Here is a 57,671-nt window from a genome sequence, read left to right as displayed (position 1 = left end):
ACAAAAAGTAAGTTGGATCCACGAAGCGGATTTTATAAGAACTGTTGAGTTTTTAATCGACCATCCTCAACTTTCAGGTAGTTTCAACCTATGTGTACCAAAACCAACGGACAATAAAACCCTGATGCAGACCTTAAGAAAAACAATGGGGATTCCTATTGGCGTTTCTCATCCGGAATGGCTGTTAACTTTCGGCGCAAAACTGATAGGGACTGAAACCGAACTTATTCTCAAAAGCAGAAACGTGATTCCCAAACGCCTATTGGAAAATGGCTTCAACTTCAAATATGGGAACATCCAAGACGCTTTAGTTAATTTGATCAAATATTAAATTTTATTTACTTAATTTTGAAACACATTGCTATAAAACAGATGCCAAACCATCAAATCAACCCTAATAGGTGGATTGAACTTTATTCGGATTATCTCTTTAATTACACAATCAGCAGGGTCAATGACCGCGAAATTGCTAAAGACATCATCCAAGACACCTTTTTTGCCGGTTTAAAGTCGATGAAGAATTTCAAAGGCGAAGCCAGTGAACGCACTTGGCTTATTTCTATCTTAAAGAGAAAAATCATCGATTATTATAGAAAAATAAACTCCAAGAAAGGTCAAGCTGAAGTCAGAATGACTTACAGTACAGATGAAAACGAAGGGGATTGGCTTGAAGAGCGCGTAGAAGATGATGCCTATTTAAATGCTCAGGACACGCTAGAAAACATTGAACTTGGCAATGCCATTTACGATTGTATGAGTAAACTGCCCGAAAGACAGGCCACCGTGTTCAAAATGAAAACCATTTTAAACTATGAAACAGAAACAATTTGTAATGAACTCAACATCACTGCGTCTAATTTATGGGTCATAATTCATCGTGCACGGTTAACATTGGCAGAATGCATGGAAAAACACTGGTTTAAATCATAACAATGTTTAGATTATTTATCATTTCAAAAGAAGAAGCATTTCATATTTGTGACAAATCACAATATCGTGAATCTACCTTGTGGGAAAAGGTAAAGCTGAGTTTCAGATATCTTTGGTGCCGTACCACAAGATTATATGTCAACCGGAACACCAAGTTGACCAAGGCTCTAAAATCTTCCAACTTGGAATGTTTGGAGTACAGCGAACGTAAACTTATGGAAGACCGTTTAAACCAACAGTTAAAAAATCAGATGTAATACCAGCCAGAATATTGGCACGCTTTCAACCCAAAAAGAACTGTAATAGTTACTTCTTTTCTTATTGGCAAATACTATAAAGAGCAAGGTTATCAATGTGACTGCTAAAGTTAGTAAAATCAATTTTAGGCTCAATTGGTCCTTGAAAAACTCCAACATTAGAAAAACCATACTCACCAAAACCCCCATTATCTTTGTGTTCTTGATTCCAATTTTCTGGGGAATCGTAGCCAGCTTCAAACTGTCGTATTGCAAATCTCTAATTTCAAACGGCAACATCAAAAGCATGACCAACAAAAAGCGCTGAATGGCAGTGAGCCATACATCCAAAGTAAATAGCCCGTTTTTATCCAATACAGGTAGTAAAACAGTGACCCCAGCCCAAACCAAGGCAATCACATACACCTTCAGACCACCAATGTTTCTTAAGTTTTTTTGTCGATCCACAAAATACCGTTTCGGTAAAAATGGAATGGCATATAAAAATGTAACCACACCAAAAACAGCAACATAGACAATCGTTTGAGGTTGTAACTGCCACAAAAACCAGAGCATCAAAAAAAAACATACCAATGAAAACACCTGAATAATTTTCAACCATCTTGCCAACCTTCTATGGTGAAACTTCGCCATTCCAAAGTACTTTACGAAATTATACCCCGTAATCGTGGAGAAAAAGACAAATAAAAACAGAGGCCAATCTGTCGGCAAACCGAGTTCCAATACCGTCACATAAGTCATTGAAAACACAGCAACTGCCACGTGAATGCTGCTATTAATATAAAAATCAATCAAAGGCTTTAACCTGTTCATCTTACAAAAATAAACATTGTGTTGATAAGACTTTATATTGGTTAAAAACTTTAGGTTTCGTTAACTAAAAATGGTCAATATTTCCGTAAATTCGCGGTTGTAAAAAGGCGCCTCAATTCCATAGAATCTCAGCGTCTAATAAATTGACTTTCACGCGTAAGCGGGAATCTAACACAACACTATCTTAATGAATACAAACAGTTTTGCTCTACGCCACATTGGTCCAGACGAAAATGACCAAAATTTAATGCTCAAAGCCATTGGGGTTGATAGCATTGATCAATTGATCTATGAAACAGTTCCTGATAATATCCGATTGAAAAACGGATTGAAGCTCGATCCACCAATGTCTGAATATGAATATAACAACCATATTCATGAACTTTCAAAAAAGAATAAAATTTTCAAATCATATATTGGTTTAGGCTACCATCCTACCATTGTTCCTGCTGTCATCCAGCGTAACGTTTTGGAAAACCCAGGTTGGTACACGGCCTACACGCCTTATCAAGCGGAAATTGCCCAAGGAAGATTGGAAGCTCTTTTAAACTTCCAAACCATGGTAACCGACCTGACAGGAATGGAGATTGCCAATGCCTCTTTACTTGACGAAAGCACCGCTGCCGCAGAAGCCATGAGCTTGTTGTTTGCTGTTCGTGAGCGTGACCAAAAGAAGAATGAGGTCAATAAATTTTTTGTTTCTGATGCCATTTTACCACAAACCTTGTCTTTGCTACAAACCAGGTCCGCTCCTATTGGCATTGAATTGGTCGTTGGAAATGAAGATGAATTTAGTTTTTCATCAGAATTTTTTGGGGCCATATTACAATACCCTGGAAAAGATGGACTGGTAAGCGATATCAAATCATTCATCGAAAAAGCAAATGCAAATCAGATAAAAGTAGCAGTTGCGGCCGATATTTTAAGCTTGGTAAAATTGGAAGCTCCAGGCAAATTTGGCGCTGATGTTGTTGTGGGAACGACGCAACGGTTTGGAATCCCTATGGGATACGGGGGGCCACACGCCGCATATTTTGCAACTAAGGAAGACTATAAACGTGATTTACCAGGACGAATTATTGGGGTTACCAAAGATATGAATGGCAACAGGGCCTTACGCATGGCCTTGCAAACCCGTGAGCAACATATTAAACGTGATAAAGCAACGTCCAATATTTGTACAGCACAAGTTCTATTGGCAGTTATGGCAGCAATGTACGCCGTTTACCACGGTCCGAAAGGCTTACAGCATATTGCTTCCAAAGTTCACAACACAGCTTCGAGCGTCGCAAAAGCATTGAGCCAATTGGGCTACAAGCAAAAAAATGCATCGTTTTTTGACACGATCAACATTGAGGCAAATGCTGACGCGATAAAAAGAATAGCCGAGCGTCATGAAGTGAATTTCAACTATCCAAATGCCGATACCATAACCATTTCCATCAATGAAACAACCTCTTTAAAGGATGCCAACGAAATCATAGCAATTTTCGCTGAAAACCGTCAAAAAGATACGGTTGTCCTAACAGAAATTGAGGATGCCAACAACATCGACAAGAACTTAGAGCGTCAGACGGAGTTTTTGACGGCAGAGGTATTCAACAAGCACCATTCTGAAACAGAATTGATGCGATATATCAAAATGTTGGAGCGTAAGGATTTGTCTTTAAATCATTCCATGATCCCTTTAGGCTCATGCACAATGAAACTTAATGCCGCTGCAGAAATGTTGCCATTGAGTTGGCCAAATTGGGGAACCATCCATCCGTTTTGTCCAGTTGAGCAAGCAGAAGGATACCACATTGTCTTAAAAGCTTTAGAAGACCAATTGACGGAAATCACAGGTTTTGCCGGTACCTCCCTGCAACCTAATTCTGGTGCACAAGGTGAGTTTGCAGGTTTAATGGTGATCAAAGCCTATCACGAATCCCGCAACGAAGGACATCGCAATATTTGTTTGATCCCATCGTCTGCCCATGGCACCAATCCAGCAAGTGCGGTGATGGCAGGAATGAAAGTGGTCGTGACCAAATCGACAGATGAAGGAAATATTGACGTTGACGATTTACGTGAAAAAGCCCTTAAGCATAAAGATCATTTATCGTGTTTGATGGTGACTTATCCATCTACCCACGGTGTTTATGAATCTGCTATTAAAGAAATCACTCAAATTATTCATGATAACGGTGGCCAGGTTTATATGGATGGCGCCAATATGAATGCACAGGTTGGATTGACCAATCCAGGAAACATCGGAGCAGATGTTTGCCATCTCAACTTGCACAAAACTTTTGCCATTCCGCATGGCGGTGGTGGTCCAGGAGTTGGACCTATCTGCGTAGCCGAACAATTAGTGCCGTTTTTACCAGGAAATCCAATCATCAAAACTGGTGGAGACCAAGCAATTTCCGCTATTTCCGGAGCTCCATTTGGATCGTCATTGGTATGCTTGATTTCCTATGGTTACATCAAAATGTTGGGAGCTGAAGGATTGACACGTGCTACACAAACAGCCATATTAAACGCCAATTATATCAAGCAACGTTTGCAAGGCCAATTTGACACGTTATATTCTGGGGAACGCGGACGCGCAGCCCATGAAATGATTGTGGACTGCAGACCATTTAAAGAAAATGGCATTGAAGTTAGCGATATTGCAAAGCGCTTGATGGATTATGGATTTCACGCCCCAACGGTATCTTTCCCTGTGGCAGGAACATTGATGATTGAACCTACTGAAAGTGAAAGCAAAGACGAAATGGATCGTTTCTGCGATGCCATGATCTCCATTAGAAAAGAAATTGACAACGCGTCGAAAGATGATCCAAATAACGTTCTTAAAAACGCACCACATACTTTGGCGATGCTAACTTCGGATGAGTGGGATTTCCCATATTCAAGAGAGGTGGCAGCATATCCGTTAGATTATATTCGAGATAACAAGTTCTGGCCGTCCGTAAGACGTGTGGACGATGCTTATGGCGACAGGAACCTGATTTGTACTTGTGCACCTATAGAAGAATATATGGAGGCTTAGTTTCAAATTAGTCATTAAGTGACCAAAAGCGCTCCTTTAATTATTAAATGAGCGCTTTTTTAGTTATTTTTATTTGTAGAGGCCATATTTTTGATAATTTGGCAAAAATTACCAATAAAGGCCACAATTGGCGACAAACAAAACGAATATTAAGTACATTAGTAAATTGAATAAAACTTCAAATCAAATGGCGATAAAGATTACAGGTACTGGCAGCTATATACCAAGCAGCATCGAAAAAAATGAAAACTTCGGACAACATCGTTTTCTAAATACCGATGGTACTCGTTTGGCCCAACCCAATTCGGTAATCATTGAAAAATTCAAAGCGATTACTGGTATTGACGAGCGCCGTTATGCTTTTGATCATTTAACCTCTTCAGATCTTGGTTTTTTTGCAGCTGAAAAAGCTATCGCTGATGCCAACATTGACCCAGAAGAACTGGATTATATCATTATGGCCCACAACTTTGGTGACGTCAAGCACAATACCATCCAGACCGATGTATTACCTTGTTTGGCTGCACGTGTTAAACATAGTTTACGCATTAAAAGTTCAAAATGTGTAGCCTATGACATCCTTTTTGGCTGTCCTGGTTGGATTGAAGGGGTCATTCAGGCCTATGCCTTTATAAAGGCAGGCATCGCTAAGAAGTGTTTGGTTATTGGTTCGGAAACACTTTCCAGAGTGGTTGATAAACACGATCGTGACTCTATGATTTATAGTGATGGCGCTGGGGCAACGGTGGTTGAAGCTACAGATGAGGAAGGCGGAATTATAGCTCATGAAACTGGAAGCTTCACCTATGATGAAGCGTATTATTTATTCTTTGGAAATTCCAATAACAAAGATCTGTGTGCCGATACGCGTTATATCAAAATGGACGGCAGAAAAATCTATGAATTTGCACTTAACAATGTGCCATTGGCAATGAAAACCTGTTTGGATAAAAGCGGCAGGGACATTAAGGATCTGAAAAAAATCTTTATCCATCAGGCCAACGAAAAAATGGATGAAGCTATCTTAAAACGCTTTTACAAGCTATATAATACTGAAATTCCAGAAGGCATTATGCCAATGAGCATTCAAGAATTAGGAAATAGCTCAGTTGCCACCATTCCCACCTTATTTGATTTGGTCAGAAACAACAAATTAGAAAACCATTTACTCACAAAAGGTGACCTCATCATGTTTGCCAGTGTAGGTAGCGGTATGCACATCAATGCGATAGTTTATCAATATTAAACAGTCATCTTTTTAATAAGAAATTTGATTTATACAGAAAAAATCCCAAGTAAATACATCTAAAATGTACGAAGGAAAATTCCCATTTAAAAGATATCGATTGACATTGGAATTTTTAAAACATCATATTGATCCAACCGAAAAAATTTTAGATTTAGGTATTGAAAATCCTTTTTCAAAAATCATGAGAGATCATGGGTATACTATTAAAAATACAGGTGGCGAAGATTTAGATATCGACACTTCAACGCTCGAAAATGCAGAGGTTGATGTAGTGACCGCTTTTGAGATATTTGAACATTTACTATCCCCTTTTACGGTTTTACAAAAAATCAATTCAAATAAATTAGTTGCCAGCGTCCCTTTAAGATTATGGTTTGCATCTGCTTACCGAAGCAAGACAGATATGCGCGACAGGCATTACCATGAATTTGAAGATTGGCAGTTCGATTGGCTGCTCGAAAAAGCAGGCTGGACCATTAAATCCCGACAAAAATGGACCAATCCCACAACGAAAATTGGTATCAGACCTTTATTTCGGTGGTTCACTCCAAGATATTATATCGTATACGCTGAAAGAGTTTAACTTTAGTCTTCAAATCATCAGCTTTTGAATTTCTACATCATTATACCCGCCCACAACGAAGAGGATTCCATAGGATTAACATTGGAGTCGTTGGTCAATCAAACCTTGACACCCATAAAAATAGTGGTCGTTGATGATCATTCGTCTGACGAAACCTCAGCGATTGTAAAGCGATTTGTCAGTAAACATTCCTGGATTTCCTTAATAAGCAATGAGTCATCAGACCAACATTTGCCCGGTTCAAAAATTATAAATGCTTTTTACAAAGGCTATGAACACTTAGATGACAACTACGATGTGATTTGCAAGTATGATGCTGATTTAATTTTTCCTCCGGATTATTTAGAAGGTTTAGCGCATCATTTCAAAACCAATCCCAAGATAGGCATGGCCTCAGGGTTTTGCTATATCGAACAGAACGGACAATGGGTTTTAGAAAACCTGACGAGAAAAGATCATATTCGAGGTGCCCTAAAAGCGTATCGAAAAAATTGCTTCATTGAAATTGGAAAACTGAAACCTTCCATGGGTTGGGACACCGTTGATGAACTCCTGGCAAAATTTTATGGATGGGAGATTTTAACTGATTCAAATCTCCAGGTCAAACATTTAAAACCAACTGGAACCAGCTATAACACAGCTTCAAAATATTTACAAGGTGAAGCCATGTATAAAATGCGATATGGTTTTCTAATCACCCTGATATCCGCTTCAAAATTAGCGTTTAAAAAGAAAAGTCTTAATTTGTTCAGAGATTATATGTCTGGCTTCTATAAGGCTAAAAAAGAGGGACAGGATTATCTAGTGACCAAGGAACAAGGTCAATTTATCCGTGCAACCCGCTGGAAGGGCATGCTTCAAAAATTTAGTTGAAACTCCATTCTTTAAAATCAGATTGGGCCTCCAATCGATCTTCTATATGATCGTCCAACGCAGGGAAAAAATCAATTCCAGTGAGTACCTCCACTGAATCCACGGATACCACAAAATTATATAAGGGTTCATTTGAATTTTTATTCGGCATCAAAAAAGCAATCATCTTTTGGTGGTCAGGATCATAGATGATTTTATAAAACAGTTCAGGAACGGCCACCTTTTCGTTGCCTATGGTTTTTAGATCGTCTTTCAACACACCACCGGTCACCACAAAAACGCCGTCGTATTTCCTCGCCCAATACCGCACCTTTTGCTCCAATGTGTTCCAGATGCCTGCATTAAATTCACGATCTTGCGGACTGATGTTACTGGTCAAAAAAGTTTCATCATAGGCTCGTTTATTGTAGGCTCTATCCGCTGCCGGAACCAAATGGCCACGATCATATCCGGAATTTTTATAATTTCGCCAACTTGCGGCACCGGTTTTAACCGCCTTATCGATTTCAAAGTAAGGACGTTCAAAGTTGGATCTTGAAAGCTGTGAGCTTTTCAGTTCATAGGCCACCCATTCTGCCTGCTCATGCGGTTCGCTATAAGAAAGCGAATAGCCCTCATGATGTACCACCTGACCGGTCGTACTCGTAGGTAAAAAAAAGGCGGTCGCATCAGATTTGATACGTTCGCCTTCTTTTATATACTCTGAAGATTCTTCTTCCTTTAAGAAATGTTCATAGCCATATACTCCCAAAACAAGGAGGATGGCAAGAAGACTGTAAAGATTTCTTTTACTCACACAATTACTCTAAAACAAATTCTAATGGTTGACCGGTTGCGGCATTCGGGAAACTAATACCCAATATTGCAGATATGGTAGGAGCGATATCCGTAATATGTGTTTTTTTCAAACTCTGTCCGTGTTTTATCCCATTTCCGAAAAGCAAAAGTGGCACATGTGTGTCGTAGTTAAAAGAAGACCCATGGGAGGACCCTGTCAAACTATAGGAAAGAACGGCAGGATCATAAACATAAATCACATCCCCTGATCGCTTTTGGTTGAACCCATTTTGGATCAATTCTTCAATACCTGTAGTAAACGACGTTTGAGTCATTGACATTCCTGAATAGGCCTTATCAATATGCTCATAGGTTATAATTTCATTGATGATGGTTTGTTGAACATCTTCAAGCTTTAAGCCCATCTCATATAATTTAGATCTATTTAAGAAGATCTGGTTGTTGCTAATGTTTTCTATAAGTTCATCAGCTTTAAAAGTTGTCTTCATAAAGGCGTAAACTTTTTCCCTAAATGCTCTGCTGTCAAAATAACCTGCAGGAATTTTTAAGCTTTTCAAATATGAAGGTACTTCAACCGCGGCATGATCTGCCGTTAAAAAAACCGTGTAATTTCCTTTTCCAACCTTAGCATCCAAACCTTTAAATAAGCGCTCTAAGTCTTTATCAAGACGCAAATAAGTATCCTGGACTTCTTTTGAACTTACTCCGAAATTGTGGCCTACATAATCTGGGCTCGAATAGCTGATTGTCAAAACATCTGTAAATTCATCTTGTCCCAAGGCTTCACCTTCAATGGCTGCCAGTGCAAAGTCAGTGGTTATATTATTACCAAACGGGGTCGCTTTAAGAATTTCATACCCACCATTCTGATCTTTCAAAGCGCCTAAATCATAAGGGAAAGTTGCGGTTTCCTTACCTTTAAATCCTCCTTCGAAGGTGTTGTGATCAGGAGCACTTTCGGTATAGGTTGAAATATCGTATAAGGTATTCCATTCTTTAAAATAGGATTTTACTTGGTTGGAGTTATTGAAGTTTTGAACCCATTTCGGCAATTCAGCCATATAGAATGTACTTGAAATCCATCGGCCTTCATCTGCGCCATGGAACCAATACGCCGCATTTGCGGTATGGCCGGCAGGAAGTATTGCACCTCTGTCCTTAAGTGCAATTCCAATCGTTTTTCCGCGCATTTGGGTAAATAGTCTGTTCTCATCAGCAAAGGTTGTGGTCTTCATCCGGTGCGGCGACATTTGCCCTGCCTTATGTTCAGTACCAACAGATTCCACACTATCATCACCCGCACAATACACCGATGATTTGATTTCTTTGTCGTACCAATTATTCCCTATAATACCATGGTATTTTGGTGTTGTTCCTGTATACACCGAGGTGTGGCCAGGTGCCGTATAGGTTGGCACATAATTAAAATGGTTGTTTTTGCAATTAAAGCCTTCGTTCATCATACGCTTAAAACCGCCATCCCCATATTTGTCATAAAACCGGGTCAAATAATCATAGCGCATTTGGTCTACAACAATGCCCACAATTAATTTTGGTGGCGCTTGAATAGTATTATCTTTGTTAGTCCTGTTTTTGGAATTCTGTTGTTGTGCTTGAAATGAAGAGACAAAAAACAACGAGATAAGAATGCCGTAAATAATTTTTTTCATTGTTATTAAATTGAATTCAATTTCAAACATACGGCTTTTTCAAATATCTAAATTCAAATAAAGGGTAAAAACGTCACGGTTTTTTTTACATTAGCAGTAACAAAATATCATATGAGCTACCTACATAATATTGGTCAATATTTTTTAATGATAAAAGAAATGTTCCGCAAACCCACCAAATGGTCAGTTATGCGGCATTTAATTTTTAAGGATATTGATGATTTAATCATTAATTCCATAGGAATTGTAGCTTTTATCGCCTTTTTTGTTGGAGGCGTTGTGACCATCCAAACTGCCCTGAACATCAGCAATCCGCTCATTCCAAAATCGCTGGTAGGTTTTGCAACAAGACAATCGGTCATTTTAGAATTTGCTCCAACATTTATCTCCGTTATTATGGCAGGAAAGGTTGGATCCTTTATCACCTCAAGTATTGGTACCATGCGGGTAACTGAGCAGATTGACGCTTTGGAGGTCATGGGAATCAATGCCATAAACTACTTGGTATTTCCTAAATTCATTGCCCTTATGTTGTATCCGTTTTTGATTTCCATTGCTATGTTTTTGGGAATCTTGGGCGGGATGGCGGCTTGTGTTTTTGGAGGCTTTGCTTCTTTGGATGATTATATAGCCGGAGTACAAATGGATTTCATCCCATTCCATATCGTCTATGCCTTTATCAAGACCTTCGTTTTTGCTTTCTTACTGGCTACCATCCCGTCTTACTACGGATATTATATGAAAGGTGGCGCCTTAGAAGTAGGCAAAGCGAGTACCACCTCGTTCGTCTGGACCAGTGTGGCGATTATTCTTTTAAACTATATATTAACCCAAATGTTGCTAAGCTAATGATTGAAGTCAATGATATCCATAAATCTTTTGGTGATGCCAAAATCCTAAAAGGCATTAGCACAACATTCGAAAAAGGAAAAACCAATCTTGTCATTGGACAAAGTGGTTCGGGAAAAACTGTTTTTTTGAAGACTTTGTTGGGCTTATACACTCCTGATCAAGGCTCCATTATTTATGATGGCACAGACTATTCGGATTTAAGTACTGATGAAAAAAGCAATCTAAGATCAAAGATGGGCATGGTATTTCAAGGAAGTGCACTTTTTGACTCTATGTCCATTGCCGAAAACGTAAAATTTCCGCTGCGGATGTTTACCAAACAGAGTAAAAGCGAAATGAATGATCGGGTGGACCTTGTTCTAAAAAGAGTCAATCTTGGGGATGCGCACAATAAGTTGCCGAGTGAAGCCTCTGGTGGGATGCAAAAACGTGTTGCCATTGCAAGGGCTATCGTCAACCAACCTAAATATTTATTTTGTGACGAACCCAACTCAGGATTGGATCCGAAGACAGCAACCGTTATTGACAATCTGATTCAAGAAATTACACACGAGTACGATATTACTACAATTATCAACACCCACGACATGAACTCAGTCATGGAGATTGGCCAAAAAATCATTTTCTTAAAGGATGGATTTAAAGAATGGGAAGGCTCTAACAAAAATATTTTCAAAACGGATAATGAGGCGGTCACTGATTTTGTGTATTCTTCCGATCTGTTTAAACGGGTACAAAAGATGTACTTGGAAGAAGATCAGTAGTTTTCAGTGGGCAGTATTCAGTAGCAGTTGGCAAGTCATCGGTCTTCAGTTTACAGTCTTCAATCAAAAATCAACAATCAACAATCAACAATCAACAATCACCAATCTTCATACACTCCTATTGACGTCTCACCACCAAAGTATCTAACTTATACTTCTGTTTGAGCCAACGTTGCAACTTTTCCTGTTCTTTAGCAATGACATCTTCTTTTATTTTATCCTTCCATTTCACGGTAAATTCTGCAATGGTATCCAACTTTTCAAAATTGGATGAAATTACGCTCGAGTAGGACAATCTCTCAATATCCTCATAGTTAATCTTAACCTCTTTGGTCAATTCTACGAAAGGAATTTGCAGTGCTTCATATTTTCCCAACTTCCTGACCATATCTTCAAGGAAGACGATCCTCTCGGCTTGGGAAAGTAAGTCTAATGAGTCACGCAAACGCAATTGCGACATATATCGCATGTTGTCCAAATTTCTTGAACGATTTTGATTGAATATCAACTTCGTATTTGCAAGAGCTGGATAGTCCTTCATACGTGCTCTGATAACTGAAATTGTATTGTCCGGAATTTGATCCAGGCCAAAACTATTTAACTCTATAGTGGATGACTCTCCCTTTCTATTTGAATATGAAGAGATTGCGTTTGATTTGATAAAATCAGCGTGTGGCAACTCTTCAAGTTCCTTATTTATAAATGCCCGAGCTTCATTTTCAAATTTGCTTTGGCCCCATACATCAATAAAAGTAATTATTGCCGGAATCATAACAATCACTGCAACAGCTGTTGCTATCCTTGAAATGCGTTTTCTCTTTGCCGAATTGGCATATTTAAGCATAGGAAAACCTAATATCTTCACCACGATAAATGTTGCCAAGGCGATGAAAATAGTATTGATAGTGAACAAGTACATGGCTCCAGTAAAATACTCCAGATTACCCTTTGCCAATCCATACCCGGCTGTACATAAAGGCGGCATCAATGCGGTGGCAATAGCTACGCCAAAGATGACCGAGGCAATAGTTCCTTTTTTAGTTCTGGCAATAATTAATGCCAAACCACCAAAAAAAGCAATCAATACGTCGCGAATATCAGGTTTTACTCGTCCTAACAACTCGGATGTATCCTCACTCAGCGGAAAAAACTTAAAGAACAGAAAAGCCGTTGCCAAACTCAAAACAATCATAATGACCAAATTGATCAAGGAGCGCCTCAAGGTATCGATATCATTAATAGCAATAGAAAGTCCAACACCTAAAATAGGTCCCATGAGGGGGGAAATCAACATGGCACCAATAACTACAGCCGCAGAATTGGCATTCAACCCAACAGATGCCACAAAAATAGAACAGATAAGAATCCATGCCGTTGCGCCCTTAAATGGAATATCGCCTTTAATGGCCGCCACGGTGGCATCTCTATCCGTATCTTCCCGGAAATCCAACAAATCACTAAAGAATGTCTTGATGCTTTCCCAGAGTCCTTTTGCCTCTTTCTTTACGGCTTCTTTTGAGGCTTCTACAGCCTTATCTTGCCGGCTCGTGGTTTTGTCTTCTTCCTCAGAAAAATTGAACTTGTTTTCTTGATTGTTATCCATAGTTTTTTCCGAACTTATCTTTTACCCTCTGTAAAGTTTGCTTAATATCTTGTTCTTTTGATTTAGGAAATATAAGCAAAACTTCGTCTTTGTCAACAATAATATAATCTTTCAATCCATCAATCACCACAATTTTATCGGCTTTGGTTCTAATCATGTTTCCCGTAGCGTCTTCGGTTAAGGTTCGTGCATTGACTACCGCATTTTGGTGCTGGTCTTTTTCGAGCTTATCATATAAGCTACCCCAGGTTCCCAAATCGTTCCAATCAAATTCGGCCGGCAGGACATAAACATTTTCTGAAACCTCCATGATTGCATAATCCACCGAAATGTTTTCTGATTTTCCGTAGTTTTCCGCTATAAAGAGATCTTCACTATCGGTATTATAAAGATTGATTCCCTTTATAAACAGTTCAAATAATTGTGGCTGATGAAACTGAAAGGCCTTGACTACACTTTTGGCACTCCACATAAAAATGCCAGCATTCCATAAAAAATTTCCCTGGGCGATAAAGGATTTCGCAGTTTCGTAATCTGGTTTTTCCCTAAATTGATGTACAGGCTTTATGGCTTTATTTGACGATTGCTCATATTCTATATATCCAAAGCCTGTGTTCGGAAAGGTGGGCTGGATACCAAGGGTCATCAGGGCGTCATTGGTTTCGCAAAAATCAAATGCCTGTTGAACGTTTTGGGTGAATTTGGCTTCGTCTTCAATCCAATGGTCACTGGGCGCGACAATCATCACTGCATCCGGATTTTCTTTTTGAATTTTTAATGCTGCATATAAAATACAAGGTGCGGTATTCCGCATGGCAGGCTCCAACAACACTTGCCGATCCGTTAAACCTGGCAATTGACGGAACACCAAATCTTTATAAACGGCATTAGTGAGAATAAAAATATTTTCTTGTGGAATCAATTTGGAAAGCCTCTGAAAGGTTTTTTGGATGAGCGTCTCCCCTGTTCCCAACATATCGTGGAATTGCTTCGGAAAATCCTGCGTGCTCACTGGCCAAAATCGTGATCCTACTCCTCCTGCCATTAATATGGCGTAATAATTATTGTTCATTAGTTGTATTTTTATTCTATGTGAAAATGAATCTTGTCTTTCTTTTTGTTACGAACGATACCATGGCTTATAACATCATTGTCAACAACAACTGCTTACTGCGACTGTAAACTGTTGACTAATTCCACCTCGGCATTCGGGTTGAAAAGATACAACTTTCCCGATGTAACTTCTACACCCTCATAACGCGTTCGTCTTTTCACTCCTCTTCTAAATATGCGTCCGTTATAAAGTCTAAACTCACTTCCCATTGGCACTTCAAAAATATAGGTTTTATCGTTTGGTGGATCAAATTGTTTTAGGGCCAAGGCCAATTTAACATCGGTGTCGCTGCTAGCCTTCGGGTTTCTAAAGTGTTTCGCCAAAAGTGGCAATAATTCATTAGGAAATATTGTAGGATTGAGAAAAGGCAGCATCAATTGCTGAAAGGTATACTTCCATTCTTTGCCGTGTGGCTTAATAAATCTTCCATAATTTTTATAGGCCTCAAAATGAGCGATCTCATGAATTAAGGTCATCAAAAACCGATAATGGTTCAAATTTGAATTTATGGTGATTTGGTGCCTGTTATTTGGTAATTTCCGATAATCACCATGTCGGGTTTTGCGCTCATTCTTGATTTTGACAACCAAATTATCATGATCTAAAAGTTCGATCACATCGGGAATTGCCTGATAGGGAATGTATTCTTGAAGCGTGTTGTGCATAGACGCAAAAATAAGAGATTTGGTGAGATTGTATAAAGATTTTTGTAAATTTCGGAAACAAAGCTTAGGAATTAGCCGAGGCTACAAGAGCCGGGTTTTTGATTACCATCCATGAGCTAAACAGAAATTTAACACAGAAAATAATTGTCCATATCAAACATTGCAAAACTCAAATCTTTTAAAAAGAAGGTATAACACATGGCATTTATCGATTATTACAAAGTATTGGGCGTAAGTAAATCTGCCACCACTGCAGAAATCAAGAAAGCATACCGTAAACTGGCAAGAAAATACCATCCCGATGTCAATCCAAATGATAAGACTGCGGAACAAAAATTCAAAGAAATCAATGAAGCCAATGAAGTATTGGGCGATCCTGAAAAGCGAAAAAAATACGACAAGTACGGCAAGGATTGGCAGCACGGCGAAGCTTACGAACAAGCACAACGCCAGCAACAATCGCAGCGCCAGTACCAACACCATGCATCAGGTGGCTTTGAAGGTGCCAGTTTTTCCGAAGGAGACTTTTCCGATTTTTTTGAATCCATGTTTGGAGGAGGAGGCGCTACACGAGGTCGTGGCAGGTCGGCTGGCTTCAGAGGTCAGGATTTTAATGCAGAATTGCAATTGGATCTGAGAGATGTTTATGAAACCCACAAAAGAATTCTCAATGTCAATGGAAAAAACATACGTTTAACCATTCCTGCAGGGGTAGAAAATGGTCAAGTCATCAAGATTGCAGGCAAAGGGGGCCCAGGCGTCAATGGCGGTCCAAACGGCGATTTGTTGATCCAATTCAATATTGGCAACAACACAAAATTTAAACGCGATGGATCTGACTTATATTCCACTGAAACCATTGATCTTTATACTGCAATTTTAGGAGGTGAAATTACCGTAGATACGTTTGACGGTAAAGTCAAGTTGAAAATAAAACCAGAAACCCAAAATGGTACTAAAGTCAAGCTAAAAGGAAAAGGCTTCCCTGTTTATAAGAAGGAAGGGCATTTTGGTGACCTGTATATTACCTACAACATTGAGATGCCAACCAAACTTTCTGCTAAAGAGAAAGCACTGTTCAATGAACTTAAAAATTTAAAATCATGAGTACTGAAACCTATATTCCAATAGAAACCCTATGCACCTTTTATAAAGTGGAGACTTCGTTTTTTCATGGCTTGAACGATTATGGATTGATCGAAATAACAACTATTGAAACATCGCCATGCATCCATCAAAAACAGATCAAAAATCTGGAATCCATAGTACGATTGCATCAGGACTTACATATAAATTTTGAAGGCATTGACACGATATTAAATCTTTTGGATAAAATTCACGATCTGCAAAATGAATTGGCCGCAACCAAAAACAGATTGCGAATTTTTGAGGATTAGTATTTTTTTAAAGTTTTTTTTATCAAATATTTCGCCAAAATCCCTGGTGGATATCTTTTTTTTCTATTTGAAACAAAAAACAATCTATTCCCATAAAGTCAAGTAAACCAGGTTGCTCTGGTTTTTTTTATTTAATTCTATTTAGGAATCCGAATTTCAAAATCGAAAACAACACTCTTCACAAATTTCCATCATGATATTTATCATAATTTAAAGTTAATTTATTACTGAACTTTGCACCATAATATTAAAACATACTATTATGGTTACTTTTAAAAACATTAGCAAATCCGTGTTGAGTTTACTATTTATGCTCTTCTTATCAACACCACAAGTTTACTCACAAACTTATAATCTGAGTAATCAAGCCTCAAAACTCACTGTTTCCGGCACCTCTAGCTTACATGATTGGGATATTGATGCCGAGCAGCAAAAGGGTCAAATTATCCTAAATACGGCAAATGACTTGAAGATAGAAAAACTGACTCTTGAGGTTACTGCAGAAAGCCTTAAAAGTGGCAAAGGAGGAATGGACAAAAACACCTATAAAGCATTAAATACGGGAAAACATAAAACCATCAACTTTCAGCTTACTGAGGTCAAAGAAATAAAATCTGTAGGAAATGACAACTATAAAACTGAAATCGTAGGAAATTTAACTATAGCTGGAGTCACCAAAAAGCTCAATATCAATTTGGATATGTCTGTGACGTCGAGCAAGGTGACCTTAAATGGTAAAAAATCATTTAAAATGACCGATTTTGGTATAGATCCTCCTAAAGCTCTTTTGGGTACAATTACCACAGGAGACGAAGTTACAATCAACTTCAACACTGTTCTTAATAAATAAACAAGCTTAAACTTATAATAATGAAAAAATTAATTAGAAATTCAGTAATCGCATTATTACTCCTAGTAGGGGTCAATATGAATGCGCAAAAAAACAACAGAAGTATTGATAATTATAGAGAGCCTGATAAAGGGGGCATAAATGTTTTCGAGGCCCCTAAAGACACTATTTCTACTTTTGAAAATGTTAAAGTAAGAATCGGGGGGTCATCCACCTTACAATTCCAAGCCATTGATCATGAGAATTCCGGAGCGGTAGATTTGATTGAAATAGGTTCAAACTTTAACCTTGCAACCGCTAATCTCGATTTGGATGTCGTATTATATGACGGTATTAGAATGCACTTACGCACCTATTTATCTTCTCGTCACCATCCAGAGCCTTATGTAAAAGGAGGCTACTTCCAAATAGATAAGCTTGAATTTATAAAGCCAGGTTTTATGGAAGACATTATGAAGTACACCACCATTAAAGTTGGACATATGGAAAACAACTATGGAGATGCGCATTTTAGAAGAACCGATAACGCTCAGGCAATCTATAACCCTTTTGTGGGCAACTTGATCATGGATGCATTTACAACAGAAGTGGGAGCTGAACTGTACTATCAAAGAGATGGATTTATTGGAATGGTAGGTTTTACAAATGGAAAATTGAATCAATCAGTTGACAAGCCTGATACCGGCGGTGCTTCATTCTTAGGAAAATTTGGTTATGACAAGCAATTTAATGATGATTTCCGTTTCAGATTAACTGGATCTATTTACAACACTGGTAGAGTTGCCAATTCGTACCTCTACAGTGCAGATAGAGCAGGTTCAAGATATTATTTAGTGCTCGAACCTACAACCGCTACAACTGCAGGTGCTTTTAGATCTGGTCGCTATGACCCAAGATTAAGAAATCAGATTACTGCGATCATGTTCAACCCTTTTGTAAAGTATAAAGGTTTGGAGTTTTTCGGAACGTTTGAATCATCAAAAGGTAAAGGTGCGTCAGAACCAGAAAAAAGAGTTGCCAATCAGTATGCTGGTGAATTGATCTACCGATTTGGAAACACCGAAAACTTTTACATAGGCGGCCGATATAACAAAGTTGATTCTGAGGACATTAGTGGAAGCGATGTAGATATTTCAAGATTCCAATTGGCCGCAGGTTGGTTTATGACCAGAAACATTCTACTTAAAGCTGAGTATGTCAATCAAAAATATGATGGCTTCGATACAGGAAGCATCTTTAATGATGGAAAATTCAATGGACTAATGGCTGAGGCTGTAATTAGTTTCTAACAAACTGATTCTTGATAATAGTAACTAACCTCACTCATTTAGTAGTCCGCTAAATGAATGAGGTTAGTTTTTTTTTAAATATATTGTAGCCGTTTAATCAACAGAACAATGAAAAGATTACTTTTTATTTTACCATGTTTAGTTTTTATTTCCTTTTCCCAATTAGATAGTGCAATTAGCAGTAAAACTGTACGCATTACCCCAAAAAGTGAATTGCAGATCAATGGTACTAGTAATGTTAAGGATTTTACCTGCCAATATGAAATACAAAACCTAAACGAGCCTTTTCGAATTCATTATGAGAAAGCAAATGATATTATCAGATTCGAAAAGTCAGAAATCATTTTAAAAAACAAAGGATTTGATTGTGGAGGTAAAGGAATCAACAATGATTTTCACAGTTTGCTACAATCAAACCTATACCCAAATATTACTCTGAAATTAAAAGAAATCAAATTAAATCCACATAAAAAAAACATAGTCGATGCCTTAATTGATATTGAAATAGCTGGTTTAGTCAATGCTTACCATATGAGAACAGAATTCTATTACAATCAAGGTTGGTCGATTTCGGGAAAACTCAAACTGAACATTAAGGATTTTGACCTTGAAGCGCCAAAAAAAATGTTTGGGCTCGTCGTCGTTTCAGATGACATTGAAATAAATTTCAAATTGGAAATTGAGGAGTGTTAAATTCTCTTTTAATTTATAATAGCTGTGATGTGGACGTAGATATCTGGGTTATCAAACCATTTCTTCCCAATCTACATTTACATATTAAAAACTCCAATCCGTAAAAACCAGATTGGAGTCCTTCTAATAGAACTATTAAGCTTTGATATTAAGCCTTAGGCTCAATATCAGACAATTTCGCCAATGAAAAGGCAGCAATAGCCATGACGATATCTCTTACGGCAACATCCAAATAGGTACCGCTAAATAGTAATGTCAAGTCAATAAGTACCAACCAAACTGAAACAAGATAAGCTCCAAATTTAGTCTTTGTAAATACCAAGATCCCCGCTACGATTTCAATAACACCAATAATCATCATAAAAACTGAAGGTTCAAAAGGAAGCATATCTGCAAGACCATCTGAAAGGTACTGTGTCCAATCGGTCAAAATATTTGTAAACTTATCCAGTCCTGCCACGATTGGCACCAAGCCAAAAGTGTATTTTAAAATGTTTTTTACTAACTGTACATTTGATTCCATGATTTAATGTCTTTTTAATTTGTTATACTATTTTGATAGGGAATCATGAAAAAGGATACAAAATTTTGTAACTTATTATCGTTTTCTCTATCTAAAACAAAAATCATAGAATGATGGAAGCAATAAACATTAACCATTTTAATCGCCATAAAATAACTGAAGCGGATATTATAAGACGTATCCTTTCAGGTGAAAAAGAGCTATATGAGATTTTAGTAAGACGGAACAACCAGAAACTCTATCGCGTTATTAGAAGCTATCTCAATGATGAAGCTGAAATTGAGGACATCATGCAGAACAGTTATATCAAGGGGTTCACCAAGCTTTTTCAATTTAAATTGGAAGCATCATTCTCTACCTGGCTCATTCGGATAGCTATTAATGAAGCCCTGGCGAGATTAAAGGAGAAAGGAAAGCTATATCATATTAGTGAGCGTCCAGAAGAACTGAACAAAAACACCATTTTAGAAATACCAGATAAGAAGCAACTCAATCCTCAAGATAAAATGATACATCACGAAGCAAAACAATTATTAGAAAAGGCCATTGATCAATTGGAACCAAAGTATAAAATAGTTTATATGATGAAGGAAATTGAAGGGATGAGTCTAAAAGAAACGGCCTTGGCATTAGATCTGACACTGTCCAATGTAAAAGTGCGCCTGCACCGTTCAAAGGAAATGCTCAAAGACAGCCTTTTTGAAATCTCACACGATACTCATATTTTTGAATTTGGTTTTAGCAGATGTGATAGGATTACGGAACGGGTCATGGAAAATATATAGAAAATAAAGTCTTTGAAAGACCGAGTTTACTGAAATGTTGACTATCAATCCCATCGTACGTACCCAAAACAATTATAAGAATCATTTATGAGCAACGATTATGACAAAATTTAAAGTTGGAGACCATGTCCAATGGAATTCGGAAGCAGGACATGTTTCTGGAAAAATCATAAAAATCCACCATGCCGATTTTGATTATAAGGGCTACACACATCATGCGAGCAAAGATGAACCGCAATACGAAATCAAAAGTGACAAAACCGATCATATTGCCGCACACAAAGGTTCTGCACTGACAAAAATCAAATGAGCATTAAGGAGTTCTTCTGTTGCGCAAAAATACAGACGAACACATAATTTGTTTCCTTCATAAGGAATTCCTAGCCTATCAACTTCAAGAGTTGCGACATGTCATTAAAGGTTAATGTGGCATTTCCTTCAAGTTCGTTATGGTAATCATGAGCGGTATACCCATAGACGTCAAAACCGCCGTTTAAAGCAGCATTTACACCACTCATGCTATCTTCAATGACCAAACATTCTTTTGGATCGAATCCCATAGTATCGGCTGCCCAAAGAAAAACGGCCGGATCTGGCTTCCATTTTCTAATTGTAAAACAACTGAAAATATTTTCTTCAAAATGGGGCAAAAGCCCTGTCAGTTCCAAATTGAGCCGGATCTTATTTTCAGGACCACTGGACGCCACGCAAAATGGAATTTCCAGGCTCTTTACAACCTCAGTAACACCTTCTACAGGCTGAATGTTTTTTTTGAATGATGCAAAACTTCGTTCCCTGAAATTCGGCATGAAGTCATCGGGCAATCTTTGAGTTGCCAACTCAGCAACCTGCGCATAGCACTCCTGCATGGATGTACCTTTAAAATTTTTTAAAGCATATTCCAAATCGATATTGGCGCCATATTCATTGGCCATATCCACTAAAACTTGGCCAGCGATAGGTTCACTATCAACAAGAACCCCATCACAATCAAAAATAATGCACTTATATTTAGACATAATCAAGGTGTTGAATTTGAAACTTGAAGCAATTTCCCGTTATAAAACTTTTGTCCTTTTAACGAAAAATCAACAATATAGTCGGCTATTTCTTCTGGTGTAACGGGTGCTTTATAACCAGGGAAAGCTTCCTCCAACATTTCAGTTTGGACAGCTCCCAATGCCAATACGTTAAATGAAATACCTGAGTCCTTATACTCTTCTGCAAGCAATTCTGTTAAGGTAATTACCGCAGCTTTACTAGAACTATATGCTGCCAGTCCTGGAAATTTCATACTTCCTTGAACGCCCCCCATGGAGCTCATGGTAATCACATGGCTGTTTTTGGCCATAAACGGAATTAAGGTTCTCGTCAATTCTGCCATTCCAAAAACATTGGTCCGATAGACTTCTTCAAAATCGCTCACCGTGGTTTTTGCAAAAGGCTTGTTAAGCACTTGTCCTGCGTTGTTGATCAATACATCCACATGTCCCCAATTTTCTGAAATAAAATCTTGCACTTTTTTATAGGCTTCAGGGTCGCCCAAATCAAAACAAAATGCTTTTACATTTTTCAATTTCAGGGCTTTTATGGGACCATCGTTTCTGGACAATGCCAAAACCTGATGTCCTTGCTTGGCGAACAATTTCACCAACTCATAGCCAATTCCTCTACTGGTACCTGTTATAACGATATTCTTACTCATTCATTTCTATTTCTTGTGTTGTTGTATTGCTCATGGTTTCATAGGCGGGAATTAATTTATTCACCAAATCAGCCATAAATTCATAATCCATTAATTCGGCTTCATCCCCAACTTTATGATAATGGTCAAAATTAGTAAAATCAAATGTGGAAATGGCATGGCTAGGCCTGTTGAAAACTTTAAAAAATGGATAATTATCCGATCGGTAGAATAGTTGAAATTCTTTAGCCTTAGGCAATTGATCCAAAAGCTTGAAGTCCACATAGTCGTTCATTTTAGTTGCCATATTAGACAGATCAAATCCCGTAAAATAGGCCTTATAATCTTTATCGACCATGGGCACGCCCATCATTTCAAAATTGGTCATGGTGTAGAGATTCATGTTCTGCTCCTTTAAACGTTCTGCTAAATGTTTTGACCCCAACAAGCCCATTTCCTCACCAGAGTAAAGGGTGAATAAAATACTGCGCTTATTATTCTTCTTAGCAGCAAAATAACGTGCCATGGCCAAAACAGCGGCGACTCCTGAGGCGTCATCATTGGCCCCATTCGCAATAGAATCGCCGTCTACGGCTTTTATCACACCAATATGATCATAGTGGGCCCCCAAAATGATAAACTCCTGCTTCAATTCCGGATCATGGCCCTCTAAATAACCTACAACATTGGAGGCATCTACGCCCTTTGCCTTATAATGATCCCGATAAGTTTCAAAATACGGCGGTACATTATAAGATTTGAATTTTTCTTCAATATAAACCGCAGCTTTTTCAATACCCTCTGAACCTGTAGCACGACCTTTAAGCTCATCTGAAGCCAAATAAAATACCGTTTCTTTAAGCTCAGCACTTGTTACGAAATTTAACGTTTCCTCTACCAACTTTATTTCGGCTGCTGCAAGGTCTTTGTTACTATTTTGGGTAGATTCCTGCGATTGATTCTTACAGGAAACGATAACTAAGAGGATACCAATTAAAAAAATGTTTTTCATGCCTAATGCTGATTGATTTTAAATATTCTACTAAAATAGCAAGATAATTCAATACTTTCATATCACCTCATATGACGCCAGTCAAATTGGTGAATTTCAATTTTGGAATTTTACTATTGTATAAAAATGTGATTATTCCGATAAATATCGGGAAGGATTATCCCAATGGCTATCGAGACAACCAATTTATTCCAATGTGCCTTCGGGTTTTGAAATATGGGTTTAGATCCCGCACGAAAGCAGGATGAGTTCAATCAACATATTCCAATGCGCCTTCGGCTATTGAAATATGGGTTTAGATCCCGCACGAAAGCGGGATGAGTTCAACCAACATATTCCAATGCGCCTTCGGCTATTGAAATATGGGTTTCACTAAAAAAAACTGCTTCTTTTAACGGAAGCAGGTTTTTTATATATGTAATGATTCTTGGATATGCTTATCAACTGAACTTGTCTTTAGCTTAATAAAATGCTCAACTCAACATGTCCATTTAATTCACAATTAAACCAACATCGAAATTGGATTTTCAACAAATCCTTTTAGTGTTTGAAGAAATTCGGCTCCGGTAGCCCCATCAACCGTTCTATGATCACATGCCAAAGAAAGTTTCATGGTATGGCCTACAACAATCTTTCCATCTTTAACCACTGGTTTTTCAACAATGGCGCCCACCGATAAGATCGCTGAATTAGGTTGATTGATGATTGAAGTAAAACTTTCAATACCAAACATCCCTAAATTGGAAATGGTAAAGGTACTACCTTCCATTTCTTGGGGAGTCAATTTTTTGGTTCTGGAACGTCCTGCATAGTCTTTGACCTTCGCACCAATTTCTGACAAACTTAGCCCATCAGCAAATCGGACTACAGGCACGACCAATCCATCTTCAACGGCGACTGCTACGCCAATATGCACGTGATTATTTAATCGGATCTTATCGTCAAACCATTGTGAATTGACTTGTGGGAATTCTTTTAATGCCAAAGCACAGGCCTTAACTATCATATCATTGAATGAAATTCTTGTATCTGGAATGGCATTGACCTGCTCTCTAAACGCAATGGCTTTTTCCATGTCAAACTCCACGTTAAGATAATAATGAGGCGCTGTAAACTTAGATTCTGCCAAACGTTTCGCAATCACTTTACGCATTTGCGAGTTTGGTTTTTCGTCAAAATCTTCCACTCCTGATGCCGCGACTTGTCCAACTGTCGCTGGCGCAGCACTTACCTCAGGTGTATAGTTTTCTATATCGCGTTTGATAATACGTCCGTTTTCTCCAGAGCCTTTTACTTGAGACAAGTTGATGCCTTTTTCTTCAGCCATTTTTCTGGCCAAAGGCGATACGAATACACGACTACCATCTGAAGTTGCAGAACTTGAAGAACTTGAAACTTCTTTTTTTTCTTCCTTTACAGCTGGTTTAGAGCTTTCTTTTTTATCGGAGTCAGCGCTTTTCTTTTTAGGTGCAGCCTCTTTTTTCTCTGAGCCAGATTGAAAGTTTTTGGCTATGGCAGCAGCATCCGTCCCTTCAGGGCCAATAATGGCCAATAAAGAATCGACTTTTGCAGTATCGCCTTCTTCCAAACCAATATAGAGCAAGGTCCCCGATTGGAAAGATTCAAACTCCATTGTCGCCTTGTCGGTCTCGATTTCCGCAAGTATATCTCCTTCTTCAACCTTGTCTCCTATTTTTTTAAGCCATGTTGCCACTGTACCTTCCTCCATAGTATCGCTCAGTCGTGGCATTGTAACAACGGTCACGCCGTCTGGAAGCTCATCAGAAGTACTTTTTTCGTCAGAAGCTTCTTCTTTTTTATCATCGTCAGAAGATGTATCCTCTGGAGTCTCTTTTTTCTTATCGGAAGCACCACCGTCAATTAAATCTGAAATATCTTCACCTTCTTCTCCAATAATGGCCAACAGTTCGTCAACTTTAGTAGTCTCTCCTTCTTGAATACCAATATAAAGTAATGTGCCTTCATGAAAAGATTCAAACTCCATTGTAGCCTTATCTGTTTCAATTTCAGCCAAAATATCACCTTCTTCAATCTTATCGCCTACTTTTTTTAACCACGTTGCCACAGTTCCTTCTTCCATGGTGTCACTCAGACGCGGCATATTTATTACTTCTGCCATAACTTATATTTTGTGTTGTATAAATGGATAATCTTCTTGCTCATACACGGCATCATACATGACGCTTGTATCTGGATATGGAGATTCGTCAGCAAATTTTTCACATTCTTCTACTCGCTTCTTAACTCTCTTATCAATTTTCTTAAGGTCTTCCTCAGTGGCGTATTTCTTCTCAAGAATAATATCTTTCACTTGGGTGATTGGATCTATTTTTTGATATTCCTTCACCTCATCCTTTGTTCTATAATGCTGAGCGTCACTCATTGAGTGTCCTCTGTATCGGTACGTTTTTAATTCCAAAAATGTAGGTCCATCACCTCGTCGTGCCCGTTTGATAGCTTCATCAAAAGCTTCTGCTACTTTTACCGGGTTCATTCCGTCCACAGGTCCGCAAGGCATTTCATAGCCTAAGCCCAGTTTCCAAATATCAGTGTGGTTAGCAGTTCGAGCTACTGATGTTCCCATGGCATAGCCGTTATTTTCACAAACAAATACCACAGGCAATTTCCATAACATCGCGAGGTTGAAAGATTCATGCAAAGAACCTTGACGCGCTGCACCATCACCAAAACAACATAAAGTCACTGCGTCACTACCATGATACTTATCACCAAAAGCGATACCGGCACCTAAAGGAATTTGACCCCCAACAATACCGTGTCCACCATAGAAGCGATGTTCTTTTGAGAAAATATGCATGGATCCTCCAAGACCTTGAGAAGTTCCTGTGGCCTTACCATATAATTCCGCCATCACGCGTTTTGGATCTTCACCCATGCCAATAGGCTGCACGTGATTACGATAAGCAGTAATCATTTTATCCTTCGTCAAATCCATAGCGTGCAGTGCTCCAGCTAAAATAGCTTCCTGCCCGTTATATAAATGAAGAAAACCTCTTACTTTCTGTTGAATATAAACTGCAGCAAGTTTGTCTTCAAACTTTCTCCAGAACAACATGTCTTCATACCATTTGAGGTAAACCTCCTTTGTTATCTTTTGCATCCGAAATAATTTCTAAAAAATTAAATACATAAATAGTTCGAGTTTAGTGCGCTGAAGCTCCCAATCATGTCAAGAACAATTCAACTTTCAATTTTCTGTTCGTTGTTTTTAAACTCACGAAAAGTTGAACTTCACTAAACGGATAACAAAAGTAACACATTAACCATTAATGAAAAAACTGAAAATCGTAAAACTTCTACGAAATCGTTATAGAACGTTCTTATCAAACACCAACGGGAGAAGATTTGCCAAGGAATGGGACCGGACCACTTTTCCTTTTTCACCCATGTAATAAATTTCAATTGACGCATCCTGCTTTATTTCATACTCTGCAATAGATTGTCGGCATGCTCCACAAGGCGGAATTGGGGAATCGGTTATTTTTAATTTTGACCCAGCAATAATGGCCATTCTTTTAATTTTAACATCAGGAAATTGTGCACCTGCGTAGAAAATGGCGGTTCTTTCGGCACAAAGGCCTGACGGATACGATGCGTTTTCTTGATTGCTCCCGGTTATAATTTCATTATTCTCAAGAAGTATGGCTGTGCCTACGCTAAAGTTTGAATAGGGTGAATACGATTTAGCTCTTGCCTCTGACGCTTTCTTCATTAAAGAGATGACATCTTTGGGAAGTTCATCCAATGAGTCATAGACATTAAGCACGGTTTCGATTTTAATTTCCTTCATGGGTCTATTTATCTATTTTTAAAAATACGATACTTTTTTAGACAAAAAAACTATTGCTTTATAATAGCAATAGTTTTTTTTGTTTTCTATTTAAATGTCGTCTTAGTATTCTCTATAGGTCTCATCCCCAAAATTGAAGGTCAAAGAAAAACGCAAGGTGTTTTCCAAGGGACTTTGAACTTTTGAAGCGGAGAACAAATAAGACATGTCAATATTGATGGTGGTGTATTTAAAGCCCGCACCTAATGCAAAAAACTTACGTGCCCCTTTGTCATCACTTTCATTAAAATACCCTGCCCTGAACGCAAAAGAATCTTGATATTGATATTCTGCACCTAAGGCCCAAGTAAACTCCTTCAATTCTTCACTGAAACCTCCCGGTGCATCACTAAAGGATTGGAACATCCCTTTAAGGAAGTTCACATCTTGCGATTTGCCTTCAACAATAATAGTGGGTTCATTCCCATCCTGTCTTCCATTGCCATTTTCATCAACATAGCCCAAAATAGGAGGTGTCGGCACCAACAATTTAGTCACCTCACCTGTCAGGGCCAAGGTGTTGTACTCATCAAAAATAAAATCGAATCCTCCACCAAGTCTTAAGGTAGTAGGTAAAAAGTTTTCTCTGCCAGCATCGTCATACTTGATCTTTGGTCCAATATTTTGAATGGCAAAACCCAAACGGGTTCTTCCGTTAAAACTATCATAGGCTTCCTCCTCACTTTGATAAAACCCAGAAATATCGGCCGCAACTGAACTCGCTGCCTGTGCTGAATTATCCAAAGCTTGGATTTTTAAATCAGAACGTAAATATCGCAAACCAACAGCCATAGAAAACTGAGTACCCAATCGAAGGGCGTAGGATCCGTCAATAGTAAGTTCATTCGGTTTTGCAAGGAGTGCTTCGGAAAATTCATCCTGTACCAACTCAATTTCGCCCAAGCTAAAATATTTAAAACTCACAGCAAAGGCACTTCCTTCATTGATTCTATTGAAATAAGTAACATTTCCTAAAAAAATATCATTGACCAATTTACTTAAATAAGGCGTATAACTAACAGCAATTCCCGATTTGGTCTCAGAAAAAGCATATTTAGATTGGTTCCATTGTTGGGAAAAGGCATCTACTGAAGTGGCAACACCTATATCTCCCATACCAGCAGCACGTGCATCTGCTGCAATGAGTAAAAATGGAACTCCAGTAGTAATTACCGAAGATTGATTATCAAATATAACAGTTTCCTGAGCAGAAGAAAGATGGTAAATAGTTAATGTAATTAATGCTAGTGCGTATTTTCTCATAAGGTTGTTGGTATTATACACGGCACTTTGAGGGCCATGTATTTAGCAAATATAAATTAATAAAATTATAATATTACAAGTTTCTGGATCTTCTCAACTTGCTTATTTAGCTGATTTGATCTTACTTTTAGTTTATAGACATACACACCTTTCCCGATTTTATCTCCAAAGTCGTCCCGACCATCCCAAACAATGTCTCTTGACAGTGACGAAGCGCCTTCATTGCAGCATCCGCCAGCATTGGTTTGACTATTTATGGTTTTGACAAGCTTACCTGAAATAGTGAATATCTGTATAGAAACGTCTAAAGGTTGCGAACTATTGTGATTGAACCAAAATTCTGTGTAATTTATGAATGGATTAGGGTAATTTAGAACGTTTTCAATCTTTAACTCTTGATCTTTATCATGTACCACAAATTGAATTTCGGCGATACCTGAGTTGTTGTAAACATCCCATGCTTTAAGGGTTAAGGTATGTAATCCGGGTTCTAAATCACGAAAGGGATAAGTGACTACGCCTTTAGTATAGTCATCAACCTGTGCTCTATAGTAATCGTTTAGCACAAACGGATTGGTTTCATCACCATCAATAATGGCTACAATATCATGACCTATACCACTTGCAGTGTTGATGCCATTGCTGTCCTCCAGTTTTGCCAAAAGTGTGGGCGCTTCATTGGTAATACCTCCAGAAACAAAATTCTCGTCATTCATATAGAGCTTTATAACTGGTCCAGTTGTATCTGTTTCTGCATTTTCATTGATCCCTCCCACCAATATATCAAAACTCGCTCCCGCTTGATCCTGCAATGGCACTTCAGATTTTGCATAAAAACTAACTTTACCTTTTCCAACAGGAATTCCAATATCTCTTGGAACCACAAACTCAAAATCAAAATGACCATCGTTGACCGTAGCTTGACCTATAAATATCTTCTCACCTAGGGTGGTGAAGTCCATTGTAACCAATTGTCCATTTTGATAGACATTGTTATTGCCCAATGTTTGTCGCTGAATGTCCTTATCAAAAATAGTTGCAGTGAGCACACCATTGTAGCTGGTCATTAAATTTCCGGCGGGATCCAAAACCTCCCCAGACATTTTAATTTTACTAAGTGCTTTCAGGGTATCATTGGCTTGGCCCAAAGGGATATCGTTTATTTTTGTCAATTGAATATTCGGTTTCGCAATGGCAAGTTTCATTGCCGGATCACCAATAAAAAAGACCAGGCGTCTTTGTTGGATTCCAGAAATGGAAGGATCTATTTTTGTAAGTCGCAAAGCCTCAGCCATTGTTGGATACTCATCCGAACCAAATCCAAAAAGATATTTTTCCAGCTTTATATTAAAGGAAACTCCAACACTGACAAAAATTTGACGCGTGGTCGTAATTAGCGCAATGGCACCCCCTTGAGTGTTCCAATAGGTATATTCTCCCGCGGTTGGACGAAACGGGTTGTCAAAACGCGTGTACTCGCAGGTCACCGTTACAAAACAGTTAAATTTGCAAGTATTTCTTATTTCTTGTGAATCGTTCTTATCAAAAATACGTTCAGATGCCAATCCATCTTCACCGCCATGTCCAAAATAGTTGACCACCAAAGCGCCCACTTCAATAGCATCCTTAATTGCTTTGTTAACCGCCGGATAACGCTCGCCACTTGCTGAAGCCTGTTGTTGGAAGGCGTCGGAATGGATCTTGACCACGTTTAAAAATGGTTTTTCGGCAGTAATGGTTCTTCCAATCTCATCCGTTGTCTCCTGTAGAACACTTTCCCAAGCGATATCTACATCATCCGACATGACCATCACGTTATTTCGCCAACTTCCATAAGATTCATCCTGATAATACAATTCAATCTTATCCACCATTTCCTTGGCGCGTTGTGGTGTCTCTGCCAAAATTCTTCCGACAGCAATATCCAATTTGTTTGAGGCGCCCATATCACCTTCATTAATATCCATCATCCCGAAAAAATCATCAGAAATGAAGGCATTGGTCAGACTAAAACTATCCAATGAATGCCAGGACGGAACAATATTGGTATTATTCGGGATCCTGTCTTTATAATCAAAAGAAGCATCGCCAAAAAGACACAAGTATTTCAGGCGTCTATCTGGCGAACTTGCATTGTGGTACACATAACGCACTAAGTTCCTTATGGCAGAGACATCTTGGTTTCCTGAACTGAACTCGGTATAGATTTCATTTAGTGTGACGACCTTTACATTGAGATCGTTTTGCGTTCTATTTATTTGAGCCAGTCGCTCTGCCTGGGAAACCAAATTGTTTGGAGCAACGATGATATAATCAATATCTTTAAATTGCCCTTGCTCATTTTCAAATATGGTCCCTTTAATATTTTGATTACTGACTTTTGTTTTACTTTCCCGTAAAGGCTCATAGTAATCTGAAGGCGTTACTGCCAAGTATGTTTTAGAAATTCCGGAAATTGATTTAAAATTAAAAACTGAGTTTCCTTCAGTATTGACGACCGTAGTGACATCATATTTATTAGTAATATCCCAAATTTCTGAAACCGAAGCTGCATTGGACAAGCTATACTCTACAATGCCTGGTGTATTGGCCACCTGATTGTTTTTAAACATAAATTGATTGCCTTCAAAAACCAACCCACGCGTGGCTTCAATAGATATATAATCCAAATACCCATGAGAAGTAGGATTTCCTGAATTGTTGTAATTGAGTTTGACCACCACATTGGGAGAGCTCAGTAAGACATTATTATTGAAGAACTTTCCGTCGGCCAGTACCGGAGAACCAATTGGAGAAAACGCAAAATTGGCTACTACATTTGAATTGACCTTAACCTCCATACTTGTGTTTACTTGAGATGTCGATGCGGCATAAACTTTAACACGTGCAGGCTCGGTCGTAACAAGATTAGGAAACTCAAACTCAAACTGCCTCTCGTTTTCAATATCAAACCTCTCGCCAAACCAACGTCTTCCAACACGCACAATATTAATTTCATCAACTTCATGAAACTGATAGTCCTGAAATGTACTCACCAAATAAGTCGAAGCACCCGCTGGCTGAGGCATATTTTGGATCCGCTTGCCTGCGCCGCCACTCACGTTGACGAAATAATAACTCTTATCCGTAAATATATTATTATTGGTATTACTTTCTGCATTATAACCAGTGGGACCTTCGGCATAAAACAAAATATAATCATCACTGTCAAATTCACCATCTTCTTCACCAATAAACTTTATGGCGTTTTCCGTAAGGTCAATGGGATATGGTTCTGAATTGGATAGCGGCAGCATGCCACCTCCATTTCCATAAATTTTAATCGTACGTGGATCTACCGAACTTGTATTCACCCCAAGCGAATTCAAAAAGCCTATGGTCAATTTAAAAACCCCAGACTTATCCACATAAAATCGATACCATTCTCCTGAATTTAATACAGAATTGCTAATACTTTGAGTTTGAAAAGGGCTAGCGGCCGAAGATCGGCTCGCCGTAATATTATAGGAGATAGCAAAAGAGGTAATCTTTTTGTACACGCCATTATCTTTAATGATAGGCGTTAATTCGAGGTAAGCATGCGTTTTCTCTCTTGCCGTTGTATTTTCAAAATGTAATTTTGGAGTTGTAGGAATCGATTCGAGTGGAATTGAACGCAATTCATCTGCAGAAATAATAGCATAAGTTACATTGGTCAGCGTCACTGAGTTCTTATTGATCTTTCCTTCTGATGGCCACTCAGCAAAGAACTTGAGCCCCTTGTCAGTGTCAAAACTAAAATGATCCTTATCAAAATAAGGCACTGTTATGGCCGAAGATTCTGTTTCAAGTAGAATGCTGCCATTCCACAGGATGTCAAAGCGCTTTTCTTGGGAAAAACCTAAAGATGATATTAAAACAAAAAGTAATAGTAACTTTATTCTCATTAGTCTATATAATTCTTTTTCAAAAAACAACCGCAATCTAATACTAATCTCACCAACTGAAACAGCTAATTATATAGAAAGAATAACGTTTGCCCCGATTTGTTAGTATAAAGTCCTTAATTTTTATCCAAAATTACAACAATAATTACTTTTTTTCATCGTTATTGAAATACTAAAAACATCGATAAAATCGCCAAAAATCCGACGTCGTGTTCAAAAAAAGGGATGAAATGCAACTTTTTTTCAATCTATTTGATAAAAACGCTTGTTACTTTCTCTTTAATTACTATATTGCGTCACTAAATTTAATCAGCTTACTTAAAATGTATGGATATGAAAAACATCATTAATATAAAGATTGCATTTGCCCTAATGCTCTCTTTAGCAATGGTTGGATGTAAAAGATCTTCGTCGTCAAACGAGTCTAGAGCTACTGGATGGAAAATAAATGACAAGAACGGAGGTTTTCAATACAACACCAATTTTAAAGAACAAGAAACTTCCCCAGGTTTAGTTTTCGTTGAAGGTGGAACCTTTACCATGGGTAAAGTGCAGGACGATCCTATGCACGATTGGAACAACACACCCAATCAACAACACGTTCAATCCTTTTATATGGATGAAACTGAGGTGACCAACAAAATGTACTTAGAATATCTGGATTGGCTCAAGCGTGTTTATCCACCAGAAGATCCTAATTTCAAATTGATTTATCAAAGTGCACTACCGGATACTTTGGTCTGGAGAAACCGTCTTGGTTATAGTGAAATGATGACCGAGAACTATTTACGTCACCCAGGTTATGGAGAATATCCTGTGGTTGGTGTCAGCTGGATTCAAGCTGTCGATTTTGCAAGCTGGAGAACCGATAGAGTCAATGAATTATATTTGGAACGAGCTGGATTCTTAAAAAGAGATGCCCGTGTAACCGATGTGAATGCTGATGCTAATTTCAACACAGATACCTATATCAATTCTCCAAGTTCGACCTATGGTGGCAACGAAGAAATTCTTGAAGGTGGAAAAAGAAGACAGCAAACTGATGCCGATGGCAACCCAATAAATGTGTACGCCAAGAGAGAATCAGGAATTATATCTCCAGAATACCGTTTACCTTCTGAAGTTGAATGGGAATATGCAGCTCTTGGTTTGAATGAACTAAGAAACTACAATGCTATTCGTGGTAGAAAAAAATATCCTTGGAGTGGCCAATACACCCGTTCTGGAAAAAGAAAGACCAGAGGTGATCAATTAGCCAACTTTAAGCAAGGTAAAGGTGATTATGGTGGAATTGCAGGATGGTCTGATGACGGTGCTGATATTACCAACAAAGTAAAATCATACTTGCCTAACGATTTCGGAATTTATGATATGGCCGGTAACGTTGCTGAATGGGTAGCTGATGTTTACAGACCTATTGTAGATGATGAGTTTAATGATTTCAATTACTACCGAGGTAATGTGTACACCAAAAATGCAATCAATGAAGATGGCACGGTAAAAGTGGTTACCACTGAAGATATTGTTTATGACACCTTAAGTAATGGGCAAGTTGTTCCTAGAAACTTACCTGGAACCATATTACAGGTACCTATCAACGGTGAAGATGCTTATTTAAGAACAAACTTTGACGCCAGTGATAACAGAAACTTCAGAGATGGCGACAGAAGATCATCACGTCACTATACAGATAACTTTAGTGATGATGGCGAAGTGTCTGACACGAGACAAATGTACAATTCTCCAAAACATGAAGTGACTGTTGATTCAACAGGTGCCATTGTAAAAATGATTGACAAATCAAATAACAGAACTTCATTGATCAATGATAATGTAAGAGTTTACAAAGGTGGTTCTTGGAAAGACAGAGCATATTGGATAGATCCAGCGCAGCGTCGTTATTTCCCACAAGACATGGCCACTGACTATATTGGATTTAGATGTGCAATGTCAAGAGTAGGTTCTAAATCAAAACAGAACAATAAAACAAGACATTAGTAATTTATCACAGTAAAATCATAAAAGTCCTAACCTTGAGTTGGGACTTTTTTATTACATTTATTTCATGATTATAGAACAACTCTACCAACATTTCAAAAAATGTTCAACGGTAAGCACCGATACTCGAAAGATAGAAAAAGACAGTCTCTTTTTTGCCTTAAAAGGAGACAACTTTAATGGCAACGCATTTGCCAGCCAAGCGTTGGAATCTGGGGCCAAGTATTGTGTTGTTGACGAAAAACCATACGCTTTAGACCAACGCTATATCCTTGTAGATAACGTTTTGGAAACCTTGCAAAATCTGGCCACATTCCATAGAGTTCAATTAGGAGTTCCCATTATCGCACTTACCGGAAGTAATGGAAAAACCACAACCAAAGAATTGATCAATGCCGTATTATCAAAGACATATAAAACTACGGCCACAATTGGCAACTTAAACAATCATATTGGCGTCCCTTTGACCCTGTTGCGGATGAATGAGACCACAGAAATTGGCATTGTGGAAATGGGAGCCAATCATCCCAAAGAAATTGGTTTATTATGTAAAATTGCTCAACCAGATTACGGACTGATTACCAATTTCGGCAAGGCCCATCTTGAAGGTTTTGGCAGTATAGAAGGCGTGATCAAAGCAAAATCTGAATTGTACGATTATTTAAAGGCAAATCAGAAAACAATTTTTGTCAATGAAAATGATCCACTCCAAATCAAACAGACTTTACATTATGATAAGGTCTACAAATTCGGACTGAGCACCTCTACGGACACCATGCTGGAGCTTATCAACACACAACCTTATGTCATCCTCAGTTATAATGGATCTGTGATTAAAAGTCAACTTACAGGCACCTATAATTTTAATAATATTGCTGTAGCCGTTGCCGTTGGATCATATTTTAATGTTGCGCCAGATCAGATCAAAAATGCCATTGAAAATTACACCCCAACCAATAACCGCTCTCAAATACTCAAAAAAGACAGTAATACCATAATAATGGATGCTTATAATGCCAATCCAACAAGTATGATGGCGGCTTTGGAGAATTTTAAACAGCTACAACAAAAGGGGAAAATGATTTTTTTAGGTGATATGTTCGAATTGGGACCAACTGCCGACACCGAACATCAAGCCATTGTGGATTATCTTGAACAGAACGATCTTGGCAACACCTTTTTGATTGGTAAGAATTTCTATAAGACGAACGTCAAGCATACAAGCATTCTGAAATTTGATGGTTTTGAAGCTTTAAAATCACATCTTCAAAACCATCAAATTAAAGATGCATTTTTATTGATCAAAGGCTCTCGAGGCATGGCTTTAGAGCGGATTTTAGACATTTTATGAATTGATTCATCTTTCTACTGTCACTGTTAACTACTGCTTACTGAAACTCGGAAAATTGTTTTTTACAACGTATCAAATCATTATGATTTCGATTTATTGATAATCGCTTTAAGTCGCTCCTTTCGAAGCGTTTTTTCTTCTTTCTGCTTATTTATTTTTCTATTGAGAAGTTTGGGGTGTGTTGGATTACATTATATGATTTTTGACAACTTTTGCCATTCTTGGTATTTCCCACTAGCAATTTATTCTTAATCCCAACATCCTAAACTTTCTATTTCTTCCAACAATACCTGTTTTAATTTTTTTTAAAACTGATAGGAGTCTCCCTAAGGTCTCAAGGAACATTTAAGGTCTTCGTACTTTGCAATCCTTAAAGTCTTTGACTTGGGATTCTCCCGAACGGGATTAACTGCGTTGATCCAGATAAAGTCCACAACTCCAAATACAATCCCGTGCGCTTGGCAGCGCACTGTGGATTTTTGTTTCCTGCAAACCCTCAAGTCTTTGACCTGGGGTTTATAAAATAGGATGAACTGCGTTGATCCAGAACAAAATCACTTCTGCAAATACAATCCCGTGCGCTTGGCAGCGCACTGTGGATTTTTGTTTCCTGCAAACCCTCAAGTCTTTGACTTGGGATTCTCCCGAACGGGATGAACTGCGTTGATCCAGAACAAAATCACTTCTGCAAATACAATCCCCTGCGCTTGGCAGCGCACTGTGGATTTTTGTTTCCTGCAAACCCTCAAGTCTTTGACCTGGGGTTTATAAAATAGGATTAACTGCGTTGATCCAGAACAAAATCACTTCTGCAAATACAATCCCGTGCGCTTGGCAGCGCACTGTGGATTTTTGTTTCCTGCAAACCCTCAAGTCTTTGACTTGGGGGTTTTCGGAAACAAAAATCCCGATGCTCTCGCATCGGGATTGTGCTTGATGTGGTCCATACTGGATTCGAACCAGTGACTTCCACGTTGTCGACGTGACACTCTGAACCAGCTGAGTTAATGGACCTGCTGTTTATAAAAAAAGTCCATACCAGGTATGAACTTTAGTGGGCGATGAGGGGTTCGAACCCCCGACCCCCTCGGTGTAAACGAGGTGCTCTGAACCAGCTGAGCTAATCGCCCTGTTACGGGATTGCAAATATAGATTAGTTTTTGATATCGCAAAAGCTTTTTTTGAAAAATATTTAAATTATTTCAGCCACCACAAAAGTACTACCACCAACATAAATAACATCTGATGTTGTAGCTTGTTGTTTAGCAACACTTAATGCCTCTTGGACACTACTATAGGCTTTCCCTTGAAATCCATTCGTGATAAAAACACCTCTTAGGTCTTCAGCATCTAAACCACGAGGAATATTGGGTTTACAAAAATAATATCTGGCATTCTTGGGCAACAAAGGTAATATTGACGATAGGTCTTTATCATTTACAACACCAAAAACCATGTGCAGCACTTTATATGGTTCCTTTAATAACTGCGCCATAGCATACTGTAGACCTTCTTTGTTGTGCGCAGTGTCACAAATAATCTTCGGATGCTCTTGCAAGATTTGCCAACGCCCATTTAAACCTGTATTTATAACTACTTTCATAAAACCATTTGTGATGGCTTCTCCTGCAATGTTATACCCTTCGTCGCGTAAGACAGATATGGCACAAAGAACTGTCGTTTTGTTGTTTTTCTGATAATCGCCTTTGAGATCACTTTCATAGCTTGTTATTGCCTCCTGCTGATCTGCAAAATGAACATCCGCTTGACGTTCCTCGGCAAGTGCCTTAAATACATTTATGGTTTCAGGCTGGGTTTCTCCTATCACCACAGGAACATTTGGTTTAATAATTCCGCCTTTTTCAAAAGCAATGGCCTCTAAGGTATTTCCTAAAAACTGAGTGTGGTCCAAGCCAATATTGGTAATTATGGATAACTCTGGGGTAATGATATTGGTTGAATCCAAACGCCCGCCCATACCTACTTCAATAACAGCAATATCTACTTTTTCTACGGAGAAATACTCAAATGCCATTCCCACGGTCATTTCAAAGAATGACAACGAGTGGGTTTCAAAAAACGATCGATGCTTTTCAATAAATTCAACAACAAAAGTTTCTCCTATTTCTTTTCCATTGATTTTGATGCGTTCTCGAAAATCCTTTAGATGTGGAGACGTATAAAGCCCCACCTTGTATCCAGCTTCCTGTAAAATAGAAGCCAACATATGGCTCGTTGATCCTTTGCCATTCGTTCCGGCAACGTGGATGCTTTTAAAATTATGTTCTGGGTGTTGGAGATGTTCTGCGAATTGCAGAGTATTGTCCAAGTTGGCCTTATATGCAGTCTTACCTTGGTTTTGATACATTGGTAACTGCTGAAACATCCAGTTGACAGTATCTTGATAGGTCATTTATTGAGTAACGCTAAAATCAATTTTAACAAAGCCTACTTGAGTTGGGGGCGCTTTTGGATCGGCTGGCCATTTATAGGTGAGAGCCGTCTTTCTTGCGGCTTCATATAGACAAATATTCCCTGTAGTTCCCTTTTTCCCAGGAATGGCGTTAACAACACGTCCGTCTCTGTTGACATGGATTTCAACCACTACCCTGCCTTCTTCATTACAGTCAGGAAGGACTTTACTATTGATAGGTCTCCCTCTTCCTCTCAAACCATAACCACTTCCGCTACCTCCACTACCCGTACCAGGTTCTCCAAAATAACTTGGCGCATACGGATCACCATCCAACTGTCCTTTATCTCCCGGTTTGCCGTCGTCACCTTCTCCTCCAGTAGTTGTACCCTCTGATTTTCTAACGCCTCCAATTAAAGCATCCAACTTCGCCTTTTTATCGGCTTCTTCTTGACGCTTTTTTGCCTCCGCTGCCTCCTTGGCTTTTTGCGCACGCTCCACCTCTGCCTTGGCTTTGGCTTCGGCCTTTGCCTTAGCTTCGGCAGCCTCCCTTTGCTTTTTCATGGCAATGGCTTCAGAATTGTCTTCGGTCAATACCTTTTCAGCAGGTAATTCTGATTTTGCAGGTTCTGTTTTTTCTTCTTCAACTTCGGTTTCCTTAACAACAGGCTCAGTCACTACCTCTTTCGGTTCAGACTTTACAGGTTTTAGAGGTTGTACATCACCACTTCCTACATCTGAATCGCCAAAATTAACAGCAACTCCATATTCCAAAGGAGGATCCATATAAGGAGGACCAACTACAAATAACAATAACAGCAGAATAACCACAATAAGTGTGGTGATTTTTGCTGAATCGCGTTCATGTTTGGTTTTTAGATATTTCATTTCCTTTTATAAAATGTTATAGTTGAAATCTTCCAGGTTCAATGGACTCTAATTAGGCTTAACAGCCAAAATTACCTTAAATTTATTTCTATTGGCAATGTCCATCACTTTGACAACATTATCAACAGGCACTGACTTTTCAGCTCTTAAAACAATGGTCGGCTGATCTTGATCAGTGAGTACATTCTTTAATTCAAGCTCCAAAACACTCTCACCAACCAGCTTCTCATCAATATAATAATTTAAATCCTTTGTAATACTTACCGCCACAGATTTCTTATTCTCAGTTTTCCCATCTGCCTTTGGTAAAAGAATATCAATAGCATTAGTGGTTACCAAAGTTGATGCCAACATAAAAAATATCAATAACAAAAAGACAATATCAGTCATCGATGACATATTGAACTCTGGTGTTACTTTATTTCTTCCTCTTATATTCATAATTACGTATTACTCTACATTATCATTATTGTAATGGTTTCCCAAGTGATGTCAAATGGCAGGTTCCAAGAAGTTCAAGCTCACAACTGAATCTTATACAACTTCGTTTTGAAACCGTCAACTGCCAGCCCATTCATAGCATTTTGCGAAGGTGGAAAGGCTGCCTACTGTGCCCACTAAATTAAATCGGTTCGTTCAAATGGTCTAAGAACTCTAACGAATTAGCCTCCATTTGATGGACCACTTTATCAGTTTTAACCACCAAATGATTATATGCCATATATGCTACTATACCAACAATCAAACCTCCAACAGTGGTGGTCATTGCTGTATAAAGTCCGTCGGCCAGCAATTTGATATCAATTTGCCCGCCCGCATTTGCAATTTCAAAGATGGATAGGATCATCCCAATAACAGTCCCCAAGAATCCAATCATCGGCCCCACTCCCGAAATAGTAGCGAGAACACTCACATTTCTTTCCAATTCATAAACTTCCAATCGTCCTGCACTTTCGAGAGCCGTACTAATATCTTCCAACGGTCTACCAATACGACTGATCCCTTTATTGATTAAACGTGATACCGGAGTATTTACTTGTGCGCATAAAATCTGTGCGGAATCTGTTTTACCATTGGTAACATGATCCTTTATTTGATTCATAAAATTGGAATCTATTTTGGATGCGGCCTTTATAGCAAATAATCTTTCGAAATAAATATAAATCGCAAAAACCATCAACACAAACAAAATGGCAATGATGACCATTCCAGCAGTACCTCCGCTTCCTATCAATTCAATAATTGACAATGTCTTTTCAACTGATTCTGCTTCCGGAACTAGTTCCACTCCATCTTGAATAGTACTCTGTAATATCATATTAAAATTTATTAAAATTGATGTATTTAGTGTGTAAACGTAGAAAACTTAACTTAAGTATATTTAAAAAACCTGATGTTGAATGCATAAATGTTACCGCAGCTTGACTTTATAATATACCCCTCTAAAACGGTGACCTTTTCGAGTCTGATTTTCAATGGCAAATATAAAAAACTAAGCATCGCTTTGAATCAAATTAGCAATATTTTTAAGGATAATAAATTTTACCGGAACTATGATCATGTTTAGCGCCCGTAACACTGCCCAGACAGTTATTTTCGTTGCGAAGTCTTAGCACACCCAAAAAAGCAAAAATGAGTGCCTCCTTGTAGTTAATGATGGATTTATCCGGTAGAATAATCTCATTCTCGGTCTTATCAGATAAACTTGTCATTAAAAATTGATTAAATGCACCGCCCCCGGTAGATAATACTGATGCATTTCTTTTAGAATTAATTTCTTTAGCAATTTGTATGGCAATATGCTCAACGAAGGTTCTTAAGACATCTTTTATGCTCAAAGAGAATGAATCTATCAATGGAAAAATCTCCTCTTTGACCCATTCCAACCCCAATGACTTTGGATAAGGTGTTTCATAAAAGCTTAAAGAATTCAATTCGTTTAACAATGATTGATTGATATTGCCCGTTGCTGCAATTTCTCCACCATCATCGTATTCCAATCCCAAAGCATTAGCATAAGAATTAAGTACAATATTGACAGGACAAATATCATAGGCAATCCGCTGTCCGTTTATTTCGGAAGAGATATTGGCAAAGCCTCCTAAATTCAAACAGAAATCATATTTAGAGAACAGAAACTTATCACCAATAGGCACCAATGGCGCGCCCTGCCCTCCCAAAGCAACATCGGCAACCCTGAAATCGCATACCACTGTTTTATTTAACATAGTGGCAAGTTTAGGCAAATTACCGATTTGGTAGGTCAATCCATTTTGAGGTTGGTGCAAGGCAGTATGTCCATGGGAACATACAGCATCTAAATCGTATAACTTGTTTTTATGTATGAATTGTTCAATATTTCCCCCCAAAAAACTCGTGTAATCTTCATCCAATTGCAACAATTCCTTTTGGCTCAAGGTCACCAGATTTTTCAATTTTTCGACCCAAACGGACGGATATGTACAGGTTTCCGCCTGTAATATTTCAAAATTCCAATGGCCGTGGTGGGTAAAAGCACAATGGGCTAGGTCAATCCCATCCAAGGATGTACCCGACATCACCCCTATAACGTTGTAGTGATTTTTTATCATAGCCGTAAAAATAGTTATTCAAATTGATAAAATAGCACTAAAACCTTATCTTTGCGTTCGTTTTTTAATGAACCAACAATTATTTTAGAATATGGATTTTACACTAACCGAAGAACATAAATTAATTCGTGACGCCGCTCGCAATTTTGCCAATACGGAACTCCTTCCTGGAGTTATTGAACGCGACAACAAACAAAAATTTCCACAAGAATTGGTAAAAAAGATGGGAGATTTGGGTTTTCTCGGCATCATGGTAGATCCTAAATATGGTGGCAGTGGGATGGATACCATTTCTTATGTTTTAATTATGGAGGAATTGTCCAAGATAGATGCCTCGGCTTCGGTAATTGTTTCTGTAAACAATTCGCTGGTGTGTTATGGGTTGGAAGCTTTTGGAAACGAGGAACAAAAACAAAAGTACTTGACAAAACTTGCCACCGGAGAGTTTATAGGTGCGTTTTGTTTAAGTGAACCTGAAGCTGGAAGTGATGCGACGTCCCAAAAGACAACGGCCATTGATAAAGGCGATCATTATGTGATTAACGGAACAAAAAACTGGATTACAAGTGGTGGGCGTGCTGATGTTTATATCGTAATTGCCCAAACGGATAAGCATAAAGGATCTCATGGAATCAATGCGTTTATTGTTGAAAAAGGCACGCCTGGCTTTGACGTTGGTCCAAAAGAAGATAAATTGGGAATCAGAGGAAGTGACACACACACCCTTCAATTTAACGACGTCAAAGTACCAAAAGAAAATAGAATAGGTGAAGACGGCTCAGGATTCCGCTTTGCTATGAAAACACTTTCGGGTGGACGGATAGGTATTGCCGCCCAAGCTTTGGGAATTGCCGCTGGAGCATATGATTTGGCACTAAAATATTCAAAAGAACGTAAAGCATTTGGCACAGAAATCTGCAACCACCAAGCGATTGCATTTAAATTGGCGGATATGTACGTAGATATTGAGGCAGCACGCCATTTGGTGATGAAAGCGGCATGGGATAAAGACCAAGGCAACAACTATGATGTGTCAAGTGCCATGGCAAAACTATTTGCCTCTAAAGTGGCGATGGAGCATACCGTCGAAGCCGTTCAGATTCATGGCGGTAACGGTTTTGTTAAAGAATATCATGTGGAACGCTTGATGCGTGATGCGAAGATTACACAAATTTACGAAGGTACCTCAGAAATTCAAAAGATCGTCATTTCTAGAAACCTCATTAAAGAGTAATATTTCTTATAATATAGATACGAAAGACTCAACTTAGTTAGGGTCTTTTTTTTTAAATAACCTCAATGGCAGTAAAATGTTTTTTGTTAAATTCAGAATTTAAGTCTAAAAATTAACCATATGCAGATAACGTCATTTAGGATTGACATTAAGTATCAGTATCTTAAGATATAACATTGGCCCCTAATTTATTCGATAAGGAACTAAGAACCACCTTTATTTCATTGTAACTGTATTTTGGATCCAGTTGATTTTTTAATTCAGTAAGATTCTCAAACGATTGTTTTGGAATGAGTTCTGTCAGTTCATTAAAATGTGCTTCGGAAATTAAATCTTTCACTTGTACTTCTCCAGATTCCACAAATTTGGCCAGATGACCAAAAATTGTTGTTTCAGCAAGCTCACGTTCTGAAGCAATTTCTGAGATGCTTTTCCCCGATTGAAATAATTCTAAGGATATTTTATGCGACTCTCCCTTTTTTGACGTTTTCTTTGGTTTTGGCGGATCTTCAAAGACTATGGAATCATCGGTCTCAATGTCATTTTCCTCACAATAGGCTTTTATAACTTCAAGAATTTGAGTGCCATACTTCTCGACCCGAACTTTTCCAAAACCGTTGATCTCTAAGAGTTGTTTTTTAGTTACCGGAAGCACTTCACAGATTTCATATAATGCTTTTTGTGTAAAAATCTGATAATGGATGAGGTCATTTTCATGCGCAATATCGTTTCTTAATTCGCGTAACATCTCAAATAACTCAATATTGAAGGTACCATCAATAACGGATGCTCTTGATTTCTTCGGTTTATCTTTGGTCAAGAATACCGATTTGGCTCGCAATTCCAAAAATTTATGTGTAGAAAACCCTTCTGCCAATCCATTAAAATAAGAGAGTTTGGCGGCCAGAAGTTCTTCGATAGTATCCAAGCTCTTAATAAGATCATTTTCGATCGCCTTATTGTCTGTAGCATAATTGAAGGACTTTAGGCTTTCAACAATACATTTTTCAGTTTCCGTTTTGAAATAGACGATCGCCTTTTTAAATCGCTCTTGAATCGTACTATTGGTTTCAGGCAAACTCTCACCATCCGAAATTTGTTTCAATTGATTAATGAAACTTGTACTTAGCTTCAAGAAATTGGTGATCCCATCTTTCATGGTGTTTAATGGTGATTCTATACTTCCCTGGATGCTGCCTCTGTTTTTATAAAATATATCCAACAAGCGATTAATAGGATATAAAAACTCATAGAAATCAAATATCTCCTGAATGGATTCGAGTTGAAACGCTTTTTTGGCCAATGTTAATGTTTGCTCGTCGGGTTGATTTTCTGCCGATGATTGGGTAAATGAACTGACTTGCTGATCATTAATGATTTGGCTGGAATCAATTTTACTTTTCAAGACAAGGCCTTCCAACGATTTACATCGACTCAATGCAACATAGGTTTGCCCATGTGCAAATGCACCTTGAGCGTCCACTATAGCCTTTTCAAAGGTCAATCCCTGACTTTTATGAATGGTAATGGCCCAAGCCAAACGCAACGGAATTTGAGAAAAAGAACCAATCTTATCTTCAATAATTGCTTTTGTTTCAGCATTTACAGAGTAATTGATGTTTTCCCATTCTTCTCGGGTGGTGTTAATATTATAATCGTCATCAGGACATTTAACGACCACTTCATCCTTATCCAAAAAAATAACTTTCCCTATCTTGCCATTAAAATAGCGCTTTTCGGGTGAACTATCATTTTTAATGAACATGACCTGTGCTCCCACTTTTAAATGGAGTTCCTCATTATTTGGAAAGGCATGATCAGGAAATTTTCCAGTAATCATAGCCTTATAGGTATATGCTTTAGTAGTTAAGGCGTTGAGCTCTTTTGTATTGACTTGTTCTGCTCTATTGTTATGAGTGGTCAGTGCGATATAACCTTCTTTCGGATCAGGTTTAAAGTCTTTGATATAGCGCTTATTCAATTCGTCCGCAGAAGCTTGTGACAAGGTATTATTCCGAATTTCATTGAGGATCTCTATAAACTTAGGATTTTCCTGCCTATAAATGTGTCTAAGTTCAATAGTAATAGCATTACAATTTTGGTAAGCCAAGCTACTAAAGAAATAGCCGGTTTGATAATATGGTTTAAGGAGCTGCCATTCATTTTCTCTGATTACTGGCGATAGTTGCTGCAGATCTCCAATCATCAAAACCTGAACGCCTCCAAACACCTTATTTCTATTTCTGAACCGTTTTAAGGTCTTATCAATCCCGTCCAACACATCGGCCCTTACCATACTGATCTCGTCAATAACGAGTAAGTCCATGGATTTAATGATATCGATTTTAGTTTTGCTAAATTTTCTATTGAAGCCTGATGAAGTATGAAATTCAGCATCCGGTAAGATAGGACCAAATGGGAGTTGAAAAAAGGAGTGGATTGTTACTCCTTTTGCATTAATTGCCGCAACACCGGTGGGTGCTACAACAACAATACGCTTTAAAGAATTTTGCTTAAGATTATGCAAAAAAGTAGTCTTCCCAGTCCCCGCCTTTCCCGTCAGGAAAACATTCTGATTGGTAGTGTTGACAAAATTCCAAGCCAACTCGATATCTTTATTTCTTTCCATTTTAAGCCATTTGTTAACAGCCATTGAAAATACATAAAATCGAGTTGATTCTCAAGATCATTCTGATTAAAAGAGGCTAGGCCAGGAGGCCAACCGGCCCATATAAACAAAAAAATCCCTTCATGTTTCCATGAAGGGATTCTCCAAAAAAGGCGGCGACCTACTCTCCCACGAGATGCAGTACCATCGGCGCAAACGGGCTCAACTTCTCTGTTCGGAATGGTAAGAGGTGAGCCCCAATGCTATAACCACCTTAAATTTTGCCTCCTCACTTAGTGCGAGATTACAATTATGTATATAAACTTTCCAAAAACAGGCAGAAAACAAAAAATTCCAGACCTACCTTGTTTGGATCAAAAAAAAATCAAATGTGTCTAAAATTAAAAGTTATTTTGAATTAATAAGATGCAATGGTTATACTAGAAATTATCGTGCGCTCTAATGTTCCCATTAAAGATTATATATAGAAAACAACAATAAAGCAAGGTGTAAATCATATCTTTGTTTAATTATTTTGTTCTTGTCAACTTTCCTGCTGTTGTTTAAGACAGTTGAAACGAGGTAATCTTTTGCCCATCTAAGGTTGCCTCGTAAAATAATTTATCAAAATAACACCTGTTATTTGTTAACAACCAATTTTTTATGGGCAACATTCCCATTGTAATTTATACGAACAAGGTAAACGCCATTGGCAAAGTTGGTCGTATTTATGGTTGTAGTTTCTGAATTTATATGTTTTGAAAACACTTCCTTTCCTGATAGGTCAAAAACCTTTATTTGTGTTTCGCCAAGTGGCAAATTGGCAAAAGTCACCAAATCTTTTGCAGGGTTTGGATACAACAACAATTGGTTGTCTATTGAACTAACTTCAATGTTTAAAGTTTCACCAAAGTTAGAACTGATAAATCCTTCTGAAAGTAAAATGTTACCTGCATTGAGTTCTTGCACATTTACTTCACCTATGGTATAAAGTATAGCTATGTTGTCGTTTGAAGTAATGTTACCACCACTATCAATAGAAAATTTTTCGATGGTTTGGGCTTGTGTCCATAAGCACCCAAAGCCCATTATGAATGTTAGTATGTTTTTCATTTCAATTTGTTTTATAATTATCACTACTACAATTGGGACATAGCGACCTGTTTCTTTTATTGTTGAGATTGCTTCGCTTGTACCTCACTCGGAACGACGTGCATTTTTTATTTTGTCATTGAGAGACCTGTAGGTCGTGACAATCTCTTTGAAATCGAAGTCGAAGTTGAAGTCGAAACCGAAAATATTTGATGAGATTGCTTCGTCGCTATGTTCCTCGCAATGAACAATAGTTAAAAAGCCCGAACAGCACGAACCCTGACCATGCTGCCCTTATTGCCGTAGATTTGGTCACCACCGACGAAGTTCTGCCCCCAAGCGCCGTCGAAAGTGTACTCGGTAGAACTCCAATAGTAGGTACTAGCAAAACTGCTGCCTCCATTTGCCCCTGCTGTGGCATCAATAGCTGCTTTGTTTTGATACATCAGGTTTAATTCTTCTCTCGAGGGTAAGTACCAATCGCCATAAGTATTACCGCCTTCTGTAATTTGTAATTCATTACAAATACGGGCTGCGTAGGTGCTACCATCATCACCAAGAGCAACTTGTGCAGCAATAATGATTGATGTGTTGGCTTTGCCTGCATAAAGTCCGTCTCCTCTGGCTTGAGTATTGCCGTTGGTCCCTGCATACCAACGTACTCCTGTGCTTTGGTCTTGTTTGGCACATACCAGTCCGTGCTGCCCTGTTTCGTCAACCCAAAATACAATGCCTCCGTGAGCAAAGTCACCCACAGAATAGGTGGTTATACTGCTTACACTTTCTGCAGTTTTTGCGTGTATGGCATAAGGCACTGCCATAAACTGCGTCGTACCCATATCCGTAAGGCCACCTCCTGTGTTTATCTGCACATTTAGGTAGTGGTCGTCTGCACTCCAATCAATAGTGCTGAATGTGCCTGAAATAGGTGTGCCCTCACCAATGTTTAGAACAACAATGCCGTTGGCATCGGTGGTTGGACTGTGGGTTTCTTGATATACACTTGTGGCACCTTGTAAAATGGTAAACTGCACCTGTATTAAATCGTTGGCAACCACGTTACCAGAGCCGTCTTTTACAATGGCCTTATAGTTAATACCCTGTTGAGCGAAAATGGTTCCGAAAAGGAAAAACACCATAATGTGTAGTATTGTTTTCATGTGAATCTGTTTTTTGTTATTTCGTTTTTTATAATTGTCCTATTCCATACATTCTTTTTACCGAACTCATTTTAACTTATCAATCTGTTAAAAATCGGTTTTTCCTAAATCGCTTTTTGCCTGTAAGAGTTTTTTACTGTCGTACCTTCTACCAGTTAAGGTAATATGGTAACGGCTTTGTTTGATGTATTGCAGTTCTGAAAATTGGATGTCTTTTACAAGTTCTTCTTTTAATAAAATCCTAACACCTTGATGGTCTTGGGTTTTTGCCCAATTATTATCTCCCTTATTGTTTACTTCCATAGCAATCATTTTATGGACGGCATTGACATGCCCAAAACCATAATTTCCGGCACCATCCAAAATCTTCACAGTAATGTTTTCGGTCTCATGGTTAGGGTCTGTACTTAAACTATAAGTTCCTATAACGGTTTGTGGTGCTGGCGAATCTGAACTTCTTAACGGCAAACCCGCCAATTGTTTAGGCAGTTTAGCCTTGAGTTGGTCTAGTTGCAAAGCTTCTGTTGTTATTAAGTTTTGTTGCCAAGAACCAACTTTAGTCGAATTTTCGAGCTCATCAATCTTTTCTTCAATCAAATTGTTTTCCTTTTCAGAGGATTGCTTGCATGAACTTGTCACAAATAAGATGAAAATCAGTATCAAAAAAATGGGTCTCATAAGGTTTTGGTTTTAAAATTCAACATATAGAACTCATCTTGGCTTTTTCCAATGGTTTAAAAATATTTCGCAATCCATTTTATACCATCTTCTGCTTTAACGTTTTTAACCGTAACCTTACTGGGTTTATTGGAGGTAACCTTGGAATTCATTTTATGGATATCTTCAATGGTATAGGCTATAAAATTCAACCCTGCTTCCAGTTCCAATTGATAGTCGTAACTGGCGTTTACCGTTTCTTCTGAAAACTGTAATGTGATAGCGCACTCGGTTTTAAATGTGGTGGCTTCAGCAACGTAAACCACATCATAAAATTTGCCCTTTACGGGATTGTTGTAAGCTTCGTCTTCCAGCCAGTGCATCAGGGCTTCGTCGGTAACTGGAAACAACACACCCACATAACGGTTTTTGTACCACAATGAAATGGGACTTATACTGGTTGCCTTAACATTTGGGTACACAGATTCGCCCTGCGCAATACAATTAAAACGAAGTGCATGTTTAAAATCGTCCACTACCATTTGTTTTTCCGCATCGGCAGATTGGAAGGCTTCTTTTTCCGGAAAATTGAATTCCAAAGTCCCATTGGCGGTCAATTTCCCAATGGTTACAGCACTGTCCATACCTAAAGGCCAAAGTACTATGTCCATTTCGGGCATATTCTGTAACGGGTTTTCAAGTTTTCCGGTAAGGGTTTGTGTATATCCTAAAATACATAGAAGTAGACCAAGAAATGTAAGTAATTGTTGTTTCATTGTATGTTTTCTTATGTTTTTTTACGGATAGTCATTGCAACCCTCAAAAGCAGATTAAAACGAAACAATCTTTACTTTGTGGCAATCAGTTGTAAAAAGTGTTTCATTGTTCATTTCTCATACCTTGAAATGACAGTCCTGTATTTATTTGTTTACCACCAATTTTTTATGGGCAAGGTTTCCTTTATTAGCTATGCTAACAAGGTACACACCATTAGCAAAATTGGTAGTATCAATGGTTTCTATTGCTGTGTTACTTTTTATTGAAAACACTTCTTTCCCAGTAATGTCAAAAACTTTTATGTGCGTTTCGCCATAGGGTAGATTTTCAAGTGTTACCATATTATTGGCTGGATTGGGATATAACGAAACCCTTGAAACTTCGTTGTCTTGAATGCTCATGGTGTTTGTGAATTTCATAACGGAAGCTCTTCTGTAAGATAAACCTATTAAAGACGTTTCGCTAATTGCCAAATAAGGCTCGTCACTACTGTTTAGCAATAAAGATGAGTGAAATGCCCTACCTTCTGAAAACCCATGGCTTCCAACTGTTTCCCAATTAGTTCCATTAAACTTGACTACGGTAGCCTTGTCTTCATTTTCCCTGTCCATGTAAGCTAAATATGGTTCTCCTGTGCTGCTAAACGCAAGAGAGAAATTAAATGCTCTATCTTCAGAAAACCCAGCTGGACCCACAGTTTCCCAAGAGCTACCATTAAATTTCATGACAGTAGCCTTAAATTGATTGGCTTGATCGTTAAAAGCCACATAAGGCTCTCCTGAATCGCTAATTGCTAAAGTACAGTCATTTGCTTCTCCATCAGAAAATCTGGGCATGCCTACCGCTTCCCAGTTTGAGCCATTAAATTTCATTACAGTAATCTTCTTTGGTTCCATGTAGAGACCTTCGGCATCTTTAAAAGCCACGTAAGGTACTCCTGAAGCATCGAGCTTTAGGGAAACATCGGCTACCTTATAATCTGAAAACCCAGGACTCCCTACATTCTCCCAATTAGTTCCATTAAACTTCATGACAGTTACTCCGAGATCGCCATTATAGTGGTCTCTGTAAGCTACATAAGGTACTCCTGCATTGTTGATGGCAAGTGAAACAAAATAAGCTCCAGCAGCAGAAAAACCTGGCGATCCAACGTTTACCCAGTTGGTTCCATCAAACTTCATCACCGTAGCTTGGCTTGCGAGAAATGATCTGTCTTGGAAAGCTACGTAAGGCTCCCCACTATCATTGATAGCAAGGGAACACCAATCTGCCTGATTAGTAGAAAAACCTCGTGTTCCTACGGCTTCCCAATCAGTCCCATTAAATTTCATTACAGAGGCTTTACCCAAATGTAAAGAATCCAAAAAAGCAACATACGGCTCATCGGCACTATTGAAAGCAAATGACGTATAATCTACACCACCACCTGAAAACCCAGGCGTACCAACATATTCCCAACCTTGTGCAGAAGACAATGGGATAGTGCATATAGATAAAACTATAAAAAATGTAAAATTTTGTAATGTTGTTTTCATGTGTTTCTATTTTATGGTTTTATGTTTTATTCTAAAATTAACCAACCTTAAACGAAAGCGTGGTATTTATGGGTTCTGAATTTGCCTTTACGGGTTTCATTTCCAATTGTATCTCATAATTTCCCGGAGCAAGCTTGCCTTTGTTTTTATTGGCTGTTTTTTGAAGCAACGGAATAAAATCGAAAGCTTCCACAGGAACATACATATCACCAGGCAACCATGGCCAATCGTTACGGCTGCTACTCCCAATGTTTTTTCCATTATGGATAATGGTGGTTTTCATTTGAAAGAGTACAATGCTCTTTTCGCCCGACGTGTTTTTAAAACGGAACAGGATTTTGTGCTTGCCATCTCTAAAGTTTTTGAACAGAGCTACTGGTTCCTGTGATTTCAATGTGGTGGTTTTACCCCAACCTTCAACAATAAGTTTGCCTGAAAGTGATTGCCCTAAAGCGGTAGTACAAAACATACTGAGCATAAAAACAATAGAAAAGATAAAAGATTTCATATAGTCAATCGTATTTTATAGTTTTAAATAATCTTTGGTGCTAAACTTATAGTCTACAGCTTCAATGGCCACACACTCCATAGTTCCAGAAGTATTTTTTTTACCTTTGTTTGTTTTATCGATCATTTCCATATGCATTAAAAGTGCACCCTCATAATTTTTGAACTGTTCTTTTATAGGTTCGGGATAACGATCCATTTCAGATTTGAACACTTGGTCAAAGCTCACGGGCGCATCTACAGTAAAATAGGATATAAATGCATACGCATCATTTTCAAACTTTTTGCCTATGCAGTTGTAGCCCAAAATTATTTTGTTGGGCAGGTCTGTTATGGTCATATCTTCCAGCCATGGAGACTCAATGTCTTCAATATCCTCCATAGATTCATCCATATCAATCGAAGTTGCCGTTACCACTTTGTTGCCACCGCTTTCCATAAACATATATGTGGTCTTGGCATCGTCGTCAGTCACCATAAAAAACGGTACGCCTGCATTCATTTTCATACCTATATATGTGGCATCAGGCTCAAGAAAATAGTCTAAGTCCATCTCTCCGCTTGCAGTAGTCATCTTTAACTGGTATTTATATGAAAATTGATAAGAATCTGGAACATTTTTGGCATCTACCTTTTTGCCCTTTACCTGAGGACTATTGAGGTTAACATCAAAAATTTTGTCCATGGAATTGGATGCTTTTTCGGAAGCTTTATCCGCAGTTTTCTCAACAACAGTCTGCTCTACCTTCTCTTCAATCCTTTTCTTGAGTTTTTTTAAAAATTGAGCCTCTGAGGTTTGTGTAAAACCCACCACCAACAAAAGTAATATTATGTGCCTTGACCTTTTCATAATTATTGTTTTGAAACAAACTTAACCATCAATAGTTGTTTTAAAAACACATATTTAGAATTTGGTAGATTCCATTTAGAATTTGGAAAAAGCAGATTTAACCGACCAAATTCTAAACCCAGACAGCCGAATTCTAAATTTCGTATAAAGGAGTAGAAATCATTTTATATATTGTAAACAATTGAATGGTTAGATGCTTTTGGCTAAAAATATATGGCAAAATGAAAAAACAAGCAATCATTATGCTTCTCTTTCTTTCAGGGTTTTACACGTTATCTGCCCAGATAAAGGTGGACAGCATTGCCACAAGGTTGGACCTAATACGTAATCCAGAGGTGCAAGCCATAACAAGCAGTAGCGATGTTACGTTTAATGACATTATAATAAGTACTTCTTGGAAAGCTTACGACTCTACTTTTACAGCAAATCATGACACAGTGGTTTGGATTAATTTTAAAATAGAAAACACCACTCAAGATATTCTTACAACCTATCTTTTTTATGAAGGTCACTACATCGACATTTATCTGGAAAAAGAAGGCAGGTACGAACATTACAAAAATGGCTACTTCAGGCCATTAAACCAACGCCCTAAACCTAAATCGTACTTTTTTACCGAACTCAAACTTTCACCATTGCAACAGTCGCAATGTTATATAAAATTGAGTACTGATTATAAAAAAAACAGCACCTCTTTTCCTATCCTGTTTTCCAAGTTAGGCTATCTTGAACTTTTGAAAAATATTAGGGCAGTGCATTATCCTCCCATAGCATTTATATATGTTTACTTGATTTCCCTGTGCTGTATTATGCTCTTTGTATTGGTGTTTTGTATCCGTTTGCAGAAACGTATCTATTTTTACTATTTGGGGTATTTGTTTTTTCAAATTGTTTATGCGTTTTTGGTATTACAGACCACACCTGCAACCATAGCAAACCTTGCCCAGCACTTTCCTTATTTTTCAGTCCTGATTTCAGAATCTGTACAATTTACCTTTATTGGTTTTTACATATTATTTATACTGCATTTACTTGATGTAAAAACCTCTAGCCTTAAACTGGTCAGGGCATTAAAAATATTTGGTATTGTTTGTTTTGCCTATGCCATATTATGCTTTGGTTTTAATCTTTTATGGGTCAATTTGGAAGTCAGAAGAATGGCATCCATCATTATCCGTACCATTGTTCTACCACTTAACCTATTCTTCTTTTTTTGGATTATCTATAAGGTAAAACATCCACTGTTAAAGTACTTTATTTTGGGACAGAGTTTCTTTTTTATAGGAGCTGTTCTTTCCTCAATTGTTTATTACACCGGCCTTCATTTAGTACCAGGTGGTATCTTCAATTTTTTCTATTCTCAAAACGTCATCTTTATGGCTGGACTTCTGGGCGAAGTGCTCTGTTTTTCAATAGCTTTAGGAGAAAGTATGTTTCTTGTCCAAAAAGAAAAAGAAAAGACGAGCCAAAAATTGATTGAGCAATTACAGCAAAACAAAATTATGGAAAGCAACATGCGCAAAGAATTGGATAATCAAATCAACCAAAAAACTGAAGAACTTGTACAGCTCTATTCTGAAATAGAAAAACAAAAAGAAGAACAACTTAAAAAATCATTTAATGAACGTTTACGAAACATGGAAATGTTGGCATTGCGCTCGCAAATGAATCCTCATTTTATATTCAATAGTTTAAATGCTCTTAAAAATTTAGTCATGCAGTCACGAGAGGAAGATGCCATTAGTTATTTGGATAATTTTTCTTTATTGCTTCGTAACATCTTGCAAAACAGCAGTAAAAATACTATTACCGTAGAAGAAGAACTTGAAATATTAGAACTATACCTTTCTCTAGAAAAAAGTAGGCTAGGGAATGATTTTTCCTATGTCATCCAATGTGATTCCCGTGAAATACTTTCACAATATAGCATACCTCCTTTATTGTTACAACCTTTTGTAGAGAACGCTATATGGCATGGACTTTATCCAAGTTATAGACCTGAAAAAAAACTTTCCTTGGTGTTTGACACTTCCAAACAACTGCAAATTACTATAGAAGATAACGGAATTGGACGAAAAGAAAGTAGCAAGACAAAAAAAACACATCAATCTGCTGGAACCAATATTACAAAGGAACGGTTAACACTGTACAACCATGTAAGTCATACCCAAATGCAACTCAACATTTTGGACTTGGAAGATAACGGCATACCTTCTGGCACCCGCATAACCATAACATATAACGATTAGACAATGAAAAAAATTATAATTATAGATGATGAAGCACATTGCATAAACGTACTGACAAGTCTTATAAAAAAAGTACATATTGACTATGAGATTATCGGAACATTTTGCAACCCAGAAACAGGTTTAGAGTTTATTAAAACCAATCAACCAGACCTTCTATTTTTAGATATCGAAATGCCAAATCTTAATGGTTTTACTTTGTTGGATAAAATATTACCCATAGATTTCGATATTATTTTTACCACTGCTTATGACCAATATGCCATTCGCGCCTTTGAGTACAGTGCCATTAACTACTTGCTAAAACCCATAACAGAGAAAAGCATCGTAAATGCGTTATTCAACTGGGAAAAACGACGCAAAAAGACCAGTATAGAACAATGGCAATTATTGCATAAAAATATAAACAGTTCGGTAATTAATGCTTCTAGAATTGCGTTGCCAACAGCAGTAGGCTACCATATTGTGGATATAAAAAATATTGTACGTTGTGAATCAGATAACAACTATACTTGTTTTTTTTTAGTCAATGAAAACAATCTGCTTATATGTAAAACCCTTAAGGAAATAGAAAAAATGCTTAGTGATTATGGCTTTTTACGTGTACATCAATCCCATTTAATCAACCCCCAATTTGTCAAAGCCATTCTTAAACAAGATGGAGGAACAGTACTTATGAATGATAAAAAAGAAATCCCAGTTTCAAGGCAAAAGCGAAATGAAATTAATAATATCCTGGAATCTATGCTGAGATTTGGACAATGAAATATTATTCTAACTACATTGCTGCCCGATTAAAACTTGAAATTGTTCTTTGAAATATTTGAAATTTAGTTAGTTATAGTGGTTTGTCAGCCGAACGTACATGAATACCTAGCTTTGTTGTCAGATCAATCTGCCAACCTATGTTCCAAGATAAATATGTTTTCGTCCAATTGGTCTCGTTCCTCAACCGGAGTAGGTTCAATCGGATTGTATCGAAGTATAAAGGAGACAAATACGTCAAGCATTTTAGCTGCTGGATTCAGCTGCTTGTTTTAATGTTCGGTCAGCTATCCAACCGTGAAAGTTTAAGGAGTCTGATTGTCGCCTAAGAAGCCCATAACTCCAAATGCTATCATTTGGGAATGGGGAAGAATGTCTCAAGATCATCTTTGGCAAGAGCAAATCAGGACAGAAACTATCATGTTTTTGAAGAATATGCCTACTACTTGATTAACCAAGCAAGATCGAGGAAAGCTGTCAATATCTTCAATCTTGGCGGTAACGTTTATGCTTTCGATTCGACAACAATCGACCTCTGCCTTTCCGTGTTTTGGTGGGCAAAGTTCCGGAGGAATAAAGGCGGTATCAAAATATACACACTGTATGATGTTCACTGAAGCTTCTATGCACGATTCAAAAACGATGAAAGAGATCCCTTATGAGCCAGATTCTTACTATATATTTGATCGAGCCTACAATAATTTTAAGATGCTATATAAGATCCATCAAATAGGAGCTTATTTTGTGATCAGAGCAAAGAGAAATCTTAAGTATAAACCTCTCAAATGGAAACGCAGATTGCCCAAGAACGTGCTTTCTGACCAAACGATCGGATTGACAGGATTTTATCCAAAACAGTACTATCCCGGGTCACTTCGCTTGGTGAGATACTGGGATGAGGAGCAAAAACGTGAATTTATTCTTTTGACCAATGCCGTTCACATTTCAGCTCTGCAGGTGGCGGAACTTTATAGAAACCGCTGGCAGGTAGAACTCTTTTTTAAATGGCTGAAGCAACACCTTAGGATCAAAAAATTCTGGGGTATTACCGAAAATGCTGTCCGGATTCAAATCTATGCCACCATATGTACCTATTGCCTCGTGGCAATCGTTCAGCACGATATGAAACTGGGTAGGAGCACGTATGAAGTGCTACAGATATTAAGTATTTCCCTAACTGATAAAACCAATCTTAGAGAACTTTTTAGCAAAACTAAATTTCAAAATGACAAATAACGAGATAGCCTTAATGGGCCAAATTTATTTAATTTTTAAAACGTCCCGATTTTAATGGGACACTAGTGACCCAATTATTCAAAAAGAATCACTTTGAAAATCACATTAAAATACAAATTGGTTAAATGTCATTTAACTTAAAAAACGTAGAGAGTGAAGACTTAATATCATAGAAGTGATTTAAACTTTTTTGAAAAGTAAGAAAGGGTTGTGGGTATTTGTGTTGCGAAACATAAATAACTAAATCACAACCCTATATGTCCTCAGTACTCGACAAAGATACAATAGAAACGGAAATTGTCCCATACTTACAATTGCAAAAAGAGGTTTTCCTCCAACTGTTCCCTTGGTGGAGATTGTCAACGCAATCCTCTAGAAGCTGAAAACAGGCGTGCAATGGCATCAATTGGCTGCAGAGGTCTTCTTTAAAGAAAAGACATAAAGTTGGAAATCGGTCTATTATCATTATAGAAAATGGTGCGTCACAGGAGTCTCGAAGACGTGAAGGAGAGGTGTCCTTGTTAGGCACAAATCACGACTGGTCCTTTCAAGTGTAGATCTGGACGGTAGCCACACACCTGCAATTAGAGGCGGCGAAGAAGTAGAATATCAAGGACGAAAAAAAGCGTAAGACCATCAATGCGCTGTATTTAAGCGAAAGGCAGGGACTCCAATTGCAATGTCAGAACCGTTGGCGGGCAACCATAATGACCTGTACAACATAGAGGTACATTTTGAGGTGGTCACAGCAACACCCGAAAAGGCCAATATAAAAGTGGAAGGCCCGTACCTGAACGCAGATGCCGGGTTTGACTCAAAAGATTTTAGAAACTCTTGTGAGAAAAAAGAGATCAAAGCCAATGTGTGTTTCAACAAGCGCAATGAAAGTACCGATAGGGAAGAATATTCCAATCAAGAACTATATAGAGAAAGATATGCAATAGAAAGGACAAACGCTTGGATGGACAGTTATCACTCACTACCAAATATATTTGATACAACCATTGCAAGTTGGTTGGGTTTCAATTATCTAAAATTTATGGTAATATTCCTAAAGAAAAGTAAAATGTTTAAATGACCTCATATTATGAAAAGTATAAAACAAAAAAAATCCTCAACAAATGCATGTTGAGGATTCTCCAAAAAAGGCGGCGACCTACTCTCCCACGGGATGCAGTACCATCGGCGCAAACGGGCTTAACTTCTCTGTTCGGAATGGTAAGAGGTGAGCCCCGTCGCTATAACCACCTTAAGCTCTA

At 38.1% G+C, this 57,671-nt stretch carries 51 protein-coding genes, 2 tRNA genes, 2 rRNA genes and 1 pseudogene (1 of these 56 running past the window's edge); 24 read left to right on the top strand and 32 right to left on the bottom strand.

Annotated features, from left to right (window positions below; translation table 11 throughout):
* The 3 genes in view from G6N06_RS16235 to G6N06_RS16225 are tightly spaced (at most 41 nt apart) and all read left to right on the top strand, a layout consistent with a single transcriptional unit that may run on beyond the window.
* Nucleotides 1–331: the 3' portion of a TIGR01777 family oxidoreductase gene (locus G6N06_RS16235; protein ID WP_163517835.1), read on the top strand. The gene continues 572 nt to the left of window position 1, outside the view; the window shows 331 of its 903 coding nt (coding positions 573–903); its start codon lies off the left edge, out of view; the stop codon is at nucleotides 329–331.
* Between the two features lie 41 nt (nucleotides 332–372).
* The gene (locus G6N06_RS16230) at nucleotides 373–930 is read left to right on the top strand and encodes a sigma-70 family RNA polymerase sigma factor (RefSeq protein WP_163517834.1); all 558 of its coding nucleotides are present in this window, start codon (nucleotides 373–375) and stop codon (nucleotides 928–930) included.
* 2 nt (nucleotides 931–932) lie between these two features.
* Nucleotides 933–1,187, top strand: coding sequence for a hypothetical protein (locus tag G6N06_RS16225; RefSeq protein WP_163517833.1), 255 nt, complete (start codon nucleotides 933–935; stop codon nucleotides 1,185–1,187).
* Here G6N06_RS16225 and G6N06_RS16220 read toward each other — a convergent pair.
* Complete coding sequence (locus G6N06_RS16220; protein WP_163517832.1) at nucleotides 1,170–2,000, bottom strand: UbiA prenyltransferase family protein; 831 nt, start codon at nucleotides 1,998–2,000, stop codon at nucleotides 1,170–1,172. The two genes, G6N06_RS16225 and G6N06_RS16220, sit on opposite strands and share 18 nt — an antisense overlap.
* A gap of 187 nt (nucleotides 2,001–2,187) precedes the next feature.
* On the opposite strand from G6N06_RS16220, the gene gcvP reads away from it, so the two are divergent.
* From gcvP to G6N06_RS16200, 4 genes are all read left to right on the top strand, one after another.
* Nucleotides 2,188–5,037: an aminomethyl-transferring glycine dehydrogenase gene (gcvP, locus tag G6N06_RS16215; protein WP_163517831.1), complete on the top strand. Its 2,850-nt coding sequence runs from the start codon at nucleotides 2,188–2,190 to the stop codon at nucleotides 5,035–5,037.
* Nucleotides 5,038–5,224: 187 nt separating this feature from the next.
* Nucleotides 5,225–6,283: a 3-oxoacyl-ACP synthase III family protein gene (locus G6N06_RS16210; protein ID WP_163517830.1), complete on the top strand. Its 1,059-nt coding sequence runs from the start codon at nucleotides 5,225–5,227 to the stop codon at nucleotides 6,281–6,283.
* A gap of 64 nt (nucleotides 6,284–6,347) precedes the next feature.
* On the top strand, nucleotides 6,348–6,869 hold the full coding sequence (locus G6N06_RS16205; RefSeq protein ID WP_163517829.1) for a class I SAM-dependent methyltransferase: 522 nt from the start codon (nucleotides 6,348–6,350) through the stop codon (nucleotides 6,867–6,869).
* A 24-nt stretch (nucleotides 6,870–6,893) separates the two neighbouring features.
* Entirely contained in the window at nucleotides 6,894–7,742 is an 849-nt protein-coding gene (locus G6N06_RS16200) for a glycosyltransferase family 2 protein (protein ID WP_163517828.1), read from the top strand.
* On the opposite strand, the gene G6N06_RS16195 is transcribed toward G6N06_RS16200, so the two are convergent.
* Nucleotides 7,735–8,538 (bottom strand): DNA/RNA non-specific endonuclease, encoded by an 804-nt coding sequence (locus tag G6N06_RS16195; RefSeq protein ID WP_163517827.1) that lies wholly within the window; start codon nucleotides 8,536–8,538, stop codon nucleotides 7,735–7,737. The two genes, G6N06_RS16200 and G6N06_RS16195, sit on opposite strands and share 8 nt — an antisense overlap.
* 4 nt (nucleotides 8,539–8,542) lie before the next feature.
* Nucleotides 8,543–10,210, bottom strand: a complete 1,668-nt coding sequence (pafA, locus tag G6N06_RS16190; protein WP_163517826.1) for an alkaline phosphatase PafA — start codon at nucleotides 10,208–10,210, stop codon at nucleotides 8,543–8,545.
* Between the two features lie 111 nt (nucleotides 10,211–10,321).
* Between pafA and G6N06_RS16185 the strand changes: the two genes are divergently transcribed.
* The gene (locus G6N06_RS16185; RefSeq protein WP_163517825.1) at nucleotides 10,322–11,059 is read left to right on the top strand and encodes an MlaE family ABC transporter permease; all 738 of its coding nucleotides are present in this window, start codon (nucleotides 10,322–10,324) and stop codon (nucleotides 11,057–11,059) included.
* A complete protein-coding gene (locus G6N06_RS16180; RefSeq protein ID WP_163517824.1) occupies nucleotides 11,059–11,826 on the top strand; it encodes an ABC transporter ATP-binding protein in 768 nt (255 codons plus the stop codon). Before G6N06_RS16185 ends, G6N06_RS16180 begins: the two co-directional genes overlap by 1 nt.
* Before the next feature lie 118 nt (nucleotides 11,827–11,944).
* Here the strand turns inward: G6N06_RS16180 and G6N06_RS16175 are convergent, their stop codons facing one another.
* From G6N06_RS16175 to G6N06_RS16165, 3 genes are all read right to left on the bottom strand, one after another.
* Complete coding sequence (locus G6N06_RS16175) at nucleotides 11,945–13,429, bottom strand: DUF389 domain-containing protein (protein ID WP_163517823.1); 1,485 nt, start codon at nucleotides 13,427–13,429, stop codon at nucleotides 11,945–11,947.
* Nucleotides 13,422–14,501 (bottom strand): mannose-1-phosphate guanylyltransferase, encoded by a 1,080-nt coding sequence (locus tag G6N06_RS16170; protein WP_163517822.1) that lies wholly within the window; start codon nucleotides 14,499–14,501, stop codon nucleotides 13,422–13,424. The genes G6N06_RS16175 and G6N06_RS16170 overlap by 8 nt, the downstream gene beginning before the upstream one ends.
* Before the next feature lie 95 nt (nucleotides 14,502–14,596).
* On the bottom strand, nucleotides 14,597–15,208 hold the full coding sequence (locus G6N06_RS16165) for a SprT-like domain-containing protein (protein ID WP_163517821.1): 612 nt from the start codon (nucleotides 15,206–15,208) through the stop codon (nucleotides 14,597–14,599).
* Nucleotides 15,209–15,406: 198 nt separating this feature from the next.
* On the opposite strand from G6N06_RS16165, the gene G6N06_RS16160 reads away from it, so the two are divergent.
* The 5 genes from G6N06_RS16160 (at nucleotide 15,407) to G6N06_RS16140 (ending at nucleotide 19,437) form a co-directional block, all read left to right on the top strand.
* Nucleotides 15,407–16,315 carry a DnaJ C-terminal domain-containing protein gene (locus tag G6N06_RS16160; RefSeq protein WP_163517820.1) on the top strand — a complete coding sequence of 303 codons (909 nt, stop codon included), beginning with the start codon at nucleotides 15,407–15,409 and terminating at the stop codon, nucleotides 16,313–16,315.
* Complete coding sequence (locus G6N06_RS16155) at nucleotides 16,312–16,605, top strand: chaperone modulator CbpM (RefSeq protein ID WP_163517819.1); 294 nt, start codon at nucleotides 16,312–16,314, stop codon at nucleotides 16,603–16,605. The genes G6N06_RS16160 and G6N06_RS16155 overlap by 4 nt, the downstream gene beginning before the upstream one ends.
* Before the next feature lie 262 nt (nucleotides 16,606–16,867).
* Nucleotides 16,868–17,455 (top strand): YceI family protein, encoded by a 588-nt coding sequence (locus tag G6N06_RS16150; protein WP_163517818.1) that lies wholly within the window; start codon nucleotides 16,868–16,870, stop codon nucleotides 17,453–17,455.
* Between the two features lie 20 nt (nucleotides 17,456–17,475).
* Nucleotides 17,476–18,744, top strand: a complete 1,269-nt coding sequence (locus tag G6N06_RS16145; RefSeq protein ID WP_163517817.1) for a hypothetical protein — start codon at nucleotides 17,476–17,478, stop codon at nucleotides 18,742–18,744.
* A gap of 108 nt (nucleotides 18,745–18,852) precedes the next feature.
* The gene (locus G6N06_RS16140) at nucleotides 18,853–19,437 is read left to right on the top strand and encodes a YceI family protein (protein ID WP_163517816.1); all 585 of its coding nucleotides are present in this window, start codon (nucleotides 18,853–18,855) and stop codon (nucleotides 19,435–19,437) included.
* A gap of 148 nt (nucleotides 19,438–19,585) precedes the next feature.
* Here G6N06_RS16140 and G6N06_RS16135 read toward each other — a convergent pair whose 3' ends face one another.
* On the bottom strand, nucleotides 19,586–19,960 hold the full coding sequence (locus G6N06_RS16135; protein WP_163517815.1) for a DoxX family membrane protein: 375 nt from the start codon (nucleotides 19,958–19,960) through the stop codon (nucleotides 19,586–19,588).
* 110 nt (nucleotides 19,961–20,070) lie between these two features.
* On the opposite strand from G6N06_RS16135, the gene G6N06_RS16130 reads away from it, so the two are divergent.
* The gene (locus G6N06_RS16130) at nucleotides 20,071–20,745 is read left to right on the top strand and encodes an RNA polymerase sigma factor (protein WP_240338090.1); all 675 of its coding nucleotides are present in this window, start codon (nucleotides 20,071–20,073) and stop codon (nucleotides 20,743–20,745) included.
* A 100-nt stretch (nucleotides 20,746–20,845) separates the two neighbouring features.
* Entirely contained in the window at nucleotides 20,846–21,055 is a 210-nt protein-coding gene (locus tag G6N06_RS16125; RefSeq protein WP_163517814.1) for a hypervirulence associated TUDOR domain-containing protein, read from the top strand.
* A gap of 70 nt (nucleotides 21,056–21,125) precedes the next feature.
* Here the strand turns inward: G6N06_RS16125 and G6N06_RS16120 are convergent, their stop codons facing one another.
* The 8 genes from G6N06_RS16120 to porU all read right to left on the bottom strand — a co-directional run bounded on the left by G6N06_RS16120 (nucleotide 21,126) and on the right by porU (nucleotide 32,501).
* Nucleotides 21,126–21,764: an HAD family hydrolase gene (locus G6N06_RS16120; RefSeq protein ID WP_163517813.1), complete on the bottom strand. Its 639-nt coding sequence runs from the start codon at nucleotides 21,762–21,764 to the stop codon at nucleotides 21,126–21,128.
* 2 nt (nucleotides 21,765–21,766) lie between these two features.
* Nucleotides 21,767–22,450 carry an SDR family NAD(P)-dependent oxidoreductase gene (locus G6N06_RS16115; RefSeq protein ID WP_163517812.1) on the bottom strand — a complete coding sequence of 228 codons (684 nt, stop codon included), beginning with the start codon at nucleotides 22,448–22,450 and terminating at the stop codon, nucleotides 21,767–21,769.
* Nucleotides 22,443–23,441 carry a M28 family metallopeptidase gene (locus tag G6N06_RS16110; RefSeq protein ID WP_163517811.1) on the bottom strand — a complete coding sequence of 333 codons (999 nt, stop codon included), beginning with the start codon at nucleotides 23,439–23,441 and terminating at the stop codon, nucleotides 22,443–22,445. The genes G6N06_RS16115 and G6N06_RS16110 overlap by 8 nt, the downstream gene beginning before the upstream one ends.
* A gap of 502 nt (nucleotides 23,442–23,943) precedes the next feature.
* Nucleotides 23,944–25,581: a pyruvate dehydrogenase complex dihydrolipoamide acetyltransferase gene (locus G6N06_RS16105; RefSeq protein WP_163517810.1), complete on the bottom strand. Its 1,638-nt coding sequence runs from the start codon at nucleotides 25,579–25,581 to the stop codon at nucleotides 23,944–23,946.
* Nucleotides 25,582–25,584: 3 nt separating this feature from the next.
* Nucleotides 25,585–26,583: a pyruvate dehydrogenase (acetyl-transferring) E1 component subunit alpha gene (gene pdhA, locus G6N06_RS16100; RefSeq protein WP_163517809.1), complete on the bottom strand. Its 999-nt coding sequence runs from the start codon at nucleotides 26,581–26,583 to the stop codon at nucleotides 25,585–25,587.
* A 207-nt stretch (nucleotides 26,584–26,790) separates the two neighbouring features.
* Nucleotides 26,791–27,273: a cytidine deaminase gene (gene cdd / locus G6N06_RS16095; protein WP_163517808.1), complete on the bottom strand. Its 483-nt coding sequence runs from the start codon at nucleotides 27,271–27,273 to the stop codon at nucleotides 26,791–26,793.
* Between the two features lie 102 nt (nucleotides 27,274–27,375).
* The gene (gene porV, locus G6N06_RS16090; RefSeq protein WP_163517807.1) at nucleotides 27,376–28,575 is read right to left on the bottom strand and encodes a type IX secretion system outer membrane channel protein PorV; all 1,200 of its coding nucleotides are present in this window, start codon (nucleotides 28,573–28,575) and stop codon (nucleotides 27,376–27,378) included.
* Nucleotides 28,576–28,640: 65 nt separating this feature from the next.
* Nucleotides 28,641–32,501, bottom strand: coding sequence for a type IX secretion system sortase PorU (gene porU / locus G6N06_RS16085; protein WP_163517806.1), 3,861 nt, complete (start codon nucleotides 32,499–32,501; stop codon nucleotides 28,641–28,643).
* A gap of 327 nt (nucleotides 32,502–32,828) precedes the next feature.
* Here porU and gldJ point away from each other — a divergent pair, with 327 nt between their 5' ends.
* The gene (gldJ, locus tag G6N06_RS16080) at nucleotides 32,829–34,499 is read left to right on the top strand and encodes a gliding motility lipoprotein GldJ (RefSeq protein WP_163517805.1); all 1,671 of its coding nucleotides are present in this window, start codon (nucleotides 32,829–32,831) and stop codon (nucleotides 34,497–34,499) included.
* Nucleotides 34,500–34,566: 67 nt separating this feature from the next.
* Nucleotides 34,567–35,850 (top strand): UDP-N-acetylmuramoyl-tripeptide--D-alanyl-D-alanine ligase, encoded by a 1,284-nt coding sequence (locus tag G6N06_RS16075; protein ID WP_163517804.1) that lies wholly within the window; start codon nucleotides 34,567–34,569, stop codon nucleotides 35,848–35,850.
* A 939-nt stretch (nucleotides 35,851–36,789) separates the two neighbouring features.
* Here G6N06_RS16075 and G6N06_RS16070 read toward each other — a convergent pair.
* The 7 genes from G6N06_RS16070 to G6N06_RS16040 all read right to left on the bottom strand — a co-directional run bounded on the left by G6N06_RS16070 (nucleotide 36,790) and on the right by G6N06_RS16040 (nucleotide 41,742).
* Nucleotides 36,790–36,864: transfer RNA gene (locus tag G6N06_RS16070), tRNA-Val, on the bottom strand.
* 41 nt (nucleotides 36,865–36,905) lie between these two features.
* A tRNA-Val gene (locus G6N06_RS16065) sits at nucleotides 36,906–36,980 on the bottom strand.
* A gap of 62 nt (nucleotides 36,981–37,042) precedes the next feature.
* Nucleotides 37,043–38,263: a bifunctional folylpolyglutamate synthase/dihydrofolate synthase gene (locus tag G6N06_RS16060; protein ID WP_163517803.1), complete on the bottom strand. Its 1,221-nt coding sequence runs from the start codon at nucleotides 38,261–38,263 to the stop codon at nucleotides 37,043–37,045.
* Nucleotides 38,264–39,151 carry an energy transducer TonB gene (locus tag G6N06_RS16055; RefSeq protein WP_163517802.1) on the bottom strand — a complete coding sequence of 296 codons (888 nt, stop codon included), beginning with the start codon at nucleotides 39,149–39,151 and terminating at the stop codon, nucleotides 38,264–38,266. It abuts the gene before it with no gap.
* A 48-nt stretch (nucleotides 39,152–39,199) separates the two neighbouring features.
* Nucleotides 39,200–39,592: an ExbD/TolR family protein gene (locus G6N06_RS16050; protein ID WP_163517801.1), complete on the bottom strand. Its 393-nt coding sequence runs from the start codon at nucleotides 39,590–39,592 to the stop codon at nucleotides 39,200–39,202.
* Nucleotides 39,593–39,773: 181 nt separating this feature from the next.
* Nucleotides 39,774–40,469, bottom strand: coding sequence for a MotA/TolQ/ExbB proton channel family protein (locus G6N06_RS16045; protein ID WP_163517800.1), 696 nt, complete (start codon nucleotides 40,467–40,469; stop codon nucleotides 39,774–39,776).
* A gap of 208 nt (nucleotides 40,470–40,677) precedes the next feature.
* Entirely contained in the window at nucleotides 40,678–41,742 is a 1,065-nt protein-coding gene (locus tag G6N06_RS16040) for an anhydro-N-acetylmuramic acid kinase (RefSeq protein ID WP_163517799.1), read from the bottom strand.
* A gap of 91 nt (nucleotides 41,743–41,833) precedes the next feature.
* Between G6N06_RS16040 and G6N06_RS16035 the strand changes: the two genes are divergently transcribed.
* Nucleotides 41,834–42,976 (top strand): acyl-CoA dehydrogenase, encoded by a 1,143-nt coding sequence (locus G6N06_RS16035; protein WP_163517798.1) that lies wholly within the window; start codon nucleotides 41,834–41,836, stop codon nucleotides 42,974–42,976.
* Nucleotides 42,977–43,139: 163 nt separating this feature from the next.
* On the opposite strand, the gene G6N06_RS16030 is transcribed toward G6N06_RS16035, so the two are convergent.
* The 9 genes from G6N06_RS16030 to G6N06_RS15990 form a co-directional block, all read right to left on the bottom strand.
* Nucleotides 43,140–45,605: a helix-turn-helix domain-containing protein gene (locus tag G6N06_RS16030; RefSeq protein WP_163517797.1), complete on the bottom strand. Its 2,466-nt coding sequence runs from the start codon at nucleotides 45,603–45,605 to the stop codon at nucleotides 43,140–43,142.
* Nucleotides 45,606–45,752: 147 nt separating this feature from the next.
* A 5S ribosomal RNA gene (gene rrf / locus G6N06_RS16025) occupies nucleotides 45,753–45,861 on the bottom strand.
* 362 nt (nucleotides 45,862–46,223) lie between these two features.
* Nucleotides 46,224–46,697 carry a T9SS type A sorting domain-containing protein gene (locus tag G6N06_RS16020; protein ID WP_163517796.1) on the bottom strand — a complete coding sequence of 158 codons (474 nt, stop codon included), beginning with the start codon at nucleotides 46,695–46,697 and terminating at the stop codon, nucleotides 46,224–46,226.
* A 233-nt stretch (nucleotides 46,698–46,930) separates the two neighbouring features.
* Complete coding sequence (locus G6N06_RS16015; protein ID WP_163517795.1) at nucleotides 46,931–47,836, bottom strand: Lcl C-terminal domain-containing protein; 906 nt, start codon at nucleotides 47,834–47,836, stop codon at nucleotides 46,931–46,933.
* 87 nt (nucleotides 47,837–47,923) lie between these two features.
* Nucleotides 47,924–48,514 (bottom strand): hypothetical protein, encoded by a 591-nt coding sequence (locus tag G6N06_RS16010; protein ID WP_163517794.1) that lies wholly within the window; start codon nucleotides 48,512–48,514, stop codon nucleotides 47,924–47,926.
* 56 nt (nucleotides 48,515–48,570) lie between these two features.
* Nucleotides 48,571–49,269, bottom strand: a complete 699-nt coding sequence (locus G6N06_RS16005) for a hypothetical protein (protein ID WP_163517793.1) — start codon at nucleotides 49,267–49,269, stop codon at nucleotides 48,571–48,573.
* Nucleotides 49,270–49,413: 144 nt separating this feature from the next.
* Nucleotides 49,414–50,805 carry a T9SS type A sorting domain-containing protein gene (locus G6N06_RS16000; RefSeq protein WP_163517792.1) on the bottom strand — a complete coding sequence of 464 codons (1,392 nt, stop codon included), beginning with the start codon at nucleotides 50,803–50,805 and terminating at the stop codon, nucleotides 49,414–49,416.
* A 37-nt stretch (nucleotides 50,806–50,842) separates the two neighbouring features.
* Nucleotides 50,843–51,313 carry a hypothetical protein gene (locus G6N06_RS15995; protein ID WP_240338089.1) on the bottom strand — a complete coding sequence of 157 codons (471 nt, stop codon included), beginning with the start codon at nucleotides 51,311–51,313 and terminating at the stop codon, nucleotides 50,843–50,845.
* 15 nt (nucleotides 51,314–51,328) lie between these two features.
* Nucleotides 51,329–52,162 carry a DUF4412 domain-containing protein gene (locus G6N06_RS15990; RefSeq protein WP_163517791.1) on the bottom strand — a complete coding sequence of 278 codons (834 nt, stop codon included), beginning with the start codon at nucleotides 52,160–52,162 and terminating at the stop codon, nucleotides 51,329–51,331.
* Between the two features lie 221 nt (nucleotides 52,163–52,383).
* Between G6N06_RS15990 and G6N06_RS15985 the strand changes: the two genes are divergently transcribed.
* The 5 genes and pseudogenes from G6N06_RS15985 to G6N06_RS15965 all read left to right on the top strand — a co-directional run bounded on the left by G6N06_RS15985 (nucleotide 52,384) and on the right by G6N06_RS15965 (nucleotide 57,490).
* Entirely contained in the window at nucleotides 52,384–54,411 is a 2,028-nt protein-coding gene (locus G6N06_RS15985) for a histidine kinase (RefSeq protein ID WP_163517790.1), read from the top strand.
* Between the two features lie 3 nt (nucleotides 54,412–54,414).
* Nucleotides 54,415–55,176 carry a LytR/AlgR family response regulator transcription factor gene (locus G6N06_RS15980; protein WP_163517789.1) on the top strand — a complete coding sequence of 254 codons (762 nt, stop codon included), beginning with the start codon at nucleotides 54,415–54,417 and terminating at the stop codon, nucleotides 55,174–55,176.
* Between the two features lie 140 nt (nucleotides 55,177–55,316).
* Nucleotides 55,317–55,505, top strand: coding sequence for a DUF4372 domain-containing protein (locus tag G6N06_RS20155; RefSeq protein WP_163517788.1), 189 nt, complete (start codon nucleotides 55,317–55,319; stop codon nucleotides 55,503–55,505).
* A 178-nt stretch (nucleotides 55,506–55,683) separates the two neighbouring features.
* Entirely contained in the window at nucleotides 55,684–56,412 is a 729-nt protein-coding gene (locus tag G6N06_RS15970) for an IS4 family transposase (protein ID WP_443093409.1), read from the top strand.
* A gap of 257 nt (nucleotides 56,413–56,669) precedes the next feature.
* A pseudogene (locus tag G6N06_RS15965) lies at nucleotides 56,670–57,490 on the top strand (transposase).
* 65 nt (nucleotides 57,491–57,555) lie between these two features.
* On the opposite strand, the gene rrf (G6N06_RS15960) reads toward G6N06_RS15965, so the two are convergent.
* A 5S ribosomal RNA gene (rrf, locus tag G6N06_RS15960) occupies nucleotides 57,556–57,664 on the bottom strand.
* Between the last annotated feature and the right edge of the window lie 7 nt (nucleotides 57,665–57,671).

The organism is Gelidibacter japonicus, from assembly GCF_010725055.1.
Taxonomy (GTDB): domain Bacteria; phylum Bacteroidota; class Bacteroidia; order Flavobacteriales; family Flavobacteriaceae; genus Gelidibacter; species Gelidibacter japonicus.
Note: the sequence above shows the minus strand (reverse complement) of the source record. Positions and strands in the feature narration are given on the sequence as shown.

Excerpts from the sequence above, each read along its gene's own strand:
- G6N06_RS16230 (WP_163517834.1), top strand. The coding sequence starts at position 373 with ATGCCAAACCATCAAATCAACCCTAATAGGTGGATTGAACTTTATTCG.
- G6N06_RS16225 (WP_163517833.1), top strand. The coding sequence starts at position 933 with ATGTTTAGATTATTTATCATTTCAAAAGAAGAAGCATTTCATATTTGT.
- G6N06_RS16220 (WP_163517832.1), bottom strand. The coding sequence starts at position 2,000 with ATGAACAGGTTAAAGCCTTTGATTGATTTTTATATTAATAGCAGCATT.
- gcvP (WP_163517831.1), top strand. The coding sequence starts at position 2,188 with ATGAATACAAACAGTTTTGCTCTACGCCACATTGGTCCAGACGAAAAT.
- G6N06_RS16210 (WP_163517830.1), top strand. The coding sequence starts at position 5,225 with ATGGCGATAAAGATTACAGGTACTGGCAGCTATATACCAAGCAGCATC.
- G6N06_RS16205 (WP_163517829.1), top strand. The coding sequence starts at position 6,348 with ATGTACGAAGGAAAATTCCCATTTAAAAGATATCGATTGACATTGGAA.
- pafA (WP_163517826.1), bottom strand. The coding sequence starts at position 10,210 with ATGAAAAAAATTATTTACGGCATTCTTATCTCGTTGTTTTTTGTCTCT.
- G6N06_RS16185 (WP_163517825.1), top strand. The coding sequence starts at position 10,322 with ATGAGCTACCTACATAATATTGGTCAATATTTTTTAATGATAAAAGAA.
- G6N06_RS16180 (WP_163517824.1), top strand. The coding sequence starts at position 11,059 with ATGATTGAAGTCAATGATATCCATAAATCTTTTGGTGATGCCAAAATC.
- G6N06_RS16175 (WP_163517823.1), bottom strand. The coding sequence starts at position 13,429 with ATGGATAACAATCAAGAAAACAAGTTCAATTTTTCTGAGGAAGAAGAC.
- G6N06_RS16170 (WP_163517822.1), bottom strand. The coding sequence starts at position 14,501 with ATGAACAATAATTATTACGCCATATTAATGGCAGGAGGAGTAGGATCA.
- G6N06_RS16165 (WP_163517821.1), bottom strand. The coding sequence starts at position 15,208 with ATGCACAACACGCTTCAAGAATACATTCCCTATCAGGCAATTCCCGAT.
- G6N06_RS16160 (WP_163517820.1), top strand. The coding sequence starts at position 15,407 with ATGGCATTTATCGATTATTACAAAGTATTGGGCGTAAGTAAATCTGCC.
- G6N06_RS16155 (WP_163517819.1), top strand. The coding sequence starts at position 16,312 with ATGAGTACTGAAACCTATATTCCAATAGAAACCCTATGCACCTTTTAT.
- G6N06_RS16150 (WP_163517818.1), top strand. The coding sequence starts at position 16,868 with ATGGTTACTTTTAAAAACATTAGCAAATCCGTGTTGAGTTTACTATTT.
- G6N06_RS16145 (WP_163517817.1), top strand. The coding sequence starts at position 17,476 with ATGAAAAAATTAATTAGAAATTCAGTAATCGCATTATTACTCCTAGTA.
- G6N06_RS16140 (WP_163517816.1), top strand. The coding sequence starts at position 18,853 with ATGAAAAGATTACTTTTTATTTTACCATGTTTAGTTTTTATTTCCTTT.
- G6N06_RS16135 (WP_163517815.1), bottom strand. The coding sequence starts at position 19,960 with ATGGAATCAAATGTACAGTTAGTAAAAAACATTTTAAAATACACTTTT.
- G6N06_RS16130 (WP_240338090.1), top strand. The coding sequence starts at position 20,071 with ATGATGGAAGCAATAAACATTAACCATTTTAATCGCCATAAAATAACT.
- G6N06_RS16125 (WP_163517814.1), top strand. The coding sequence starts at position 20,846 with ATGACAAAATTTAAAGTTGGAGACCATGTCCAATGGAATTCGGAAGCA.
- G6N06_RS16120 (WP_163517813.1), bottom strand. The coding sequence starts at position 21,764 with ATGTCTAAATATAAGTGCATTATTTTTGATTGTGATGGGGTTCTTGTT.
- G6N06_RS16115 (WP_163517812.1), bottom strand. The coding sequence starts at position 22,450 with ATGAGTAAGAATATCGTTATAACAGGTACCAGTAGAGGAATTGGCTAT.
- G6N06_RS16110 (WP_163517811.1), bottom strand. The coding sequence starts at position 23,441 with ATGAAAAACATTTTTTTAATTGGTATCCTCTTAGTTATCGTTTCCTGT.
- G6N06_RS16105 (WP_163517810.1), bottom strand. The coding sequence starts at position 25,581 with ATGGCAGAAGTAATAAATATGCCGCGTCTGAGTGACACCATGGAAGAA.
- pdhA (WP_163517809.1), bottom strand. The coding sequence starts at position 26,583 with ATGCAAAAGATAACAAAGGAGGTTTACCTCAAATGGTATGAAGACATG.
- cdd (WP_163517808.1), bottom strand. The coding sequence starts at position 27,273 with ATGAAGGAAATTAAAATCGAAACCGTGCTTAATGTCTATGACTCATTG.
- porV (WP_163517807.1), bottom strand. The coding sequence starts at position 28,575 with ATGAGAAAATACGCACTAGCATTAATTACATTAACTATTTACCATCTT.
- porU (WP_163517806.1), bottom strand. The coding sequence starts at position 32,501 with ATGAGAATAAAGTTACTATTACTTTTTGTTTTAATATCATCTTTAGGT.
- gldJ (WP_163517805.1), top strand. The coding sequence starts at position 32,829 with ATGGATATGAAAAACATCATTAATATAAAGATTGCATTTGCCCTAATG.
- G6N06_RS16075 (WP_163517804.1), top strand. The coding sequence starts at position 34,567 with ATGATTATAGAACAACTCTACCAACATTTCAAAAAATGTTCAACGGTA.
- G6N06_RS16060 (WP_163517803.1), bottom strand. The coding sequence starts at position 38,263 with ATGACCTATCAAGATACTGTCAACTGGATGTTTCAGCAGTTACCAATG.
- G6N06_RS16055 (WP_163517802.1), bottom strand. The coding sequence starts at position 39,151 with ATGAAATATCTAAAAACCAAACATGAACGCGATTCAGCAAAAATCACC.
- G6N06_RS16050 (WP_163517801.1), bottom strand. The coding sequence starts at position 39,592 with ATGAATATAAGAGGAAGAAATAAAGTAACACCAGAGTTCAATATGTCA.
- G6N06_RS16045 (WP_163517800.1), bottom strand. The coding sequence starts at position 40,469 with ATGATATTACAGAGTACTATTCAAGATGGAGTGGAACTAGTTCCGGAA.
- G6N06_RS16040 (WP_163517799.1), bottom strand. The coding sequence starts at position 41,742 with ATGATAAAAAATCACTACAACGTTATAGGGGTGATGTCGGGTACATCC.
- G6N06_RS16035 (WP_163517798.1), top strand. The coding sequence starts at position 41,834 with ATGGATTTTACACTAACCGAAGAACATAAATTAATTCGTGACGCCGCT.
- G6N06_RS16030 (WP_163517797.1), bottom strand. The coding sequence starts at position 45,605 with ATGGAAAGAAATAAAGATATCGAGTTGGCTTGGAATTTTGTCAACACT.
- G6N06_RS16020 (WP_163517796.1), bottom strand. The coding sequence starts at position 46,697 with ATGAAAAACATACTAACATTCATAATGGGCTTTGGGTGCTTATGGACA.
- G6N06_RS16015 (WP_163517795.1), bottom strand. The coding sequence starts at position 47,836 with ATGAAAACAATACTACACATTATGGTGTTTTTCCTTTTCGGAACCATT.
- G6N06_RS16010 (WP_163517794.1), bottom strand. The coding sequence starts at position 48,514 with ATGAGACCCATTTTTTTGATACTGATTTTCATCTTATTTGTGACAAGT.
- G6N06_RS16005 (WP_163517793.1), bottom strand. The coding sequence starts at position 49,269 with ATGAAACAACAATTACTTACATTTCTTGGTCTACTTCTATGTATTTTA.
- G6N06_RS16000 (WP_163517792.1), bottom strand. The coding sequence starts at position 50,805 with ATGAAAACAACATTACAAAATTTTACATTTTTTATAGTTTTATCTATA.
- G6N06_RS15995 (WP_240338089.1), bottom strand. The coding sequence starts at position 51,313 with ATGAAATCTTTTATCTTTTCTATTGTTTTTATGCTCAGTATGTTTTGT.
- G6N06_RS15990 (WP_163517791.1), bottom strand. The coding sequence starts at position 52,162 with ATGAAAAGGTCAAGGCACATAATATTACTTTTGTTGGTGGTGGGTTTT.
- G6N06_RS15985 (WP_163517790.1), top strand. The coding sequence starts at position 52,384 with ATGAAAAAACAAGCAATCATTATGCTTCTCTTTCTTTCAGGGTTTTAC.
- G6N06_RS15980 (WP_163517789.1), top strand. The coding sequence starts at position 54,415 with ATGAAAAAAATTATAATTATAGATGATGAAGCACATTGCATAAACGTA.
- G6N06_RS20155 (WP_163517788.1), top strand. The coding sequence starts at position 55,317 with ATGTTCCAAGATAAATATGTTTTCGTCCAATTGGTCTCGTTCCTCAAC.
- G6N06_RS15970 (WP_443093409.1), top strand. The coding sequence starts at position 55,684 with ATGCTTTCGATTCGACAACAATCGACCTCTGCCTTTCCGTGTTTTGGT.